47 protein-coding genes, 1 other RNA gene and 1 pseudogene (1 of these 49 only partly in view) are annotated in these 56,313 nt (G+C 74.6%); 26 read left to right on the forward strand and 23 right to left on the reverse strand.

The window, feature by feature from the left end:
• Window positions 1–141, forward strand: a pseudogene (locus ABZ234_RS13435) (ATP-dependent Clp protease ATP-binding subunit ClpX); the annotation flags it as partial.
• A 116-nt stretch (window positions 142–257) separates the two neighbouring features.
• Complete coding sequence (locus ABZ234_RS13440; protein ID WP_344184087.1) at window positions 258–1,475, forward strand: PP2C family protein-serine/threonine phosphatase; 1,218 nt, start codon at window positions 258–260, stop codon at window positions 1,473–1,475.
• A gap of 60 nt (window positions 1,476–1,535) precedes the next feature.
• Here ABZ234_RS13440 and ABZ234_RS13445 read toward each other — a convergent pair whose 3' ends face one another.
• The 5 genes from ABZ234_RS13445 to ABZ234_RS13465 all read right to left on the reverse strand — a co-directional run bounded on the left by ABZ234_RS13445 (window position 1,536) and on the right by ABZ234_RS13465 (window position 6,603).
• Complete coding sequence (locus ABZ234_RS13445; protein WP_267949079.1) at window positions 1,536–2,342, reverse strand: cyclase family protein; 807 nt, start codon at window positions 2,340–2,342, stop codon at window positions 1,536–1,538.
• A gap of 151 nt (window positions 2,343–2,493) precedes the next feature.
• A complete protein-coding gene (locus tag ABZ234_RS13450; RefSeq protein ID WP_355012202.1) occupies window positions 2,494–3,513 on the reverse strand; it encodes an ABC transporter substrate-binding protein in 1,020 nt (339 codons plus the stop codon).
• A complete protein-coding gene (locus tag ABZ234_RS13455; RefSeq protein WP_355012203.1) occupies window positions 3,510–4,364 on the reverse strand; it encodes an ABC transporter permease in 855 nt (284 codons plus the stop codon). The genes ABZ234_RS13450 and ABZ234_RS13455 overlap by 4 nt, the downstream gene beginning before the upstream one ends.
• The gene (locus ABZ234_RS13460; RefSeq protein ID WP_355012204.1) at window positions 4,348–5,130 is read right to left on the reverse strand and encodes an ABC transporter ATP-binding protein; all 783 of its coding nucleotides are present in this window, start codon (window positions 5,128–5,130) and stop codon (window positions 4,348–4,350) included. The genes ABZ234_RS13455 and ABZ234_RS13460 overlap by 17 nt, the downstream gene beginning before the upstream one ends.
• 216 nt (window positions 5,131–5,346) lie before the next feature.
• Complete coding sequence (locus tag ABZ234_RS13465) at window positions 5,347–6,603, reverse strand: MFS transporter (protein ID WP_355012205.1); 1,257 nt, start codon at window positions 6,601–6,603, stop codon at window positions 5,347–5,349.
• Between the two features lie 174 nt (window positions 6,604–6,777).
• Here ABZ234_RS13465 and ABZ234_RS13470 point away from each other — a divergent pair, with 174 nt between their 5' ends.
• The 5 genes from ABZ234_RS13470 (at window position 6,778) to ABZ234_RS13490 (ending at window position 12,643) form a co-directional block, all read left to right on the forward strand.
• The gene (locus ABZ234_RS13470) at window positions 6,778–8,460 is read left to right on the forward strand and encodes an alpha-glucosidase (RefSeq protein WP_355012206.1); all 1,683 of its coding nucleotides are present in this window, start codon (window positions 6,778–6,780) and stop codon (window positions 8,458–8,460) included.
• Window positions 8,461–8,714: 254 nt separating this feature from the next.
• Entirely contained in the window at window positions 8,715–9,755 is a 1,041-nt protein-coding gene (locus tag ABZ234_RS13475; protein ID WP_267950326.1) for an iron-siderophore ABC transporter substrate-binding protein, read from the forward strand.
• 70 nt (window positions 9,756–9,825) lie between these two features.
• Entirely contained in the window at window positions 9,826–10,791 is a 966-nt protein-coding gene (locus tag ABZ234_RS13480; protein ID WP_344184089.1) for an iron chelate uptake ABC transporter family permease subunit, read from the forward strand.
• Window positions 10,788–11,864, forward strand: coding sequence for an iron chelate uptake ABC transporter family permease subunit (locus ABZ234_RS13485; protein ID WP_355012207.1), 1,077 nt, complete (start codon window positions 10,788–10,790; stop codon window positions 11,862–11,864). Before ABZ234_RS13480 ends, ABZ234_RS13485 begins: the two co-directional genes overlap by 4 nt.
• Complete coding sequence (locus tag ABZ234_RS13490) at window positions 11,861–12,643, forward strand: ABC transporter ATP-binding protein (protein ID WP_355012208.1); 783 nt, start codon at window positions 11,861–11,863, stop codon at window positions 12,641–12,643. The genes ABZ234_RS13485 and ABZ234_RS13490 overlap by 4 nt, the downstream gene beginning before the upstream one ends.
• A gap of 10 nt (window positions 12,644–12,653) precedes the next feature.
• Here the strand turns inward: ABZ234_RS13490 and ABZ234_RS13495 are convergent, their stop codons facing one another.
• Both ABZ234_RS13495 and ABZ234_RS13500 read right to left on the reverse strand, forming a co-directional pair.
• Window positions 12,654–13,181 (reverse strand): MarR family transcriptional regulator, encoded by a 528-nt coding sequence (locus ABZ234_RS13495; RefSeq protein ID WP_267949087.1) that lies wholly within the window; start codon window positions 13,179–13,181, stop codon window positions 12,654–12,656.
• A gap of 53 nt (window positions 13,182–13,234) precedes the next feature.
• Complete coding sequence (locus ABZ234_RS13500; protein WP_267949088.1) at window positions 13,235–13,831, reverse strand: TetR/AcrR family transcriptional regulator; 597 nt, start codon at window positions 13,829–13,831, stop codon at window positions 13,235–13,237.
• Window positions 13,832–13,908: 77 nt separating this feature from the next.
• On the opposite strand from ABZ234_RS13500, the gene ABZ234_RS13505 reads away from it, so the two are divergent.
• The 3 genes from ABZ234_RS13505 (at window position 13,909) to ABZ234_RS13515 (ending at window position 15,961) form a co-directional block, all read left to right on the forward strand.
• On the forward strand, window positions 13,909–14,325 hold the full coding sequence (locus ABZ234_RS13505) for a VOC family protein (protein WP_267949089.1): 417 nt from the start codon (window positions 13,909–13,911) through the stop codon (window positions 14,323–14,325).
• Between the two features lie 611 nt (window positions 14,326–14,936).
• Window positions 14,937–15,242 (forward strand): glyoxalase/bleomycin resistance/dioxygenase family protein, encoded by a 306-nt coding sequence (locus tag ABZ234_RS13510; RefSeq protein ID WP_267950328.1) that lies wholly within the window; start codon window positions 14,937–14,939, stop codon window positions 15,240–15,242.
• Between the two features lie 104 nt (window positions 15,243–15,346).
• Window positions 15,347–15,961: a TetR/AcrR family transcriptional regulator gene (locus tag ABZ234_RS13515; protein ID WP_267949090.1), complete on the forward strand. Its 615-nt coding sequence runs from the start codon at window positions 15,347–15,349 to the stop codon at window positions 15,959–15,961.
• A gap of 216 nt (window positions 15,962–16,177) precedes the next feature.
• On the opposite strand, the gene ABZ234_RS13520 is transcribed toward ABZ234_RS13515, so the two are convergent.
• Genes ABZ234_RS13520 through ABZ234_RS13535 form a run of 4 tightly spaced genes read right to left on the reverse strand, consistent with a single transcriptional unit; the run spans window position 16,178 to window position 19,941 of the window.
• On the reverse strand, window positions 16,178–17,389 hold the full coding sequence (locus ABZ234_RS13520) for an acyl-CoA dehydrogenase family protein (protein ID WP_355012209.1): 1,212 nt from the start codon (window positions 17,387–17,389) through the stop codon (window positions 16,178–16,180).
• Complete coding sequence (locus tag ABZ234_RS13525) at window positions 17,389–18,411, reverse strand: phosphotransferase family protein (protein WP_267949092.1); 1,023 nt, start codon at window positions 18,409–18,411, stop codon at window positions 17,389–17,391. The genes ABZ234_RS13520 and ABZ234_RS13525 overlap by 1 nt, the downstream gene beginning before the upstream one ends.
• The gene (locus ABZ234_RS13530; protein ID WP_267949093.1) at window positions 18,408–19,184 is read right to left on the reverse strand and encodes an SDR family oxidoreductase; all 777 of its coding nucleotides are present in this window, start codon (window positions 19,182–19,184) and stop codon (window positions 18,408–18,410) included. Before ABZ234_RS13530 ends, ABZ234_RS13525 begins: the two co-directional genes overlap by 4 nt.
• Before the next feature lies 1 nt (window position 19,185).
• Complete coding sequence (locus ABZ234_RS13535; RefSeq protein ID WP_267949094.1) at window positions 19,186–19,941, reverse strand: SDR family oxidoreductase; 756 nt, start codon at window positions 19,939–19,941, stop codon at window positions 19,186–19,188.
• Between the two features lie 151 nt (window positions 19,942–20,092).
• Between ABZ234_RS13535 and ABZ234_RS13540 the strand changes: the two genes are divergently transcribed.
• The gene (locus ABZ234_RS13540) at window positions 20,093–20,386 is read left to right on the forward strand and encodes a GNAT family N-acetyltransferase (protein WP_267949095.1); all 294 of its coding nucleotides are present in this window, start codon (window positions 20,093–20,095) and stop codon (window positions 20,384–20,386) included.
• 179 nt (window positions 20,387–20,565) lie between these two features.
• Here the strand turns inward: ABZ234_RS13540 and ABZ234_RS13545 are convergent, their stop codons facing one another.
• Window positions 20,566–21,522: an NADPH:quinone oxidoreductase family protein gene (locus tag ABZ234_RS13545; RefSeq protein WP_355012210.1), complete on the reverse strand. Its 957-nt coding sequence runs from the start codon at window positions 21,520–21,522 to the stop codon at window positions 20,566–20,568.
• A 166-nt stretch (window positions 21,523–21,688) separates the two neighbouring features.
• On the opposite strand from ABZ234_RS13545, the gene ABZ234_RS13550 reads away from it, so the two are divergent.
• Window positions 21,689–23,191, forward strand: a complete 1,503-nt coding sequence (locus ABZ234_RS13550; RefSeq protein ID WP_355012211.1) for a carboxylesterase family protein — start codon at window positions 21,689–21,691, stop codon at window positions 23,189–23,191.
• A 73-nt stretch (window positions 23,192–23,264) separates the two neighbouring features.
• Window positions 23,265–24,011, forward strand: a complete 747-nt coding sequence (locus ABZ234_RS13555; RefSeq protein ID WP_267949098.1) for a GTP pyrophosphokinase family protein — start codon at window positions 23,265–23,267, stop codon at window positions 24,009–24,011.
• A 182-nt stretch (window positions 24,012–24,193) separates the two neighbouring features.
• On the opposite strand, the gene ABZ234_RS13560 is transcribed toward ABZ234_RS13555, so the two are convergent.
• On the reverse strand, window positions 24,194–26,590 hold the full coding sequence (locus ABZ234_RS13560; protein ID WP_355012212.1) for a Tex family protein: 2,397 nt from the start codon (window positions 26,588–26,590) through the stop codon (window positions 24,194–24,196).
• 545 nt (window positions 26,591–27,135) lie between these two features.
• Window positions 27,136–27,486 (reverse strand): hypothetical protein, encoded by a 351-nt coding sequence (locus tag ABZ234_RS13565; RefSeq protein WP_355012213.1) that lies wholly within the window; start codon window positions 27,484–27,486, stop codon window positions 27,136–27,138.
• A gap of 208 nt (window positions 27,487–27,694) precedes the next feature.
• Between ABZ234_RS13565 and ABZ234_RS13570 the strand changes: the two genes are divergently transcribed.
• The 3 genes from ABZ234_RS13570 to ABZ234_RS13580 all read left to right on the forward strand — a co-directional run bounded on the left by ABZ234_RS13570 (window position 27,695) and on the right by ABZ234_RS13580 (window position 31,488).
• Complete coding sequence (locus ABZ234_RS13570; RefSeq protein WP_355012214.1) at window positions 27,695–29,068, forward strand: MFS transporter; 1,374 nt, start codon at window positions 27,695–27,697, stop codon at window positions 29,066–29,068.
• Window positions 29,069–29,134: 66 nt separating this feature from the next.
• Complete coding sequence (locus ABZ234_RS13575) at window positions 29,135–29,839, forward strand: helix-turn-helix domain-containing protein (RefSeq protein WP_355012215.1); 705 nt, start codon at window positions 29,135–29,137, stop codon at window positions 29,837–29,839.
• Window positions 29,840–29,889: 50 nt separating this feature from the next.
• Window positions 29,890–31,488 carry an MFS transporter gene (locus ABZ234_RS13580; RefSeq protein ID WP_355012216.1) on the forward strand — a complete coding sequence of 533 codons (1,599 nt, stop codon included), beginning with the start codon at window positions 29,890–29,892 and terminating at the stop codon, window positions 31,486–31,488.
• Here the strand turns inward: ABZ234_RS13580 and ABZ234_RS13585 are convergent.
• Window positions 31,391–32,257: a deoxyribonuclease IV gene (locus tag ABZ234_RS13585; RefSeq protein ID WP_355012217.1), complete on the reverse strand. Its 867-nt coding sequence runs from the start codon at window positions 32,255–32,257 to the stop codon at window positions 31,391–31,393. The genes ABZ234_RS13580 and ABZ234_RS13585 overlap by 98 nt on opposite strands.
• A 197-nt stretch (window positions 32,258–32,454) precedes the next feature.
• Window positions 32,455–34,029 (reverse strand): FAD-binding oxidoreductase, encoded by a 1,575-nt coding sequence (locus ABZ234_RS13590; RefSeq protein ID WP_355012218.1) that lies wholly within the window; start codon window positions 34,027–34,029, stop codon window positions 32,455–32,457.
• Here ABZ234_RS13590 and ABZ234_RS13595 point away from each other — a divergent pair.
• The 5 genes from ABZ234_RS13595 to rnpB all read left to right on the forward strand — a co-directional run bounded on the left by ABZ234_RS13595 (window position 34,028) and on the right by rnpB (window position 37,852).
• Window positions 34,028–35,026, forward strand: a complete 999-nt coding sequence (locus ABZ234_RS13595) for a WYL domain-containing protein (RefSeq protein WP_355012219.1) — start codon at window positions 34,028–34,030, stop codon at window positions 35,024–35,026. The two genes, ABZ234_RS13590 and ABZ234_RS13595, sit on opposite strands and share 2 nt — an antisense overlap.
• A gap of 4 nt (window positions 35,027–35,030) precedes the next feature.
• Complete coding sequence (locus ABZ234_RS13600; protein ID WP_267949109.1) at window positions 35,031–35,900, forward strand: Nif3-like dinuclear metal center hexameric protein; 870 nt, start codon at window positions 35,031–35,033, stop codon at window positions 35,898–35,900.
• A gap of 111 nt (window positions 35,901–36,011) precedes the next feature.
• The gene (locus ABZ234_RS13605) at window positions 36,012–36,773 is read left to right on the forward strand and encodes a C4-type zinc ribbon domain-containing protein (RefSeq protein WP_344184445.1); all 762 of its coding nucleotides are present in this window, start codon (window positions 36,012–36,014) and stop codon (window positions 36,771–36,773) included.
• Window positions 36,770–37,450: a histidine phosphatase family protein gene (locus tag ABZ234_RS13610; RefSeq protein ID WP_267949111.1), complete on the forward strand. Its 681-nt coding sequence runs from the start codon at window positions 36,770–36,772 to the stop codon at window positions 37,448–37,450. The genes ABZ234_RS13605 and ABZ234_RS13610 overlap by 4 nt, the downstream gene beginning before the upstream one ends.
• 14 nt (window positions 37,451–37,464) lie before the next feature.
• Window positions 37,465–37,852: RNase P RNA component class A (gene rnpB / locus ABZ234_RS13615), an RNA gene on the forward strand.
• A 262-nt stretch (window positions 37,853–38,114) separates the two neighbouring features.
• Here the strand turns inward: rnpB and ABZ234_RS13620 are convergent.
• Window positions 38,115–38,324: a hypothetical protein gene (locus tag ABZ234_RS13620; RefSeq protein ID WP_355012220.1), complete on the reverse strand. Its 210-nt coding sequence runs from the start codon at window positions 38,322–38,324 to the stop codon at window positions 38,115–38,117.
• Window positions 38,325–38,817: 493 nt separating this feature from the next.
• Between ABZ234_RS13620 and ABZ234_RS13625 the strand changes: the two genes are divergently transcribed.
• On the forward strand, window positions 38,818–38,967 hold the full coding sequence (locus tag ABZ234_RS13625) for a hypothetical protein (protein ID WP_267949113.1): 150 nt from the start codon (window positions 38,818–38,820) through the stop codon (window positions 38,965–38,967).
• Here the strand turns inward: ABZ234_RS13625 and ABZ234_RS13630 are convergent.
• The 3 genes from ABZ234_RS13630 to ABZ234_RS13640 all read right to left on the reverse strand — a co-directional run bounded on the left by ABZ234_RS13630 (window position 38,916) and on the right by ABZ234_RS13640 (window position 44,979).
• Window positions 38,916–41,282: a bifunctional SulP family inorganic anion transporter/carbonic anhydrase gene (locus tag ABZ234_RS13630; RefSeq protein ID WP_355012221.1), complete on the reverse strand. Its 2,367-nt coding sequence runs from the start codon at window positions 41,280–41,282 to the stop codon at window positions 38,916–38,918. The two genes, ABZ234_RS13625 and ABZ234_RS13630, sit on opposite strands and share 52 nt — an antisense overlap.
• A 346-nt stretch (window positions 41,283–41,628) precedes the next feature.
• Entirely contained in the window at window positions 41,629–43,989 is a 2,361-nt protein-coding gene (locus tag ABZ234_RS13635) for a hypothetical protein (protein WP_355012222.1), read from the reverse strand.
• 354 nt (window positions 43,990–44,343) lie between these two features.
• Window positions 44,344–44,979 carry a YbhB/YbcL family Raf kinase inhibitor-like protein gene (locus ABZ234_RS13640; RefSeq protein ID WP_267949116.1) on the reverse strand — a complete coding sequence of 212 codons (636 nt, stop codon included), beginning with the start codon at window positions 44,977–44,979 and terminating at the stop codon, window positions 44,344–44,346.
• Window positions 44,980–45,259: 280 nt separating this feature from the next.
• Between ABZ234_RS13640 and ABZ234_RS13645 the strand changes: the two genes are divergently transcribed.
• Complete coding sequence (locus ABZ234_RS13645) at window positions 45,260–48,541, forward strand: BTAD domain-containing putative transcriptional regulator (RefSeq protein WP_355012223.1); 3,282 nt, start codon at window positions 45,260–45,262, stop codon at window positions 48,539–48,541.
• Between the two features lie 62 nt (window positions 48,542–48,603).
• Here the strand turns inward: ABZ234_RS13645 and ABZ234_RS13650 are convergent, their stop codons facing one another.
• Window positions 48,604–49,437, reverse strand: a complete 834-nt coding sequence (locus tag ABZ234_RS13650; RefSeq protein WP_267949118.1) for an ABC transporter permease — start codon at window positions 49,435–49,437, stop codon at window positions 48,604–48,606.
• Window positions 49,434–50,408, reverse strand: coding sequence for an ATP-binding cassette domain-containing protein (locus ABZ234_RS13655; RefSeq protein WP_330158221.1), 975 nt, complete (start codon window positions 50,406–50,408; stop codon window positions 49,434–49,436). The genes ABZ234_RS13650 and ABZ234_RS13655 overlap by 4 nt, the downstream gene beginning before the upstream one ends.
• Window positions 50,409–50,553: 145 nt before the next feature.
• On the opposite strand from ABZ234_RS13655, the gene ABZ234_RS13660 reads away from it, so the two are divergent.
• Window positions 50,554–51,141 (forward strand): PH domain-containing protein, encoded by a 588-nt coding sequence (locus ABZ234_RS13660; RefSeq protein ID WP_267949120.1) that lies wholly within the window; start codon window positions 50,554–50,556, stop codon window positions 51,139–51,141.
• Between the two features lie 728 nt (window positions 51,142–51,869).
• Window positions 51,870–53,369, forward strand: coding sequence for a PH domain-containing protein (locus ABZ234_RS13665; RefSeq protein ID WP_355012224.1), 1,500 nt, complete (start codon window positions 51,870–51,872; stop codon window positions 53,367–53,369).
• 142 nt (window positions 53,370–53,511) lie between these two features.
• Here ABZ234_RS13665 and sepH read toward each other — a convergent pair whose 3' ends face one another.
• A complete protein-coding gene (gene sepH / locus ABZ234_RS13670; RefSeq protein WP_355012225.1) occupies window positions 53,512–55,083 on the reverse strand; it encodes a septation protein SepH in 1,572 nt (523 codons plus the stop codon).
• Between the two features lie 568 nt (window positions 55,084–55,651).
• Here sepH and ABZ234_RS13675 point away from each other — a divergent pair.
• A protein-coding gene (locus ABZ234_RS13675) for a hypothetical protein (protein WP_355012226.1) crosses the window boundary here: on the forward strand, window positions 55,652–56,313 show its 5' portion. It continues 415 nt past the right edge of the window; only the first 662 of its 1,077 coding nucleotides appear in the window; its start codon is at window positions 55,652–55,654; the stop codon falls past the right edge of the window.

Here is a 56,313-nt window from a genome sequence, read left to right on the forward strand (position 1 = left end):
GTGATGTATGAGGTGCCTTCGCGTGAGGATGTGGGGCAGGTGATCATCAGTCGGGAGACGGTGATCGACAACGTGAACCCCACGATCGTGCCGCGCATCCGCACCGAGCAGAACAGGCGGCGCCGCGACCGCTCGGCCTGACCCCGGCGGTCCCCGCTCCGTGGGGCGGACGGCAGGAGCGTGTCCCGGGGGACACGCGGCCTTCGTGCCGCCCCGAGCGCGCCCCCCGGTGTGAGACTTGCGGGGGAGGTGGGCGCATGGTCGACGGGTCCCCGATCGGTGAGGGCGAGCTCCTGTTCGAGGAGCTGGTCAGGTCCGTGCACGGCTGCGGGCCGATCGAGGTCCTGGAGGCGGCCGAGCGCTACGGCCAGGCCATCGGCCTCACGGCGGTCACCGTCCACGTGGTCGACATCCAGCAGAACCTCCTCTTCCCCCTCACCGGCGGCCCCCCGCTCGGCGTCGACTCCACCGAGGCGGGAGAGGCCTACCGCTCCGACACGCTGCGGCTGGACGAGGGGGGCGACGGCGAACTGAGCCTGTGGCTCCCCCTGCGCGACGGCGCCGACCGCATGGGCGTCCTGCACGTCAGGACGGAGTCCCTGGACGAGCCCACCCTGCGCCGCTGCCAGACGCTGGCCTCCCTCCTGGCCCTGGTGGTCACCTCCAAACGCGCCTACAGCGACACCTACGTCCGCCACACCCGCACGCGGCCGGTGCAGCTGCGCACCGAGATGCTGCGCGCCTTCCTGCCGCCGCGCACGCTCGGCACCACGCGGGGGGTGTCCACCGCCGTCCTCGAACCCGCCTACGAGCTCGGCGGCGACGCCTTCGACCACTCGATCACGAAGGACACCCTGCACGCCGTCATCCTCGACGCGATGGGCCACGACCTGGCCTCCGGCCTGACCGCGTCGGTGGCCATGGCCGGGGCCCGCAGCGCCAGGCGCAACGGGGCCGACCTCGCCGAGCTCACCGCGAGTGTGGAGAAGGCCCTGCTCCAGTGGCTTCCCGAACGCTTCTGCACGGGTGTCTTCGCCACCCTGGAGCTGGCCGACGGGATGTTCTCCTGGGCCAACTGCGCCCACCCCACGCCCCTGCTCATCCGGGACCGCCGCCTGGTGCCCGGGGCCCTGGACCGGGAACCGGAGGTGCCCCTCGGCCTCGGCGGCGTCCTGGGCGGGGCCGAGGCGCGCACCGTCCACCGCGTCCGGCTCGAACCCGGAGACCAGGTGCTGCTCTACACCGACGGCGTGACCGAGGCCCACGACAGCGAGGGGCGGATGTTCGGCCTCGAGCAGTTCGCGGACTTCGTCATCCGTGCGGCCTCCGCCGACGAGCCCGCCCCCGAGACCCTGCGGCGCCTCATCCACGCCATCCACGAGCACCAGCGCGGCAGCTTCACCGACGACGCCACCATCATGCTGCTGGAATGGCACCCGGACGGCCGCGGGGCGCCGCGCTCCCGGGGGTGCTGAGGAACCGCCCCGTGGGCCCGGCCGCGCCGCCGCGCCGGGGGCGGCGGGCCGCGGTCGTCGTCACCACAGGGCCAGCACCCGGCTCGGCCCGCCGGAGGCGTCCAGCCCCGGCATCACCCCGATGCTGAGCAGGGCTCCGGTCGGCGGCAGCCGGTCCAGCCCTGTCAGCGACTCCAGCCCCCACCGGTCGGCGCGGCCGAGCACCTCGTGCGCGGCGAAGTCCGTGGAGCGACCCGGGTCGGTGCTCAGCGTGTCGACCCCCACCCCGGCGACCCGCCTCCGGGCGACCAGGAACTCGCACGCCTCCGCGCCGAAGCCGGGGAAGTGCCACGAGCCGTCGGCCGCCACCCCGCGCACCGCCTCGTCCCCCCGCGCCCAGCGGGCGCTCCACCCCGAGTTCATCAGCACCGCCGCCCCGGCCGGGATCTCCCCGTGCGCCCGCTCGAACGCCAGGACGTCGTCCACCGTGACCGTGGTGTCCGGATCCTCCGCGGCGCGGGCCCTGACGTCGATGACGGCGGCGGGCGCGACCAGCTCCTCCGGCCGGATGTCGGGGACCAGGCGGCCGCCGCCGATCACGTGCCCGGGGGCGTCCAGGTGCGTCCCCGTGTGCTCACCGAACGTCCACTGCTGCACGTAGAGGCCGAACTCCCCCTCGGGGGCGGCCTCGGAGACCGTCTCCCGCACGGGTTTCACGTCGTCCCACCCGGCCATCGTCGGCGAGATCACGTGGCTCAGGTCGGCCACCCGGTGGAAGGCCCGGGGCCACGGAAGGGGGCCGGGCGGCGGGGGCGGGGGGCCGGCCGGGGCGGAGTCGGACAGGCCGTTCCGCGCGCGGACGGTCTCACCGGTTCCGTGGAGGCACATGGGGTCCCTTTCGTGTCGTGTCCTCTGCCGTATGCCCGGGCGGGGACCGGGACAACCTGTGCGCGGCCCCCTGTGGACGGGCTCCGACACGCTACCGGGCGCGGCGGTCGGCGGGCGGTGGAACCGCGCGGAGCCCCGCGCGGGCCCCGCGTCAGCTGCCGTCCTCGGCGGCGACGGTGTCGAACACCAGGTCGCCCCAGCTCTCCGGGGCGGTGCCGATGGCGCCGATCTCGGCCATGAACGAGCCGATCCTCTCCAGGCCCTGTGGCGCGGTCGTGTACTCGATGCCGTCCCGGCCCAGGTGCTCCAGGTACTCCTCCGCCGTGACCGCCCCGTTCTCGGCCTCGGACAGGATGCGGGCGGCCGCCTCGGGGTCCCCGGTGATCAGCTCGTTGGCGCGTTCCACGCAGGCGTGCAGGGCCTCGACGACGTCGGGATTCTCCTCCGCGTAGTCCTCCATGGCGGTGACCACGTTGAAGCCGTGCGGACCGCCGAGGACCTCGTAGCTGTCGAGGAGCACCCGCGCGCCCTCGGCCTCGGCCTGGTACTGGAACGGCGGAGCGGTGACCGCCGCCGCGATCTGTCCGCTGAGCAGGGCCTGGAGTGCGTCGGGGTGGGGCATGGCCACCAGGTTGCCGGTGAACCGGTCCGGGTCGCCGAACTCCTCCCGGGCGGCGTGCGCCAGCACGATCGACTGGATCGAGCCCGGTTGGGGCGAGGAGATGCGGTCGGCGCCGGTGATGTCGGACAGGCTCCGGATGCGGTCGTCCGTGGTGACCATCCACAGCGGCATGTTGTTCAGGCCGGTGACGACCTTCCACGGGACGCCGCTGTCGCGTGCCTGGAGGAAGGGCGCCAGGCCGCCGGTGCCCGCCTGGAGGCTGCCCGCGAGCATGCCGTCCCGGCTCGCCGAGCCCCCGCTCAGCACCTGCCACTCGACGGTGCGGTCGGGCAGCGCCTCCGCCAGCCACCCCCTGGCCTCGACGACGGTCAGCGACGCGTAGCTGAGCCCGTATCCGGTGGCGATCGCCACCGTGCCGGACCCGTCCGAGGCCCCGGAGCCGTCGGAGCACCCCGCGGCGCCCACGACGGCGGCGCCCGCGAGCAGGCCGAGGCCGCCGCGGAGCACGTCGCGGCGTCCGGGGGGCCGTGGTGTACGGATGGCGGTCACAGGGCGGCTCCCTCTTTCATGCCCCAGCGGACGACGGTCCGCCGCTCCAGCAGTGTGAACAGCAGGTCCAGCGCGATCCCGATCAGCGCGATGGTCACCAGGCCCGCGAAGACGTCCGGGATGTCCAGGTGGAAGCGGGCCTCGTTGATGAAGAACCCGAGCCCTCCCTGCGCGCCCGCGACCCCGAAGACCAGCTCGGCGGCGATGACGGTGCGCCAGCCGAACGCCCAGCCCGTCCTGACCCCGGCGACGGTGTGCGGCAGGGCCGCGGGCAGGTGCACGTCCCGGATCAGCCGCCACGAGCGCAGGCCGAGGCTGCGGCCGACCATGAGCGTGGTGGCCGGGACGGTGCGGAAGCCCATGCCGATGTTGACCGCCATCGGCCACAGGACGGCGTTGGCCACCACGAACACCAGGGCGGTCTCGTCGAGGCCGAACCACAGCATGGCCAGGGGCAGGATCGCCACCGACGGCAGGGGGTTGACCATCGCGGTGAGCAGCGTCAGCAGGTCGTCGCCGAAGCGCGTGGCGACCGCGAGGGCGGTCAGCACGACGGCCAGCGCCGTGCCGATGAGCATCCCCAGGCCGAGGATCCGCAGGGTGGTGAGGGTGGGGCCCACCAGGGCGCCGCCGCCCCACCCCTCCGCGAACGCGGCGGCCACGTCCCAGGGCCCCGCGAAGACGAGCGGACTGACGCCGGCGGCGACCACGTACAGCTGCCACACCCCGAGCAGCGCCACCAGGAGGACGCTCCTGCGCAGGCCGACGGGAAGCCGCGACCAGGGGACGTCCGACCGCCGGCCCCCTGCGCCGGCGTCGGCGGGCGGCGCGGTCTCAGTCGAGGACGGCACGGCCGGCCTCCTCCCTGTCGTCGGAGAGCAGCGCGCGCAGGCGGCGGTGCGCCGCGGTGAACCCCTCGGTGTCCGGGCTGTCCAGGCCGGCGACGTCGAGGGTCTCCACGACGGACGAGGGGCGCCCGCCCAGCACCACCACCCGGTCGCCGAGCAGCACGGCCTCGTCGATGCTGTGGGTGACGAAGAGGATGCTCACGCGGGTGCGCCGGGCCAGTCCGGCCAGCTCCGCCTGGAGGCGGCCGCGCGTCTGGGCGTCGAGGGCGCCGAAGGGTTCGTCCATCAGCAGCATGCGGGGTTCCAGGGCGAACGCGCGGGCGATCGCGACGCGCTGCTTCATGCCTCCCGAGAGCTGGTGGGGGTGGCGGTCCAGGGCGTGTCCGAGCCCCATCAGCTCCAGCTGGGCCGTGGCCCGTGCGCGCGCCTCGTCGCGCGGCGTGCCGGTCGCGCGCAGCGCGTAGGCGACGTTGCCGAGGACGGTGCGCCAGGGGAAGAGCTGGTCCAGTTCCTGGAAGACCACGGCCCGGTCCGGGGCGGGGCCCTCCACCTCCGCGCCGTGGAAGGAGATCCGCCCGGCGGAGGGGGTGAGGAAGCCGGCGACGGCCTTGAGGACGGTGGACTTCCCGCAGCCGGAACGGCCGATCAGCATCACGGTCTCGCCGTGGCCGACGGTGAAGTCGGCGCCGGCGACCGCCGGTACGCGGCCGCCCGGGCCCGGGTACCCGATCGCGACCCCGTCGACGGACAGGAGCGGTTCTGCGCCCATCGGGACTCCTCTCTCGTTGCGCGGTGTCGTGGCCGGCGGGTGCGCGGCGCCATCTTCCGACTAAAGCAGTAGGAAATATAGACTATTTGGGCGGGTCCGGCCACCGCGTCGACGCACGGGGGGCTGTAGGGGCGGCGGTGGATCAGGGCCTGTGCAGGTCAGGCATGGTGCCCGGGCGGCCCGGGGCGGTCGGCGCCGGCTCGGCCGCGGACGGTGTCAGTGCCGCGCCGGGACGGCGCGGAGGTTCCGGACGGGGCGCACCATGAGCAGCACCAGGCCCACCACGAGGGTGGCCGCCCCGCCGACGAGCAGGAGGGGCCGCGCCCCGAAGAGCTCCGCGGCCGGTCCCGCCAGGGCCTGTCCCACGGGCATCATCGCCAGGGAGCCCGCCATCTCGTAGGAGTGGATCCGGCCGAGGACCGGACGGGGGGTGTGGGTCTGCACGCTGGTGCTCCACATGACGCCCCAGAAGCCCATCATCGCGCCGCTGACCGCCGCACCCAGGGCCAGCGCGGACGCCGGGAGGCCCAGCCCGACGCTGACGGAGAACGCTCCGGCGCCGAACAGCGCGAGAGTGCCCGCCCGGAGGGGGAACCGCGGCCGCACCCGCATCGCCACCAGGCCGCCCAGGGCCGTGCCGCCGCCCAGGGCGGAACTGACGAGTCCGAACGCCTGGGCGCCGTGGCCGGTGATGATCTCACTCGCGGTCAGGGGGACCTGAGGTCCCCACATGCTCACCATCAGCACCATCCACAACAGGATCACCGACCACATCCAGGTGCGGCTGCGGAACTCGCGCCACCCCTCCGCCAGGTCGGCGGCGTAGCCGGGCCCCTGGCCCCGCCGTCTGACCGTCCCGGGCAGTCGGACGAGCCCCAGCAGGACCGCCCCCACCGCGTAGGCGCCCGCGTGGACGGCCAGGACGCCGGCGGCGGAGAACAGGGCCACCAGCAGCCCGGCCACGGCCGGGCCCAGCAGCATGGCGAGGGCCTCGGCGGTGCGGATGACCGCGTTCGCCCCGTGCACGTCCCCGGACACCCGCGGGATCACCGAGCCCACGCCCGGCTGGAACGCGCCTGCGGCGATCCCGTTCACGGCGCCGATCACGCAGATCTGCCACAGCACCACGTGCCCGGTCAGGAAGAGGACCGCCACCGTGCCCTGGGTCGCCACGCGCACCAGGTCGGCCGCGATCATCAGCCGGCGAGCCCCCCAGCGGTCGGACAGCACTCCGCCGAAGACCACGAAGGCCACGAAGCACGCGGAGAAGGACGCCATCGCGAGGCCGATCCCGCCGGCCCCGTGTCCGTGCGCGATCAGCCCGGCCGACAGGGCGACGGGCAGCATCCCGTCGCCGAGCTTGGCCACGACGCGGGCGGAGAAGAACAGGGAGAAGTTCTGCGACCACAGCTTCCGTCCGCCGCCCGCCCGCCACGCGCCTTCGACCTGCTCCGACAGTGCGCCGCGCCCCATATTTCCCGCTTTCCTTCGATCGGACCCGGTTCGTCCGAGCGGTTCGCCACCCTACCGGTCCAGACCAGTTGGCGGGGATCTTGCGGGAATCGGGAAGAGGATCGAGGAAAACTGTCCCGGCCCGGGGCGCTCCAGTAACTTGGCTCACACGCGGCCGCGGAGGAGAGGACCCCTATGCCCCTGGAGCAGAGCGCCGACTGGTGGAAGTCCAGCGTCGTCTACCAGATCTATCCGAGCAGCTTCCACGACAGCGACGGCGACGGGGTCGGCGACCTGCCCGGCGTCATCGCCAGGCTCGACTACCTGAAACTCCTGGGCGTCGACGTCGTGTGGCTCTCACCCGTCTACCCCTCGCCGTGGGACGACAACGGGTACGACATCAGCGACTACCGGGACATCCACCCCCGGTTCGGCACCCTGGAGGACTGGGACCGGCTGCGCGACGGGCTGCACGAGCGCGGGATGCGCCTGGTGATGGACCTGGTCGTCAACCACACCAGCGACGAGCACCCGTGGTTCACCGCCTCCCGCGCGGGGGACCCCGACAAGCGCGACTTCTACTTCTGGAGGCCCGGGCGCGACGGCGGGCCGCCCAACAACTGGGGCTCGGTGTTCTCCGGCCCCGCCTGGACCCGGGACGAGGCCGCCGGCGAGTACTACCTGCACCTGTTCACCCGGCGCCAGCCCGATCTGAACTGGGAGAACCCACGGGTGCGCGAGGCCGTCCACGACGTGGCGCGCTGGTGGCTGGACCGGGGCGCCGACGGGTTCCGCATGGACGTGATCAACTTCGTCTCCAAGACGCGGCAGATGCCCGACGGCCCGGTCCCGGGGGAGCACGGGCACGGGTCCTTCGCCGAGTACGCCGTGAACGGCCCCCGCCTGCACGAGTTCCTGCACGAGATGCACAGGGAGGTCTTCGCGGGCAGGGACGTGCTCACCGTCGGCGAGATGCCCGGGGTGGACGTGGCGCAGGCCCGCGTGCACACCGACCCCGCCAACCGCGAGCTCGACATGGTGTTCCAGTTCGAGCATGTGGAACTCGACCACGGGCCCGGCGGCAAGTTCGACCCGCGCCCCCTGGACCTGCGCGATCTCAAGCGCTCCCTCAACCGCTGGCAGGAGGGCCTGGGCGGGACCGGCTGGAACAGCCTGTACTGGAACAACCACGACCAGCCCCGGGCGGTGTCGCGCTTCGGGGACGAGCGGTACCGGGTCGAGTCGGCGACCGCCCTGGCCACGACCCTGCACATGATGAAGGGGACGCCGTACGTCTACCAGGGCGAGGAGCTGGGGATGACCAACGCCCACCTCGCCGACATCGGCGACTACCGGGACGTGGAGACCCTCAACTACCACCGCGCCGCGGTGGAGGGCGGCAGGGTGGACGCGGACGCCGCCATGGCGGGCATCGCCCGGATGAGCCGGGACAACGCGCGCACACCCATGCAGTGGGACGCCTCGCCCAACGCCGGGTTCACCACCGGTACGCCGTGGATCGGGGTCAACCCCAACCACGTCGAGATCAACGCGGAGGCGGCCGTCGCCGACCAGGGCTCGGTGTTCCACTACTACCGGCGCCTGATCGCGCTGCGCAAGGAGCACCCGGTGATCGTGCACGGCCGGTTCGAGCCCCTGGCGGAGGAGGACCCCGCGGTGTACGCCTACACCCGGACCCTGGACGACCGGGTGCTGACGGTACTGGTGAACTGGGGCGCCGACACGGCTCCGCTGGACCTGGACCCCAAGGTCGCCGGGCGCGATCCCGAACGGCTGATCGGCAACTACCCCGAGGAGGACGGGCTGTTCGCGCCCCTGCGTCCCTGGGAGGCCCGCGTCCACCTGGGGAGGTCCTGACCCTCCTGCCCGCCGGCCCGGGGTCCGGACCCCGGGCCGGGGCGTGCTCCTGCGACGCCTGACCTGGGGCGGAGTCCGTCCGGCGGGTTCAGAATTTTTGAAATCCGTGGGAAGTGAGGTTAGACTAACCTTCGTTCTGTCGGGGTTCTCCCGTTTCGTCCTCCGTGTTTCCCCTCGGGGCCGATAGCCCCTGCGCGGAACGGGCCCGCCGGGTACGACGCGGCCACCCTCATGACGAAGAAAGCAGTGTGAGCATGGCCTCCACCTTCCACCGCGCCAGCGGCATCGGACTCACCGCCCTCCTCGCCCTCGGCCTCACGGCCTGCGGCGGCGCCGAGGAGGACACCGGCGGGAGCGGCGGCGAGAGCGGCGGCACGGCGGGCGGCGCGTTCCCGGTCAGCATCGAGAGCGCCCTCGGCACCGCCGAGATCCCCGAGCAGCCCGAGCGCGTCGTCACCCTCGGGCAGGGCTCGGCGGAGACCGCCATCGCCCTGGGCGTCGTCCCGGTCGGCGTCGAGAGCTACGAGTGGGGCAGCGACGACACCGGGTACCTCCCCTGGATCCACGAGGCCGTCACCGAGTCCGGCGAGGAGCTGCCCGAGCAGTTCGCCGGCGCCGACGACATCGACTTCGAGGCGATCATCGAGCTGGCCCCCGACGTCATCCTCGCCCCCTGGTCCGGCGTCACCCAGGAGCAGTACGACATCCTGAGCGACATCGCCCCCACGGTCGCCTACCCCGAGCTCCCCTGGAGCACCGACTGGGACCAGCAGATCGAGATCATCGGCGAGGCGCTGGGGCAGCCCGAAGAGGCGCAGGGCCTCATCGGGGACATCGAGACCCAGTTCGAGGAGGCGGCCGCGGCCAACGAGCAGTTCGCCGACCTCACCTTCTCCTACGTCTACACCGACGGCCCCGGCACGCTCGGCGTCTTCCTCCCCGACGAGCAGCGCGTCGCCATGGTGCGCGGCCTGGGCCTGACCGTCGACCCCGTCGTCGAGACCTTCCCCGAGACCGAGGGCACCGACTCCGCCATCATCGGCCTGGAGAACGCCGACCAGCTCGCCGACAGCGACCTGCTCTTCACGTTCTACACCGACGACGAGACGCGCGCCGAGATCGAGGCGCAGGACCTCTACGCGGCGATCCCCGCCGTCGAGAGCGGAGCCGTGGTCGCCGCCGAGGACACCTCCTTCGTCACCGCGTCCTCGATCATCAACCCGCTCACCGTCCCCTGGGTCATCGAGCGCTACGTGCCCATGATCGAAGAGGCCGCGGCCAACGCCGACAGCTGATCCCACCGACAGGGCGAACGTGAAGACACTCACGGCTCCGTCCCGCCCGGGCCCCGCCCGCGCCGTGCTCATGCTCGGCGCGGGCGCCGCGGCCCTCGCCGGGGCGGTCCTCCTCAGCCTCGTCATGGGCAGCAAGCCCACCTCCCCCACGGAGGTGTGGCAGGTGCTGACGGGCGGGGCGGACCCCTTCACCACCACCGTGGTGGAGAGCCGCTACCCCCGTACCCTCCTCGGCATCGTCGCCGGGGCGGCCCTCGCCCTGGCGGGCACCCTCATGCAGGGCATCACACGCAACCCCCTCGCCGACCCGGGCCTCCTGGGCGTCAACGCGGGCGCCGCCGCCGCGGTGGTCACCGCCACCGCGCTGCTCGGCCCCACCTCCGTCGCCGGCACGGTCTGGTGGGCGCTGCCCGGCGCCCTCGCCGCCGGACTGGCCGCCTACACCGTGGGCAGCCGGGGCGGCGACGGCGGGCTGGTGCGCCTCGTCCTGGCCGGAGCGGTGGTCTCCGCCGTGCTCAACGCCTACGTCCAGGCGGTGGCGCTGAGCATGCCCGAGACCTTCGACAGCTACCGCTACTGGGTCGTCGGCTCCCTGGGCGGACGCGGCTACGACGTCGTCCTGTCCGTGCTGCCCGTCATCGGCGTCGGCGTCCTGCTGGCGTTCCTCGTCGCGGGCGGCCTCAACGCCCTGGCCCTGGGGGAGGAGGCGGCGATCGCCACCGGGGCGAACACCGTGTGGATCCGCTCGGCGGGGCTGGTCGCGGGCGCCGTGCTCGCCGCGGGGGCCACCGCGGCGGCGGGCCCCATCGCCTTCGTCGGCCTCGCCGTCCCCCACGTGGTGCGGGCCCTGGTCGGCGTGGACTTCCGCGTCCAGGTGCCCTTCGCCCTGCTGGTCGGACCCACCCTGCTGCTGGCCGCCGACGTCGTCGGCCGCACGATCGTCCGCCCCACGGAGCTGATGGTCGGCGTGGTCACCGCGTTCGTCGGCGCCCCCGTCCTGCTGTACGCGGTCAGGAAGATGCGGAGCGCCTCATGACCCGGTCCACCACCCGGACGCGGCGGCCGCGGCCGCCGCGCGGGGCCGCCCCGCCCGTGCTCACGCTCGGGCCGGTCGCCCTGCCCGTCCACCCGCGCTCCGTGCTGTGCGCGGTCCTCCTCCTGGTGCTCGTGGCCGCCGCCGCGGCGGCCACCCTCGCCATGGGCAGGCTCGGCATCCCCCTCACCCGCCTGCCCGCCGTGGTCACGGGCGCGGGCGAGGCCACCGAGGAGTTCGTCCTCGGACGGCTGCGCGGCCCCCGCCTGGCCGTCGCCGTGGGCACCGGGGCCGCGCTCGGCCTGGCCGGCGCGCTCTTCCAGTCCGTCACCCGCAACCCGCTGGGCAGCCCGGACGTCATCGGCCTCGGGGCGGGGGCCGGGGCGGGGGCCGCCTTCGCCGCCCTCGTCCTGCCCGGCGTCGTCCCCGTGCCGATGGGCGCCCTCGCGGGAGCTGCCCTGGCCATGGCCGTGGTGGCCGCGGCCACCGGAACCGGGCTGCGCCACCCGGGGCGCCTCATCGTCGCCGGGATCGGCGTGGCCGCGATGGCCCAGGCGTTCACGCACTTCGTGGTGTCCGTGATGGCCCGCGACCAGGCCGGTGTCCTCTCCGCCTACGTCAACGGCAGCCTGGGAGCCAGGGCGTGGGAGCACGCCTGGACCATCTGGGCGGTCCTGCTCCTGGCACTGCCCTTCGCGGCGGCGCTGGCGGGACCCGTCACCGTCAACGAGATGGGCGACGAGCTGGCCGACGCCCTCGGCGCGCGCGCCTCCGCGACCCGGACCGGGGCGGTCGTCCTGTCGGTGGTGCTCTCGGCCGCCGCCGTGAGCGTCGCCGGACCGATCGCGTTCGTGTCCTTGACCGCCCCGCAGATCGCCCGCAGGCTCAGCGGGGCCCCCGGCCCCAACCTCGCGCTGTCGGCCCTGGTCGGCGCGCTCCTGCTGGTGGCGGCCGACCTGGCCGTGCAGCAGTCGCCGGTGGGCGACGGACTGCCGGTCGGGATCTTCACCATGGGGTTCGGGGGCGTCTACCTGGGCTACCTGCTGGTTCGTGAATGGCGAAAGGGTGTGCTGTGAGTCCGGTACTGTCCGCGGAGGGCCTCACGCTGGGGTACGGGGCCGATCCGGTCGTGCGCGACCTGGACCTCGGTGTGGCCGAGGGGGAGTTCACCGTCATCGTCGGCCCCAACGGGTGCGGCAAGTCGACGCTGCTCAAGGCGCTGGGCCGGGTGAACAAGCCGATGTCGGGCCGGGTGCTCCTCAACGGCCAGGACATCCGGGGACTGCGCGCCAAGGCGGTCGCCCGCCGGATGGCGCTCCTGCCGCAGAGCCCCGTCGCGCCGGAGGGCATCACCGTGCGCGCCCTCGCCGCTCGCGGGCGCTTCCCCCACCACACGCTGGTGCGGCAGTGGAGCCCCCGGGACGAGACGGCGATCTCCCGGGCACTGGAGCTCACCGGGCTGGCCGGCCTGGCCGACACCCAGGTCGGATCGCTCTCCGGCGGCCAGCGGCAGCGCGCGTGGGTGGCGATGGTCCTGGCGCAGGACACCGGCGTCCTGCTGCTGGACGAGCCGACCACGTTCCTGGACATCGCGCACCAGTACGACCTGCTGGAGCTGTTCGCCGACCTGCACCGCCAGGGGCGCACGATCGTCGCGGTCCTGCACGACCTGGCCCAGGCCGCCCGGTTCGCGACCCGCCTGGTCCTCATGGACGGGGGGAGGGTCGTCGCGGACGGCCCGCCCGGACAGGTCGTGACCGCGGAACTGGTGGAGGAGGTGTTCGGGCTGCCCTGCGACGTGGTGCCCGACCCGCGCACCAGCACGCCGCTGGTCATCCCGCACGAGCGCTCCTGAGGCGGCGCCCTCAGGCGCCGCCCCCGTCCGCCTCCCCCCGGTCCCGCCCGGCCTTGAACTCCTCCCAGTGGGACAGGAGGGTGTCGTGGTAGTCGTCCAGCCAGCTCATGTAGTCGTGCATGTTGCGCAGGCGGTTGCGCGCGGGCGGGCTCAGGGAGGGGAGCCGCTCCAGCGCGGACGCCGCGAGGTCCCTCTGCCGGCGCAGGTAGGAGCGCTCGTTGCGCAGGAACCCGCCCCACACGTCCTCGTCCATGGCGACCAGCCGTGAGCGGCTGTCCGGCGCGCCGACCATCTCGACGAAGCCCATCTCGCGCAGGCGGCGCACGGACTGGGACACCGAGCCCCGGCTGACCCGGGCGCCGTCGGCGATCTCCTCGGCGCTCACCGCCTCGCGGTCGGCGAGGAGCAGGTAGCCCACGATGCGCCCCTCGGTCCTGGGGCGGCCCTGCGACTGCCAGTACTCCGAGAACCCGCGGACGAAGTCGTCCCGGAACCCCTCGTCCCCGTCCGTGTCCGCCGCCCCGGTGCTCTCCGCCATGGCAGCCACGATAGCGCCCGGACGTGCCCGGGCGTCCTCGGAAGCGGCCCGGGTCACGGCGAGCGCAGGGACTCCAGCATCCCCGAGAACGCGGCCCAGACGTCGTCCAGGTCGCCGGGGTCCCCGCTCCCGGCCAGCCACAGCGCGGCCTCGTTCATGGCCCCGGAGAGCAGGTGGGCCAGGGGCGGCACCGGCTGGGGGCGCAGGACCCCCGCCCGGACGAGGCCGGTGAGCGCCTCCCGGAGGTGCCGCGCGGACCCGGCCTCGTCCAGGGAGCGCCAGGTGCTCCACCCGAGCACGGCCGGCCCGTCCACCAGCATGATCCGCCGCACGTCCGGAGCCGTGCTCGCGGTGAGGAAGGCCCGGCAGCCCGCGGTCAGCTGGTCCCACGGGTCCCGCCGGGCGTCCGCGGCGGCCGCCACGGCGTCGGCGACCTCGCCCTGGACCTCCTCCAGGACGGCGCGGAAGAGGTCCGGCTTGCCCTCGAAGTGGTGGTAGAGGGCGCCCTTGGTGACGTCGGCCGCCGCCACGATCCCGCTCAGTCCCACGCCTGCGTACCCGTGCTCGGCGAACAGCCGGCGCCCCTCGCGCAGGAGGGCCCTCCTGGTGCGCTCGCGCTGCCTGGCCCGGCTCCCGGTCTCCGCGGTCATGTTCCCCCACCTGTTGACATACCGAAGGTACGCGAATAGCGTACTTCACATACCAACGGTATGTGAAAGGCGGAGTCATGGAGCTCAGCGGTTTCTACCCGGTCATCGGCACCACCCGGATCCAGGAGGCCAGGGACTTCTACGTGGACCTGTTCGGCTTCGAGGAGACCTTCGCGGCCGACTGGTACGTCAGCCTGCGCCGCCCCGGGCCGCCCGACCGCGAGCTGGCACTGCTCGACCACCGCCACCCCACCGTCCCGGAGGGCTACCGCCGGCCGGCGCAGGGCGTGCTGCTCAACTTCGAGGTGGCGGACGTCGACGCGGAGTGGGAGCGCCTCGTCGTACGCGGCGGACTCCGCCCCGAGCTGGGGATCCGCACCGAGGACTTCGGGCAGCGGCACTTCATCGTGGCCGACCCCTCCGGGGTGCTCGTCGACGTCATCACGCCCGTCCCGCCCACGGGCGGCTACGAGGAGAACTACACCGACTCCTGACGGGGCCCGCCGCGCGGGAGGGGCCCGGACGGGTCTGGTCGGGCGCCCCTCGCGGGGGTACGGTCGGGTCGGTGGCAATGCCGACGGGACAGGGGGCGCACACCGTGGAGATGACACTGGACCAGGCCTCGAGACTGGCGTGGTCCGTCCACGCCGGGCAGGTGGACCGCGCCGGGCGCCCCTACAGCGAACACGTGTTCGCGGTCCGCGACCTGCTGGCCCCCCACGGGGTGCACGCCCAGATGGCCGGGGTCCTGCACGACGTCCTGGAGGACACCCCCGTCACCGCCGACGACCTGCGCGGACGCGGCTGTCCCGAGGTGGTCGTCCGGGCGGTGGAGGCGGTGAGCCGGAGACCGGGGGAGTCCTACGGGGACCTGGTCCGACGGGCCGCGGCCGACCCCCTGGGGCGCCTGGTCAAGCTCGCCGACAACCGCCACAACTCCGACGAGGGCCGTCTGGCCGCGCTGCCCGCGGAGCAGGCGGACCGGCTGCGCGCCAAGTACGCACGCGCGCGGGAGATCCTGGAGGGCGGGCTGTCGGCGGTGCCGCCCCTGGGCGGTGCGGCGGGTCCGGCCCCGGGGCCGGACCACAGGCGTCCCACGGGACCGGTGGCCACCCCCAGGTCCACCCTCGTGGTCATCTACACCGACCGCGCGGAGGAGTGCCGGTCCTTCTACACCGCTCTCGGTCTGGGCTTCCTCCGCGAACAGCACGGCCGGGGGGCCGTGCACCACGCGGCCGTGCTGGCCGACGGAGTGGTGTTCGAGATCTACCCGGCGACGGCCGAGCGCTCCACGGGCGCCGTCCGCCTGGGGTTCACCGTGAACGGCCGCCTCGCGACGCCTCCCCTGGAGCCCGGCCGCCACACGCTCACCGACCCCGACGGCCGCGCGGTGGACGTGGTCGCCGTCTGAGGGGCCGGGCGGGGCGCCCCGGCGTGTACGCAAGGTACCAGCCGGTCGGTATGCTTGGCCGACGGGCGTCCTCAGGACGGCGGGGGCACGAAGTGAGGCAGGACATGGCGCGAGCACAGCAGGCGGTCGATCCGGGAACGGGCACCGGGTCCGTTCCCGAGAGGCTGCTGGGGGCGGCGACCAGGCTGTTCGCCGAGCGGGGCTACGAGGGGACCTCCGTCCAGGAGGTGGTCGTCGCCGCGGGCGTCACCAAGGGGGCGATGTACCACTACTTCGGGTCCAAGGACGACCTCCTCTACGAGGTCTACGCCCGGGTCCTGCGCATGCAGACCGAGCACCTGGTCCGGATCGCCGGGCGGGAGGCGCCGGTGGCCGAACGCGTCCACGCGGCCGCGGCCGACGTCATCGTCACCAGCATCGCCAACCTGGACGACACCGTCATCTTCTTCCGCTCCATGCACCAGCTCAGCGAGGAGAAGCAGCGCGCCGTGCGCGCCGAACGGCGCGGCTACCACGAGGTCTTCCGCGACATGGTGGCCCAGGGGCAGAGCGAGGGCGTCTTCCGCGACGACGTCTCCGCGGACCTGGTGGTCAACTACTTCTTCGGGTCGGTCCACCACCTGAGCACCTGGTACCACCCGGGCGGGCCGCTGACCGGCGAGGACGTCGGCCGCCACTTCGCCGACCTGCTCGTCGCGGGGCTGCGCCCGGCGTCCTGAGGACGCCGGGGCCCGGGACCCGGCGACGGGGGAGCCCGCGGCGCCCGCGGGGCGCCGCGGGCCGTGCTCCTCCGGCCCCCGCCCCGTGCCCGGGTGTCCGACGGCGCGGGAGCCCCCGGCCGCCGTGCGCGTTCCCGGGGAACGAGGGCACACGCACAGCGACCTCCGGGGCGCCGCGGGCACCCGGGCCGTGCCTGTCCCGGGCCTTCCGTCGCGCTAGCGGTACTTGCGCAGCTCGGCCCGGCCCAGCGAGCGCAGGTGCACCTCGTCGGGGCCGTCGGCCAGCCGCAGGGAGCGCACACCCGCCATCCAGTCGGCCAGCGGCAGGTCCTGGCTCACCCCGGCGGCCCCGTGCGCCTGGATCGCCTTGTCCATGATCCACTCCACCGTGCGCGGGGTGGCGATCTTGATCGCCTGGATCTCGGTGTGCGCGCCGCGGTTGCCGACCGTGTCCATCAGGTAGGCGGTCTTGAGCACCAGCAGCCGCAGCTGCTCGATCGACACGCGCGCCTCGGCGATCCACTCGCGGACCACGCCCTGCTCCGCCAGGGGCCGCCCGAACGCCACGCGGTCCAGCACGCGCCGGCAGGTGAGCTCCAGGGCCCGTTCGGCCATGCCGATGAGCCGCATGCAGTGGTGGATGCGGCCGGGGCCCAGCCGGGCCTGGGCGATGGCGAACCCCTCGCCCTCCCCGCCGACGAGGTTCTCCGCGGGCACCCGCACGTCCTCGAACAGGACCTCCGCGTGGCCGCCGTGGTCGCTGTCGTCGAAGCCGTACACGGACATGCCGCGCCGCACCGTCAGCCCCGGGGTGTCGCGCGGCACCAGCACCATGCTCTGCTGGCGGTGCCGGTCGGCGTCGGGGTCGGTCTTGCCCATCACGATGAAGACCGCGCACTCGGGGTTGAGCGCGCCGGTGATGAACCACTTGCGCCCGTTGACCACGTACTCGTCACCGTCACGGACAATGCTGGTGGTGATGTTGGTGGCGTCGGAGGAGGCCACCTCCGGCTCGGTCATCGCGAACGCCGAGCGGATGTCCGCGGCCAGCAGGGGCTCCAGCCAGCGCTTCTTCTGCTCGGGGGTGCCGAACATCGTCAGCACCTCCATGTTCCCGGTGTCGGGCGCCGCGCAGTTGAGCGCGGCGGGCGCCAGCCTCGGGCTGCGGCCGGTGATCTCGGCCAGCGGCGCGTACCGGAGGTTGTCCAGCCCGCCGTGCTCCGGGTGTCCGGCCAGGAACAGGTTCCACAGCCCCTGTTCGCGCGCCCGAGCCTGGAGCTCGCGCACCACCGGCGCGGTCGACCACCGGTCCTCCCGCGCGGCGAGCTGTTCCTCCAGCACCGCCTCGGCCGGGTAGACGTGTTCGTCCATGAAGGCCAGCAGCCTCTGGCGAAGCTCCTCGGTCCCCTCGTCGTAGGCGAAGTCCATCAGTCCTCCTCGAGCATCGTGTGGGCGCGCTCCACCAGGGGGGCGACCACGTCGCCGATCCGGTCGAAGCCCGCGCCGACGGTCAGTCCCTTGCCGTGCCGGAAGTGGATGCCCTCGGCGATGACGGCGAGCTTGAAGCAGCCCAGGGCCACGTACCACGCGAGCCGGGACACGTCACGGCCGGTCGTGGCCGCGTACATCGCCACCAGCTCCTCCGGCGGGGGGAACCCCTCGGCGGACGTCGCCGGGACCCCGCCGATCCCGACGGGCTGCTGCTGGTACACGAGCATCAGGCCCAGGTCCACGAGCGGGTCGCCGAGCGTGGCCATCTCCCAGTCCAGCACCGCGGTGATGCGCCCCTCCGGGGTCGCCAGCACGTTGTCGAGCCGGTAGTCGCCGTGCACGACGGCGGGGGCCGACGGCTCGGGGAGGGTCGCGGCCAGCTTCGCGCGCAGTTCGTCGATCCCCGGGACGTCCCGGCTGCGCGAGGCCTCCCACTGCTTGCCCCATCTGCGCACCTGGCGCTCCAGGAACCCCTCCGGGCGGCCGAAGCCGCTCAGCCCGACCTCCTCGGGCACCACCGCGTGCAGCACGCCGAGGGTGGCGATGAGCTCCTCGGCGACCCTGCGGGCGGTGCCCGGCCCCAGCGGCGCGATCTCGTCCCGGGTCCGGAAGGGCGTTCCCCCCACGTACTCCATGACGTAGAAGGGCGCGCCCAGCACCTCCGGGTCCTCGCACAGGAGGTGGGTGCGGGGGACCGGTACCCCGGTGTCCCGCAGTGCGGTCATCACCCGGTACTCGCGGGACATGTCGTGGGCGGTCGCCAGCACGTGCCCGAGCGGGGGCCGGCGCACGACCCATTCGCCGGTCCCGTCGCGGACCACGTAGGTCAGGTTGGACCTGCCCCCCGCGACCACCCTTCCGCGCAGCGGTCCCGTGACCAGCCCCGGCCGTGCGGCGTCCAGGTGGGCGCGCAGGCGGTCCAGGTCCAGCCCCGGCAGGCCGGTTCGTTCGTCGCTCATGCGTTCCCCTCGAAGACCTTGGCCTGGAGGCGGCGCATCCCCGCGAGCCAGCGGTCGGTGTCGTTCGCCCTGGCGGCGTAGTGGTCGGCGACCCGGGGGTGGGGCAGGATCAGGAACCGCCTGTCGGCCAGGCCGGCCATCACGGCGTCCGCGACCTCCTCCGGGGTGATGGCCTCCGCCGCCAGGATGGCCTTGCCGGTGTCCCCGGACGCCTCCAGCAGGTTCGTGCGCACCCCGAGCGGGCAGACGCACTGGACGGTGATCCCGCGGTCCCCGTAGGTGGCCGACAGCCATTCGCCGAAGGACAGGGCGGCGTGCTTGGTCACCGAGTACGGCGCGCTGCCCAGCATCGTGAGCAGGCCGGCCGCCGAGACGGTGGACAGGAAGCGTCCGCTGCCCCGCTCCAGCCAGCCGGGCACCAGCTCCCGCGCGGCGCGCACGTGCGCCATGACGTTGACCTGCCAGGCCAGGTCCCAGTCCTGTTCGGAGGCCTCGGGGCCCCCGGCCACCCCCACCCCCGCGTTGGCGGCGTACAGGTCGATGGCGCCCAGGTGGGCCCCGGCCTCGGCGATGAGCGCGGTCACGCCAGCCTCGCTCGCGGCGTCGCCCGGGACCGCGACCCCGCCGATCTCCGCGGCCACGGCCTCGGCCGCACCCGCGTCGATGTCGTTGACCACCACGCGCGCCCCGGCCCCGGCCAGCCTGCGCGCGATGGCGGCGCCGATGCCGTTGCCCGCGCCGGTGACGACCGCCCCGCTGTCGGTCAGGTCCATGTCACACGCCCCCGGTCAGGGTGACGCCGCCGTCGAGGACGAGCGTGCGGCCGGTGATCCAGGAGGCGTCGTCCGAGAGCAGGAACGCGACCGCGCCCGCGACGTCCTCGGGCACGCCGAGGCGGCCCAGGGGGTACTCGGCGGCGAGCTTCTCCTCGCGTCCCTCGTACAGGGCGGCGGCGAACCTGGTCTTGACCACGGCCGGGGCGACCCCGTTCACGCGGACGCCGGGGCCGAGTTCGACGGCGAGCTCCTCCGTGATGTGCAGGAGCATCGCCTTGGTGGCCCCGTAGAAGCCGATGCCGGGGGCCGGCTTGAGTCCGGCGACCGAGGAGACGTTGACGATCGCCCCTCCGTGCTCGGCCATCCAGGCCTTGTACGCCTTCTGCACCCACGAGATCGCGGACAGGGCGTTGACCTCGAAGATCTTGCGGGCGGCGTCCAGGTCCAGGTCCACCATCCGCCCGTACACCGGGTTGATGCCGGTGTTGTTGACGAACATGTCGACGCTGCCGAAGGCCTCCAGGGTCGCGGCGACGGCCTCGTCCTGGTGGCGCGGGTCGTCCGCCCGACCGGGCACGCCGATGGCGTGCCCGGGTCCGCCCAGGGCCTCGACGGCCTCCTGGAGGGGTTGGGGCTTGCGCGCGGTGACGCACACGCGCGCGCCCTCGTCGACGAGTCGCCGGGCGACGGCCAGGCCGATGCCGCGGCTCGCGCCGGTGACGATGGCGGTCCGGCCGCTGAACCGGGAAGTCATCACGTTCTCCTTAAACCGACTGGTCGGTATGCAACGGAGACTCTATGTCCCCGGAGGCGCGTGCCGCAAGGGGCGCGAGCGGCGCGGAAGCGGGACAATGGCGGCGCGGGCCACCGTCCCCCGCCTCCGAGCCACAGACAGAGGACTCCCCATGACGACCGACGTCGCCGACCGACCGGACCAGCGCCGATACGAGATCACCGCCGACGGCGAGACCGCCGGGTACGCCGAGTACATCCTCACCGGCGAGCTGGTCACCTTCACCCACACCGAGATCGACCCCGCCTTCGAGGGGCGGGGGCTGGGCGGCGCCCTGGTCCGCGGCGCGCTGGACGACGTGCGCTCGCGGGGCCTGGCGGTCCTGCCGCTGTGCCCGTTCGTCAAGGGCTGGATCCAGCGGCACCGCGAGTACGCCGACCTGGTCTACCGGTCCCCGTCCGAGTAGGCCGGCCGAGGGCGCGGCCGTCGGCCGCGCCGGCCCCCGCGCCCGGGCGCCGGCGCCGGCCCCGCGGGACCTGTGGCCCCGCGGGTCCCGCCGCGGTGGCGGCCGAACGCGCCGGTCCCGGCCGCAATAGAGAATCTACGACGTAAAGGCCGTGCTCGCCCCCTGTCCAGTCGGGGGGATCACGCCCGGGGGTCGAGGGTGAGCTTGCCGATCGTGCCCCTGGACCGCAGCGCCTCGTGCGCCCGGCGGGCCTCGGCGAGCGGATAGGTCCCGCCGAGCACCGGCTTCAGGTTCCCTGCGGCCACCAGGGAGAAGAGCTCCGCCATCGCCGTTCCCATGACCTCGCCGGGCAGCCGCCACACGTGGGGCAGCCACATGCCGCCCACCGTGGTGGAGTACTTCATCAGGTTGGCCGGCTGGACCGGGCTGGGCAGCTCCCGGGAGGCCATCCCGTAGAACGCCAGGCGGCCGAACGGGGCGAGGGCCCGCACGCTCTCGTCCGTCACCCGGCCGCCGACCATGTCCAGCACGACGTCCACCCGGCGTCCGCCGTTGGCCTCGATCAGGGCCTCGGTCATGTCCGGCGCCGAGGAGTCCACGACGGCGTCCGCGCCCAGCTGCAGCGCCAGTTCGCGCTTCTCCCCGCTGCTCGCCACCGCGACGACCCGCCCCGCTCCGAACCGCTTGGCGAGCTGGACGGCGAGCGTGCCCACGCCCCCGCCCGCCGCGTGCACCACGACCGACTCGCCGGGGTCCAGCCGCGCCGTCTTGCTCAGCAGGACCCACGCGGTGGCGCCCTGGACGACCAGGGCGAGGGCGTCGTCGTCGGTCACCTCGTCGGGGATCTCGAAGCTCATGCCGGGGGCCGCGGTGGCCCGCTCGGCGTAGCCGCCGCTGGAGGACAGGGCGACGACCCTGTGGCCGTCCGGCGTGAGTCCGGCGATCTCCATGCCGGGCACGAGGGGGAGGGACGCGGGTGACAGGTAGCTGTTCTCCGCCTGGTGGGTGTCGGCGTAGTTGACGCCCGAGCGGGTGACGTCGACGAGCACCTCGCCGGGGCCGGGCTCGGGGTCGGGCAGTTCCGCGAGTTCGAGGACCTCGGGGCCGCCGAACTCGGTGATCTGGATGGCGCGCATGGGGACCCTTCGTTCGTGTGCTCATACCGACCGGGTGGTATGTTATCGGCCGCCGCGCGGGCGGGGCGTCCGGCCCGCCGGAGGCGGAGGGGTGGGGTCGGGGGGCTTGCGCGCCTATACCTAACGTTGTTAGGTGGGGGTGTCGTGAACCGAGGGAAGGACGCACGTGGACGCCGAGCACACAGTGAGGACGAGGGCCGGACGGGTCCGGGGCACCGTCTCCCAGCGATCCGAGAACGGCGGGGTCACCGTCCACCGCGGCATCCCCTACGCCGCGGCGCCGTTCGGCGACCTCCGCTTCTCGGCGCCCGCCCCCGCACCCGCCTGGGACGGCGTCCGCGACTGCACCGCCTTCGGCCCGCCGCCCCCGCAGGGCGCCCAGCTCCTCGGCGCCGCGCCCTGGAACGCGCGGATGTCCCCGGACTGCCTCTCGCTCACCGTGTGGTCCGCCGCGCGCGAGGGCGACCGCGCGCCCGTCCTCGTGTGGATCCACGGCGGCGCGTACATCGTCGGGGCCTCCTCCGAGGCCGCCTACGACGGCACCGGACTGGCCGAGAGCGGCCTCGTGGTCGTCGGCGTCAACTACCGGGTCGGCTTCGAGGGCTTCGGCCACGTGCCGGGCCGCCCCGACAACCGGGGCCTGCTCGACCAGGCGGCCGCGCTGCGCTGGGTGCGCGACAACGTCGCGGCCTTCGGCGGCGACCCGGACAACGTCACGGTCGCGGGGGAGTCGGCCGGAGCCGGGTCCGTGGTGTGCCTCATGGCCTCCCCCGTCGCCGACGGGCTCTTCCGCCGGGCGATCGCGCACAGCGTCCCCGGAGACATGATCACCCCGGACACCGCCCGCTCGGTCTCGGAGCGCGTGGCCGGGGCCGCCGGGGTGCCCCTGGACGCCGACGCCCTCGCCGCGCTCGCGCCGGAGGCGGTGCTGGAGGCCGTCGACGCCGTGCTCTCCGCCCCGTCTGGCTCCTCCGGCGGCGTGCGCGCCAAGGCCTTCACCTGCTTCGCCCCCGTCGTCGGAGGGCCCGAGCTGCCCCTGCCCCCGCTGGAGGCGGTCGCCGGCGGAGCGGCGGCCGGGGTGGACCTGCTCACCGGCCACAACGCCCACGAGTACCGGCTGTTCACCGAACTGGGGCAGAGCGTGGAGATCGACGACGAGGCGGCCCTCGAGCTGACAGCGGCCCGCCTGGGGCTCGGGGAGGGCGCGGTCGCCGCCTACCGGGCGGCGGACCCCGCGGCCTCCCCGCGCCTGCTGTACGCCGCCATCCAGGGCGACGCCGTGTTCGGCGAGTACACGGTGCGCCTCGCCGAGGCGCACGCCTCCGGCGGGGGACGCGCGCACCTCTTCCGGCTGGCCTTCGAGAGCCCCGCCCTGGGCGGCCGGCTGGGGGCCTGCCACGCGCTGGACCTGCCGTTCGCGTTCGGCAACCTGGACACGGACCTCGCGCTGTTCCTCCTCGACGGCAAGCCCACCGAGGCCCACACGGCCCTGTCCGGGCGCATGGTGGCGGCCTGGCGCGACTTCGCCGCCACGGGAGACCCCGGGTGGCCCGCCGTGACCGCCGGCGCCACCGCCGTGAAGGTGTGGGACGTCGAGGACGCGCTCAGCTCCGCGGACGCGGAGCCCCTGCGCGCGCTCTGGTCGGAGGTCCCCCTCACGCCCAGGTAGGAGGGCCCGGGCGCCCCGTGCCCACTGCGACCCTGGCGCTAGCATGAGGCTACGGGGACACGGGGGGTGGCCGATGGTGGGGGACGACGACGTGTCCAAGGCGTTGTCGGAGGCGCGCGACGACGTGGCGCGCTTCCTGATGTCGTACAAGTTCGCCATCGACACCACGATGGCGAAGGTGAACATCCTCAACGAGGAGTTCCGCTACGTCCACGACCACAACCCGATCGAGCACGTCAGCTCGCGGCTGAAGTCGCCCGCCAGCATCATGGAGAAGGCGCGCCGCCGGAACTGCTCGCTGGACCTGGGGGACATTCGGGCCACCATCCTGGACATCGCCGGTATCCGCATCACCTGCAGCTTCGTCTCTGACGTGTACACGATCCGGGACATGCTGGCCGGGCACGAGGACATCCGGGTGACGGAGGTCAAGGACTACGTCGAGGCGCCCAAGGCCAACGGCTACCGCAGCCTGCACCTGCTGGTCGAGACGCCGGTGCGGATGTCCGACCGCACCGAGCAGGTCCCGGTGGAGATCCAGATCCGCACGATCGCGATGGACTTCTGGGCGAGCCTGGAGCACAAGATCTACTACAAGTACGCCAAGGACGTGCCCCGGGACCTGCTCGACGAGCTGAGGGAGGCGGCGGAGACCGCCAACCGGCTCGACGTCACGATGGAGCGCCTGCACAACGAGGTCCGCGAGCTCGGGGACGGGACCGAAGACCGCCTTCCCGGCCCGGAGGAGCTGCGGGCGCTCCCGGTGGCCGAGGACCTGCTCCGCGCCCTGAGCGACCGGGTGCGCGGCGCGAGCGGCTGAGCGCCGCCCGGTCCACGGAGGCTCGGCGAGGCCCGGGTACCGCCCGCCCGCGGGCGCGCCCGGTTCCGGGCCGGACGGGTCGCCCGGCCCGGAACCGGGTGTGAGGGGGAGGGACCCGCGCGGGTCCCTCCCCCTCCGAACTGCCGGACGGGGCGCCGCCCCCGCGGCGCCGGGGCCTTCCGCTACTTGCCCAGGCCCGCGCGGCGCAGTGCGTCGGCCATCGCCCCCTGGGGCGCGGGGGCATTGCGGTTGTTCTGGCCGCGGCCCCCTCCGCCGCCGCCCCGCCGGCCGCCGTCGGCCTTCGGGGCGCCGCCGCGTTCGCCGTTCCCGCCGCCGCGGCGTCGGTCCCCGCCCCGGCCGCCCCGCTCCTCGCGCCCGCCCGGGGCCGGGGCCGCGTCGTCCAGGCGCATGGTCAGCGAGATGCGCTTGCGCGGGATGTCGACGTCCTGCACCTTGACCTTCACGATGTCGCCCGGCTTGACCACCTCGCGCGGGTCCTCGACGAACTTGTCCGAGAGCGCCGACACGTGGACGAGGCCGTCCTGGTGCACGCCCACGTCCACGAACGCGCCGAAGGCGGCGACGTTGGTGACCACGCCCTCCAGGACCATGCCCTGCTCCAGGTCCGACAGCTTCTCGACGCCCTCCTTGAAGGTCGCGGTGGTGAAGGCCGGGCGCGGGTCGCGGCCCGGCTTCTCCAGCTCGGCGAGGATGTCGGTGACCGTCGGCAGGCCGAAGGTGTCGTCCACGAACTCCTCGGGGCGCACCTTGGACAGGACCGCCTTGTCGCCGATCAGCGTCGGCAGGTCCGTCCCCACGCGGTCCAGGATGCGCCGCACCACCGGGTAGGCCTCGGGGTGCACGGCCGAGGTGTCCAGCGGGTCGTCGCCGCCGGGCACGCGCAGGAAGCCCGCGCACTGCTCGAACGCCTTGGGGCCCAGCCGCGGCACGGACCGCAGGGCGTCCCGGCTCCGGAACGGGCCGTTGGCGTCCCGGTGGGAGACGATGTTGCGCGCCAGGGTCGAGGTCACGCCGGACACGCGGGTGAGCAGCGGCACGGACGCGGTGTTGACGTCCACGCCCACGCCGTTGACGCAGTCCTCGACCACGGCGTCCAGGGAGCGCGACAGCTTGGCCTCGGCCAGGTCGTGCTGGTACTGGCCCACCCCGATCGACTTGGGATCGATCTTGACCAGCTCCGCCAGGGGGTCCTGGAGGCGGCGGGCGATGGAGGCGGCGCCGCGCAGCGACACGTCCAGGTCGGGCAGCTCCTCGGAGGCGTAGGCGGAGGCCGAGTACACGGACGCCCCGGCCTCCGACACCATCACCTTGGTGAGTCCGAGCTCGGGGTGGAGCCGGAGCAGGTCGGCGGCGAGCTTGTCGGTCTCGCGCGAGGCGGTGCCGTTGCCGATGGCGATCAGCTCGACGGCGTGCGCCGCGCACAGCCTGGCCAGGGAGGCGAGGGAGGCGTCCCAGTCGTGGCGGGGCGCGTGCGGGAAGATCGTGTCGGTGGCGACCACCTTGCCGGTGGCGTCGGTGACCGCGACCTTCACGCCGGTGCGCAGACCGGGGTCCAGACCCAGGGTGGAGCGGCTGCCGGCCGGGGCGGCGAGCAGGAGGTCGCGCAGGTTGGCGGCGAACACGTTGACGCCGTCGTCCTCGGCCTGCTGCCACAGCCGCATCCGCACGTCGATGTCCAGGCGCACCAGGATGCGTGTGCGCCACGCCCAGCGGACGGTGTCCTGGAGCCACCGGTCGCCGGGGCGGCCCCGGTCCACGATCCCGAAGCGGTGGGCGATGGCGTTCTCGTAGGTGCTGCGGGGCGTCGTGCCGTCGGCGTTCGCGGCCGGGGGCTCCTCGGGCTCCAGGGTGAGGGTGAGCACCTCCTCCTTCTCGCCCCGGTACATGGCCAGGACCCGGTGGGAGGGCAGCTTGGTGAGCGGCTCGGAGAAGTCGAAGTAGTCGGCGAACTTGGCGCCGGCCTCCTCCTTGCCCTCGCGCACGGCCGACCCCAGGCGCCCCTTCTCCCACAGCCGCTCACGCAGGACCCCGGTGAGGTCGGCGTCCTCGGCGAAGCGCTCGACCAGGATGGCGCGGGCGCCGTCCAGCGCGGCCTTGACGTCGGCCACCTCGCGGTCCGGGTCGACGAAGGCGGCGGCGGCCTCCTGGGGGTCCTGCCCCGGGTCGTCCAGCAGCCCCTCGGCCAGGGGTTCGAGCCCCGCCTCGCGTGCGATCTGCGCCTTGGTCCGGCGCTTGGGCTTGTAGGGGAGGTAGATGTCCTCCAGACGGGCCTTGGAGTCGGCCGCGTTGATGCGCGCCTCCAGCTCGTCGTCCAGTTTGCCCTGGCTGCGGATCGACTCCAGGATCGCGGTCCGGCGCTCGGCCAGCTCCCGCAGGTAGCGCAGGCGTTCCTCGAGGGCGCGCAGCTGGGCGTCGTCCAGCGCGCCGGTGGCCTCCTTGCGGTAACGCGCGATGAAGGGCACGGTCGATCCGCTGTCGAGGAGTCCGACGGCGGCGGTGACCTGGTGTGCGCCCACGCCGAGTTCCTCGGCGATGCGCTGGTCGATCGTGGGTGTCACAGGGGTCGTCACTGTCTTAACGTCCACTCTCTGGCTGTTCGGTGCGGGGACATTCTCGTGTCGGGGGAGGACATTGTCATCCCGGTGCGTCCTCGCGTCCCAGGTTCCCGCACTGTGGCGACGGTCGCGTCCCGCGGCGCCGCGGCGCGGGCATGCGCGGTGCGTATCCGCTCCCGGGGCGGCTCCGCGGGTGTCCGCCGTGTGCGGTCCTGCGCGGTGTGCCGGTTTCCTGCCGGTGCGTTCCCAGCGCGGGCACGGGCGGCTCCGGGCGGCCCTGTGCGTTCGGGCGGTGTGGGGCCGGGCCGCCCCGGCGGGGGCGCGGCGCGGGCGGCCGCGGTGCGTCGCGGGCCGGCGCCCGGGGGCGTTCGCCCGAAGGGGAGGGTGCGCAGGCCCTGCCGCGGGCGGCGTCTTTGCGGTCGGGGCCGGTTGCGTTCACGGAGGGTGGCGGCGGGTCGGCTCCGCGGGGGAGGGGTCGCCCGGCGGGCCGTGGGGCCGTCGCCGGGGGAACCGGCCCCGCCCCGCCGCCGGGGCGGGGCCGGGCCGGGTCAGCTGTCGGTCCCGTTGAGGTAGTCGGGGGCGTAGTACTCGTCGAGGGGGACGGGGCCGCGGTACCCCTGGCACATGCACTGGCGGTAGGTGGAGCTGGTCTGCCCCGTCCAGCGGCCGGGGATGACCACCTGGGTCTGGCACCTCTTGGTCTCCTGGTCGTGGAAGACCAGGTGGTGGCCGCAGCCGCAGAGGGGCTGCGGGTTCTGCGGACCGCTCAGGACGCGGGCCTGCTCCTGCCTGCGCTGCTGTTCCAGGGCGGTCCTCGACTGCCTTTGGGTCATCAGGCGGCCGAAGAGGAAACCGCCGAGCGCGATCGTCGCTCCGATGACCATGGAGACCGGTTCCATCCGGCGACATCTCCTCTCCTCGACCCGCCCGTGTACGGGGCACGCGTCCATTGTCGCCCATGGGCGCCGAGGGGACGAGGAGCGGTGGGGGTTCGTTCGTCCGCCGGGGCGGCTGCGCTCCGTATCGACAAAGTTTTCTTTGCAGACTCCACTTTGCAAAGAAAACTTTGGCTTACGGTGGAGGCACCCCGACCCACAGGAGCCCCCCATGGCAGTCGAAACCTCCCCGCCCGCCGCGGCCCCGAGCGCCCGGTTCGGCGCGGCCTTCCACCGGCTCTGGGCCGCCGGCACCCTCACCAACCTCGGCGACGGGATGCTCGTCACCGCTCTCCCCCTCGTCGCCGCGACCCTCACCCACGACCCCCTGGCCGTCGCGGGGCTGGCGGCCGCCCGGTTCCTGCCCTGGCTCCTGGTCGCACCCCTTGCCGGGGTGCTGCTGGACAGGGTGGACCGGCTCCGGGCCATGGCCGTGTCCAACGGGATCGCCGCCGCGGCGGTCGCCCTGCTCGCCCTGGTGATCGCCTCGGGCAACGCCGCGGTCGGGTTCCTGTACGCGGCCCTGTTCCTGGTGGTCTGCTGTGAGACCGTCACCGATCCGGCCACCCGGATCACGGTGGCCGGGGTCGTGCCCGGGCGGCTCCTCGACCGGGCCAACGGCCGCCTGGAGGGTTCGCGGCTGATCGCGCAGGACTGCGTGGCCAAACCGGTGGCGGGTGTGCTCTTCGCGGTCGCCGCCGTGCTGCCGGTGGCGGGCGTCGCCCTGTCCTACGCCCTGTGCGGTGTCCTCGCCGCGACCGTCGTGGCCCTGCTGCGCCGCGCCGCGACCCCCGTCGCCGCGCACGGCACGGACGCGGGAGGGGCTGAGGCCGGCGGGGGCGCCGACGCCGGCCAGGGGGTCCTGCGCTCGCTCGGGGAGGGGTTCGGCCACGTCCTCGGGCACCGCGTGATGCGCGGACTGATGTTCAACAACGCCGCGACGATGATCGGCATGCAGACGGGCACCGCCGTGATGGTGCTCTACGTCCAGCGCGAACTGGGGGTGGGCGCGGCGCTCTACGGGGTCTTCCTGGGTACCGTCGCGATCGGGGGCGTGGCCGGCTCGCTGGTCGTGACGCGCCTCGCCGCCGCGGTCGGCCGCCGGGCCGTCATGGTGGGCGGGCACGCCGGAATGGGCGTGTGCCTGGTGCTGATGGGCCTGTTCCCCCAGGTGTGGGTCGCCGGGGCGGCCTGGGGGCTGCTGGGGTTCTGCATGACGACCTCCAACATCGCCGGCTCGCTCTTCTTCCAGACCGTGGTCCCGGACCGTCTGCGGGGCCGGGTCTCGGCGGTCTTCCGCACCGTCGGCTGGGGCCTGGCCCCGCTCGGCGCGCTCATGGGCGGGCTTCTCGGCCGGATCGACCTCGTCCTGCCGTGCCTGGTCGGGGGCGCGGTCATGGTGGGCGGGGTCGTCGTCTTCCGCAAGGCGATCGCGGAGGGCGCCCGCCTGTGCGACGAGGCCGTCGCGGGTCTCGCGGCCGAGGCCGCGGGCGGGGGCGGACCGGAGCGCTCGGGCGGTCGCGCGGACGGGCGTCCCCGCCCGTGACGACCGATGCCGAGAAAACTTTGCAGAACCCTCTTTGCAAAGAGAAATTTGTTTTAGGGTGGGGGCATGACGGACAGCGACGACCACGAGCACCCGCCGGCCCCCGGGACCCCGCCGTCGATGCAGATCGACGCGCAGGCCCTGCGCGGCCTGGCCCACCCGCTGCGCGCGCGCCTCCTCGACGAGCTCAAGTTCGAGGGCCCGGCCACCGCCACCATCCTCGGCCGGCGGCTGGGGGAGAGCAGCGGATCGACCAGCTACCACCTGCGGCAGCTGTCCCGGTACGGGTTCATCGAGGCCGCCCCCGGCCGCTCCGGGGGCCGCGAGCGCTGGTGGCGGATTCGGCCCGGGGGCTGGAGGATGCGCGGCCACGAGTTCCTCGGCAACCCCGAGACCCGCACGGTCGCGGAGACGGTCCTCGGCCGCTACTACCAGGAGAGGGAGGCGCGGTTCCGGGAATGGACCGCGAGCGTCTGGCGGACCGAGCAGTCGGCCGACGTGCGCCGGTGGAAGGACGCGGCCTTCGACTCGGTCACCACCGTGCGGATGACCCCGGAGGAGAGTCACGAGTTCGGTCGGGCCCTCACGGACTTCCTCAGGACGTCCGCGGCGCGGTACCAGGGACGCACGTCCGAGAGCCATCCGGACACCGAGAACGTCGAGCTCCAGACGAACCTCTTCCCCCTCCTGCCGGGCGGCGGGCGCCCGGAGTCCCCCGAGGAATCCGCCGGGTCCCGGGAGCCGGCGGAGGAGGCCCCCTGGGAGTCCTGACCCGGGAGCCGGCCCCGCACCCTCCGTACCCCCCGAGCTGGAGGCACCCCGTGACCACGCCGCCCGAGCCACAGCGCGGGGAGACCGTGCCCGCCGTTCCCTCCGGGAACCCCGCCCCCGCGGGGCCCGCGACCCCCGCTCCCCCCGGCGGGGCGCCTGAGCCCGCCGCCCCCGCTCCGACCGGCGGCGGAGCGGCCGCCTTCCCCCGCCGCCCCGCCCCCCTGGGCGGGCCCTTCCACCGCTTCTGGGCCGCCACCGTCGCCACCAACCTCGGCGACGGCGTGCTGGCCACCGTCCTGCCGCTCGTCGCCGCCACCCTCACCCACGACCCGCTCGCCGTGTCGGGGCTCCTCGTCGCCCGCTACCTGCCCTGGCTGCTCCTGGGCCCCTTCTCCGGGGTGCTGCTCGACCGGGTCGACCGGCTGCGCGCCATGGCCGTGTCCACCGCCGTCTCGGCCGTGACCATCGCCGGCCTCGCCGTCGCGGTCGCGGCGGGACAGGCCACCCTCTGGGTGCTGTACGCGGCGATGTTCCTGGTCATGAGCTGCGAGACGGTGACCGACCCCGCGAGCCGCCTGCTGGTCACCCGTGTGGTCGCCAGGGACCGGCTCGACCGCGCCAACGGCAGGATGGAGGGCGGCCGCCTCGTCGTCCAGGACTGCCTGGGGTCCCCCGTGGGCGGCCTGCTGTTCGCCGTCGCCGCCGTGGCCCCGGTGGCCGGGGCGGCGGGGGCCTACGCGCTGTGCGCCGTCCTCGTGCTGGGCCTGGTGCCGCGCCTGCGCAGGAGCGGGCCGGTGCCCGGGGCGGAGGACGCCGGCGCCGGGCCGGGGGACGGGGTGCCGCGGCGGAGCGCGGTGGAGGACCTGGTCGGAGGGTTCCGCTACGTCTTCGGCCACGGTGTGCTGCGCAGGCTCATGGTCGCCAACGCCGGGATGATGATCGGCATCCAGATGGGCATGGCCGTCCTGGTCCTGTTCGCGCGGGACGAACTCGGCGTCCCGGCGGCGCTGTACGGCCTGTTCGTCGGCGGGATCGCGGTCGGCGGGCTCCTCGGGTCCGCGCTGACCGCTCGGCTGGTCACCGCCCTGGGGCGCCGGGCCGTGATGATGGCGGGCTACCTGGGGGTGGCGGCCGCCGCGGTCGCCATGGGCCTGTCACCGCACGCCCTCGTGGCCCTGCCCGCCTGGGCGTTCCTGGGGTTCTGCCTGGCCGTGAGCAACATCGCGGGGTCCCCCTACTTCCAGGTGGTCGTCCCCGCCCACGTGCGCGGGCGCGCGTCCACGGTCTTTCGCACCGTGGGCTGGGGCCTGTCCCCGGTGGGCGCGTTCCTGGGCGGGCTCCTGGGACGGATCGACCTGGCGCTGCCGTTCGTGGCAGGCGGCCTGGTGATGGCCGCCGCGGTCCTCCACGCGCGCCGCGCCGTCGCCGACGCCGCACGCGCGTGCGACGAGGCGGCGGAGGCCGACGGATCCGGCAACCGCGGGACGCACCCGCGTGCCGGGGCGTCCGGGGGGGCCGGCCCGGAACCGGGGGCCGGTTCCGGAAGGGGCGTCAGGCCCCCTCGCGCAGTTTCTTCAGCGTGGCCACGTCGGCGGCGTGCGGGCCGGCGGGGCCGGGGGTCTCCAGGACGAGCGGGACGCCCGCGGTGACCGGGTGCCGGAACAGCTCCCCGAACGGCTCGGCGCCGATGTGTCCGGCGCCGATGTTCTCGTGCCGGTCCTTGTTGCTCCCGCAGGGCGCCTTGGAGTCGTTGCAGTGCACGACCTTCAGGCGGTCGGCGCCGACGACCTCGTCGAAGCGGTCCAGCGCCGTGCGCATGCCCTCCACCGTCGAGATGTCGTGCCCGGCCGCGAACAGGTGCGCCGTGTCCAGGCACACGCCCACCCGCGGGTGCCACTCCAGGGCCTCGAAGTAGGCCGCGAGGTCGTCGACGGTGGCGCACAGCACCTGGCCCTGGCCGGCCATCGGCTCCAGCAGGACCGGGGGGACGTCCTCGCCGACCCTCTCCAGCAGCGGCATCAGCCGTTCCCGGGTGCGGGCCAGGCCCGCCTCGCGTCCGCCGGACACCGCCGAGCCGGTGTGCACCACCACGCCCAGGGCGCCGATCTGCGCGGAGCGTCGCAGCGCGTGCTCCAGGGAGGCGACCGACTTCCCGGCCGTCTCGTCGCCGGGGGTGCCCAGGTTGATCAGGTAGGGGGCGTGCACGAACTTCGGCAGGTCGGTGCGCTCGCGCATCCGGGCGTCCTGTCCGGGGTCGCCGCCGTTGGTCGCCCACCCGCGGGGGTTGGACACGAACACCTGGACCGTCTCGGCGCCGATCTGCTCGGCGTAGGCCAGTCCCTTGTCGGCCATGCCGCCGGCCACCGGGACGTGGGCTCCGACCGGGGACGCGGGCCGCCGCTGCTCACTGTTGCTCATCGCCGGTCAAGCCTACGGGGCGCCGGGCGCGGACCGTCCGTGCCGGTGCTCACACCGGCCCGGGGATCCGGCCGGATCCCCGGGCCGGTGTGCCGTCCCGCGGTGGTCCTGTCCCTCCGGAGGGGACCGGCCGTGGGTGCGCGTTCGCCGCGGGCAGGGGTCCACGCGCCACACCGGCGGCGCCCCCGGAGGGCCCGTCAGCCGCGCGGCGGGATCGGGCGGTTGGAGTGGAACACCCCGTCCGGGTCGAACGCGGCCTTGACCCGGGTCAGCCTCGCGTAGTCCCCGGGGTCGAACGCCTCGCGCACCGCCGCCCCGTCCATCGGCCCGAAGCCCAGGGTGGACGAGCGCCCCACCGCCCTGTCGGAGACCAGCCCCGCCGCACGCTCGCGCAGGGCCTCCGACGCCCCGGTGTCCTCCCCGTCGGCGAACGTCAGCACCGTCAGGGCGTAGGCGGCGTCCCTGTGCCCCACCGCGTTCGCGCTCCCCGGCTCGCGGGCCAGGGCGCCGCCCAGGTGCCGCAGCCAGACCACGCACATCGACGGGGCCGTCCCGACCAGCCGGGTCAGGGCGCCCAGCGACTCCGCGTCCAGCCCGTCGACCAGGACGCTGCGGCCCCGGTACCCGGCCGGGTCGTCGTGCTCGTCGAAGACGGAGCCCGAATCGGCGTACGGGAGCTCCCCCAGGGTGTCGGCCAGCACCGGGCCGGCCGAACGCAGGGGCTCCACCAGGGCGGGCCCCTCCTCGGGCGGGCCCGACCAGGCCACCGACACCTGGACGACCAGGCGGTCCCGCATCGCCTCCGGGACGCCCGGGAAGTCGGGGTACGCCAGCATCGAGGCCCCCGACGTCAGCTCCTCCGGGGTCGTCTCCGCCCACCGCCGCCACGCGTCCAGGACACCCGGCTCGGCGGTCGCGTCGAAGTACAGGCTGCCCCCGTAGAGCCGCGCGACCGGGAACAGGCCGATCTCCATCCCGGTGACCACGCCGAACGCGCCGCCTCCGCCGCGCACGGCCCAGAACAGCTCGGGTTCGGCCTCCTCCGTCACCTCGCGCAGCCGTCCGTCGGCCGTCACCATGTCGAGCCGCGCCACGTGGTCGGCGGCGAACCCGTACCGGCGGGCCAGCAGTCCCACGCCCCCGCCCAGCGTGTACGACACCGCGCCCACCCCCGGGGCGCTGCCCGACAGGGGCGCCAGCCCGTACGGCGCGGCGGCGTCGATGACGTCCTGCCACGTGGATCCCGCGCCGACCCATGCCGTCGCCCGGCCGGGGTCCACCTGCACACCGCGCAGGCGGCCGGTGGCGATGAGGACGCCGGCCGGCGGCCGGTCGCCCCCCGCCCCGGCGGCGCCCTCCTCCCGCCGCTCCGCCCCGCCTTCCCCGCCGCCGAGCCCCGAGCCGAGGCCGTGCCCGGTCAGCTGGGCCGCGACCCGCAGGCCCCGCCCGGCGGCCCAGGCCACGGCCGCCCGCACGTCCCCGGCGTCCTGCGCCTCCACCACGGCGACCGGGAGGTGGCGGTCCAGCAGCTGCATCCCCGTGCGGGCCGTCTCGTAGCCCTCCGACCCGGGCGCGTGCACCGGCCCGGCGACGAGGGCGGCCAGGGACTCCGCCGCCCGTGGCGTGCCGCCCCCGGTTCCCGCCGGGCCCCGGTCCTTCCCCGCGTTCTGGATCTCCGACATGTCCGTGCTCCCCTTCGTCTCGTTCACAGCGCCACCGTAGGAACCGATGCGGTCACAACGTGACCGCGATGTCCGGCAGACTGGATCCATGAGCGAATCGGTCCGCAAGGGGATGCCCCAACGGCTGCTGCGCCTGCTGTCCCTGCTGCAGGCCAGGCGGGAGTGGAGCGGCGCGGAGCTCACCGGGCGCCTCGGCGTCAGCGCGCGCACCCTGCGCCGTGACGTCGAGCGGCTCCGCGACCTCGACTACCAGGTGGAGGGGATCCCGGGCGTCGCGGGGGGCTACCGCCTGGCCTCGGGGAACGACCTCCCGCCCCTGCTCCTGGACGACGACGAGGCCGTCGCCATCGCCCTCGGCCTGGTCACCGTCACCGGGGTCCAGGAGAGCGCGCTGCGGGCCCTGGCCAAGCTCGAACGCGTCCTGCCGGCCCGGTTGCGCCCGCGCCTGGCCGCCGTCCGGGACACCACGTCCGCGGTGGCCCACCCCGCGGCGCCCGCGAGCGCGGACCCGTCGGTGCTCGGCATGCTCGCCGCCCACCGCCGCGACCGCGTGGTCACCGACTTCGACTACCGGGACCGGTCGGGCGCGGTCCGCTCCCGCCGGGTGGAACCCCACCACCTGGTCTCCCACGGCGGGCACTGGTACCTCATCGCGCACGACACCGCCCGCGACGACTGGCGCACCTTCCGGACCGACCGCATCATCGGGCCCCGGGCCACCCACGGGCGGTTCACCCCCCGGGAGCTGCCCGCGCCCGACCCGGCCGCCCACCTGGTGCGGACGTTCGCCGCGGCGACCTACCTGCACACCACCCGGATCACCGTCCGGATGCCGGCCGCCGACCTGCGCGCCCGCGTCCACGGCCCCTTCCCCGGCTGGATCGAACCCCTGGGGCCGGACACGTGCCTGGTCAGGATCAGCACCGACTCCGTCGACCTGGCCTGCCAGTACGCGCTGGCCGTGCTGGCCCTCGGCGCCGAGTTCGACCTCGACGCACCTCCCGGGGTGGCCGACCGGCTGCGCGCGCTCGGCGCCCGCCTCGGACACGGCGGCGACCGCTTCGCCGGTCGGCGGGGAGAGCGCTAGTCTCATGGCCGTGAGCTCCTCGACCCCGCACCCCAGCCTGTCCGACGTGATCTCCGCCTTCGAGGAGGTCTATCCGCCCCACTGGGCGGCCTCCTGGGACGCGGTCGGACTCGTGGCCGGCGACCCGGCGCAGGACGTCGCGAAGGTCCTGTTCGCCGTCGACCCGGTCGACGCGGTCGTCGACGAGGCCCTCACCTGGGGCGCGGACCTGATCATCACCCACCACCCGCTGATGCTGCGCGGCGTCACCAGCGTGGCGGCCGACACCCCCAAGGGGCGGGTCGTCCACCGCCTGATCCGCTCGGGAACGGCCCTGTACACGGCGCACACCAACGCGGACACCGCCTCGCCCGGGGTCTCCGACGCGCTCGCCCGCGCCGTCGGCGTCACCGGGCCGCTGCGCCCCCTCGACCCCGACACCACCGACCCCGAGGGCCACCGGGGCATCGGCCGGATCGGCGCCCTCGACCGCCCGGTCGTCCTGCGCGACTTCGCCGCCCAGGTGGCCCGCGCCCTGCCCGCCACGGCCGCCGGGGTCCGCGTCGCCGGCGACCTGGACCGCGTCGTGGGCACCGTCGCCGTGTCCGGGGGAGCGGGGGACTCCCTGCTCGGCGCCGCCCGCGCCGCCGGGGTCGACGTGTTCGTCACCTCCGACCTGCGCCACCACCCCGCCTCGGAGTTCGTGGAGAACCCGGGCGGCCCGGCCCTGATCGACACCGCCCACTTCGCCAGTGAGTGGCCCTGGCTCGCGGACGGGGCGGCCCGTCTCGTGGACGCACTCGGGCGCGCGGGGCAGCCCGGGGGGACTAACGTGGAGACACGCGTCTCGACGACGGTGACGGACGCCTGGTCACAGGCCTTGCCGCACGTCTGAGAGCACACCGCCCCGCGAGGGGCGGCCCCGACACCAATTGCACAGAGCCGCACAGAGTAGGGCGCGGGCGGCGTTCTCGCCTTCCCCAGCCACCCCAGGAGACGTGTACAAGTGAAAGCCGAACCCGCCGCACAGGCCAGACTGCTCCACCTCCAGGAACTGGACTCCGAGCTCCAGCTCCTGGCCCACCGGGCCCGCACCCTGCCGGAGATCGCCGAGGCGGCCGGGCTCAAGGAACGCGCCGACCGGCTCGAGACCGACCTGATCGCCGCGCAGACGAAGGTCTCCGACGTCGAACGCCAGCAGCGCAAGGCCGAGAGCGACGTGGACCAGGTGCGCAGCCGCGCCGACCGGGACGCCAAGCGCCTGGAGTCGGGCCAGATCACCAACGCCAAGGAGCTGCAGAACCTCCAGTCCGAGATCGCCTCGCTGGGCCGCCGCCAGGCCGAGCTGGAGGAGGTCGTCCTGGAGGTGATGGAGCGGGCGGAGGCGCTGGACGCCACGGTGGCCCGACTGACCGCCGAGCGCGAGGAGGCCGTCGCCGAGCACACCGCGGTGGTCGCCCGCCGCGACACCGCCGCCGCCGAGATCCAGTGGGACCGCACCCGCGTCGCCCAGGACCGCGAGCGCGTGGCGGGGGAGATCCCCGCCGACCTGCTGGCCCTCTACGACAAGCTGCGCGCCCAGTACGACGGGATCGGCGCCGCGCCGCTGCGCTACGGCCGTTGCGGCGGCTGCAAGCTCGCCCTGAGCACGGTCGAGCTCAACGAGATCCGCGCCCACGCCGCCGACGAGGTCGTGCGCTGCGAGGACTGCCGCCGCATCCTGGTGCGGACCGAGGAATCCGGTCTGGGGGGCCGGACCGAGCAGTGAGCACCGGCTGGGGAGCCCCCGACACCGCCCCGACCCGGCTCGTCCTGCTCCGACACGGGCAGACGCCCCTGTCGGTGGAGGGGCGCTTCGCGGGCCGGGGCGACATCCCCCTCACCGAGGAGGGCCGCGCGCAGGCCGGGGCGGCCGCGCGCCGCCTGGCCGCGCGGCCGATCGACGCCGTGGTGTCCTCGCCCCTGCTGCGCGCCAGGGACACGGCGGCCCGCGCCGCGGAGGAGCTCGGACTGCCGGTCGAGGTGGACGAGGGGTTCGTGGAGACCGACTTCGGCGCGTGGGAGGGACTGACGTTCGCCGAGGCCCGTGAGCGCGCGCCCGAGGCGGTCGACCGCTGGCTGGCCGACCCCGAGGTCGGGCCGCCGGGCGGGGAGAGCTTCGCGGCGGTCGCCCGCCGGGTCGCGAAGGCCCGCGACGCGCTGGTCGAACGCCACCGGGGGCGCACCGTCCTCGTGGTCACGCACGTGACCCCCATCAAGCTGACGGTGCAGCAGGCCGTCCTGGCGCCGCTGGCCGCGCTGTACCGGATGCACCTGGACACGGCCTGCCTGACCGAGGTGGACGTCTTCTCCGACGGGCCGATGCTCGTGCGCTCCCTCAACGACACCGCCCACCTGGCCCCCGTCCGGGACGGGGCGGGCCGGGAAGGACCGGAACGGGCGTAGAATGCGGGGCGAGGGGAGTCGGCCAGACGGTCGCGGACCGCGCCGGGTGCGCGGGTTCGAGGAAAGTCCGGACTCCACAGGGCAGGGTGGTCGGTAACACCGACCCGGGGCGACCCGCGGGACAGTGCCACAGAAAACAGACCGCCACCGCTCGCGGTGGTAAGGGTGAAACGGTGGTGTAAGAGACCACCAGCGCCCGGAGTGATCCGGGCGGCTTGGTAAACCCCACCCGGAGCAAGGTCAAAAAGGGAGCCTCCGGGCTCCTGCGCGGATGTTCGAGGGCGGCCCGCCCGAGTCCGCGGGTAGACCGCACCGAGGCCGTCGGCAACGGCGGCCCCAGATGGATGACCGTCCGGTCCCTCCGGGGACCGACAGAATCCGGCTTACCGGCCGACTCCCCCCTCCACACCTTCCTGGCCTGCGAATACCCGGAAATTCGCTCGCGGGTCCGCCCCCACCGACACCCCTGTTCATCTGCGGATGCCTTGCCCTGTCCGGGCTTGACCCGGGACGGACGCGGGATGGATCGCGGGGCCTGCGGCAGGCCGGGAAAGCAGTTAGCGAGGTAGCGGCAGGTCTTCCCGCACCTTGGATCCGGACGGGCGGGCTCAGCCCGAGGCGTGCAGGTCTTCCGTCCCGCGCCCCTCCGGTTCCCGGGTGGGGGTCACCGGTACTCCTCCCGGCTGCCGATGCGGTGGACCATCACCACCGCCCACACCGTCACCGCGGCCAGGACCCCCCACCACGCCCACAGCGCCCACATCAGCCAGTGGCCGCCCACCGTCGTCGTGCCCAGACCGAGGGCCGCCAACGACATCGAGGTGGAGACCACCAGGCATCCGACCACACGGCGGATTCGTGTCATCTCGTCCATGAGCCTTCTCCTTGCTCGGGGGGTGGGAGCGGGACCCGGGACATCCTTTCTACAGCAGGCCTTCCTCCTCCACGTTCTCTGTCGGCCTGCCCGGTACCGGGGCCGGCGCTCCGGCCCGAGGCCCTCGCGGAGCCCCCCGCGGGGGACGCACGGCCGCACCGACGGCGCGGGGGCCGCGACGGACGGCGGTGCGCTGTCCGGACCGGGCCGCGGACGGTGGCGGCGGCGGCCGCGATCGGCCCGCCGCCGCCCGGAGCCCTGCCGGGCCCCGGGCGGGGGTGCGACGCGCGCGGCGCGTGGGAACCCTGGGGCGCGGGAAGTCCTATGGGTACAGGCATACAGCCTGCCGGTGATGGCCTGCCGCCCATGCGCACCGATAGATTGGCCCTTGCGCTCCATACCCCGGACCGAGTGCCGGAGCGCGTGCGCCCGTGGGCCGACGTCCGGGGTCGACGGCCCGACGGGCATCCGCGTTCACGGGAATGGGTGACTCTTGTTCGACTCCACCGTCTTCTGGGTGGTCCTCTTCGGCCTGCCGGTCCTGGCCATCGTGGCGATCGTCATGCTCGCCTCCTACCAGGCCTCAGGCGTTCAGCAGGACGAGCGTGACGACGCGCCCGGCGACGACTCCTCCAACAGCTGATCCCCGTCCGCACCCGGTCGGGGGTGCGGAACGGGATCGCCCACGCCCTGCACAGGACGGAACTCCCCGGTCGCGGTGTCCAGCAGGTGGACCCTCGCCGTCTCCAGGTCGTAGTACATCCCCGACAGCTCCAGGTCGCCCGACTCCACGCGTTCGCGCACCACCGGGTATCCCATGAGGTTGCCGAGCTGCTCCTCCACGTTGGCCTGGGCGAGCCGCCGCAGCGCCTCCGCGGCGGGCAGGCCGGCCAGGGCCCCGGACGCCTCCCCCGCCCGCACCAGGCTCTCGTGCCCGTTCGCCAGCCAGCGGCACATGTGCGAGGTCTGCGCGTCCCCGGGCTCCTGGTGGGCCTTCTCCAGGAGCGCCTTCATGGCGCCGCAGTGCGAGTGTCCGCACACCACGATCGACGGCACCCGCAGGACGTTCACCGCGTACTCGACCGCCGCACCCACCGACACGTCGCCGGGGGTTCCCCGCCTGGGCACCAGGTTGCCGACGTTGCGGACGGTGAACAGGTCGCCGGGGCCGCTCGAGGTGATCAGGTTCGGCACCACCCGCGAGTCGGCGCAGGTGATGAACAGCGCGGTCGGGTGCTGTCCGTGGGACAGCCGGCCCATCAGCGACCGCATCCGGTCGGCGGTGCTGGAGTGGTACTCGCGGGCGCCGGCCGTGAGCAGGCCCAGGGGGTTGACCTCACGCGCGGTCTCCTCGGGGACACGGCGCATTCCCCACGGCGCCCACCAGCGCGCCAGGCCGCCGGGCGCGGTCTTGGAGGCGGGGGCGGAACTGGTGGAGCTGCGCGCGTACCACCTCTCGTGCACCTCGTCGATGTCGACGGAGCCCCCGGTGCGCTCGTGGTCCACGCGCCAGGCATGGATGGCCTCGAACGCGGCGTGGTCCATGAAGTCCACGTGCAGGTCCAGGTCGACCTGGGCGCCCTCGGGGACGGTGCGCAGCACGTGGGCGAGCCGGGGCACCCCGAGGAAGGTGAGCGAGCCGTGCACCGTGACGTGGACGCGGTTGTCGCGCTCCTCCGTGGTCACGGTCAGCTTGGTGAGCCTGCGCAGGGATACGATCATGGCCAGGGCGAAACCGATGAACACCCCCTCCATGAGGCCCAGGAGCACCACGCCGAACAGGGTCACCAGGTACACGCTGGCCTCGTGGTGGCGCCGCAGGTTGCGCAGGTGGGCGATCGAGACCATCTGGACGCCGATGAACACCAGGAGCGCGGCCAGCGCGGCCATCGGGATCAGCTCGACCACGTGGGCGAAGAAGGCGACGAACAGAAGGATCCACACACCGTGCAGGATGGTGGACCGGGGCGTGTGCGCCCCGGCGCGCACGTTGGCGGTGCTGCGCACGATCACGCCCGCGACGGGCAGGCCGCCCAGGGCGCCGCTGACGGTGTTGGCCGCGCCCTGGCCGAAGAGCTCCCGGTTGAGCATGATCCGGCGGCCGTTGTGCAGGCGGTCCACGGCGATCCCGGCGAGGAGGGACTCGACGCTGGCGACCAGGGCGACCGTGGCGACGCCGACGGCGATGCCGTGCCACTGCCCGGCCGCGGGGAGCACCGGTCCGTTCCAGGCGTCCGCCAGGGAGTCCGGGAGGGAGACGGTCTCGACCCTCCAGCCCCCGACGGTCGCGATGGCGGTCGCGGTGCCCACCGCGACCAGCGCGGCCGGGACCACCGCCGGGCGCAGCCTCCCGAAGGACGGCAGCTTGTTCCAGGTGAACATGATCGCGATGGTGATGACCCCGACGGCGACGGCGGCGGAGTGGTTGTGCGCGATCTGGTGGGGGAGGTCGGCGATGTTGGCCACCGCCGAGCTCTGCGGGGCCCCGCCCAGGACCACGTGCAGCTGGGCCAGGGCGATGGTGACGCCCACCCCGGCCAGCATGCCGTGCACGACGGCGGGGGAGACGGCCAGGGCCGCGCGGGCGATGCGCACGGCCCCGAGGACGAGCTGGACCAGACCGGCGAGCAGGGTGATGAGGCAGGTCACCCGCCAGCCGTAGGTCGCGATGAGGTCGGCGACGATGATCGTCAGCCCGGCGGCCGGGCCGCTGACCTGCACCATCGAACCGCCGACGAGTCCGGCGACGATACCGCCGACGACGGCGGCGATGATTCCTGCGATGAGCGGGGCGCCTGAGGCGACGGCGATCCCGAGTGACAGTGGGACGGCGACCAGGAAGACCACCAGGGAGGCGCCGACGTCGGCGGCGACCCCCTTGCGGTCCTTGTGGCTGCCCGGTGGCGCCGCGGTTGCGGGCGGTGCGTCGGGCTGTACTCCCTGGGCGTCGTTGCGCATGGTTGCTCCGTTCGGGTTGGACCAGGCAAATGAGGCGTAGGCGCACGGGGACGACGGTGTCCGGATCGGGGGGTGTGCGGGTGAACGCGTGAACACGACGGAACCCCGAAGGGTCGCCTGTCAATCACCAACTGTAGTCAACTTCCGTAGCTCAGGGTTACCATCTGTTGTGGTTTCCGTGGCTGTTTTCCCGGCTTCACAAGGCGTGGGGACAAATCAGGACAGAAAAAACACCGAGGTGACGGGGTTGTCCCGTGCACCTCGGTGATGTGAAGCGGTGGGGCCGGACGGGGTCCGGCGGCGCGGCCCGGTCACGGCGCGTCAGTGCCGTCCGGACCGCACCGGTTCAGCGGAAGCGGCCGTCCTCGTACCCGCCCTCGTAACGCTCCTGGCCGTACCCCCGCTGGTCGTAGGGCTGCTCGGGCGGGTAGGGGCCCGGCGCCCCGGGACCGTCCGGCCGTCCCTCGTCGCCGTGCTGTTGCCACCCGTCCAGCGGCGGGTAGCCGCCGTAGTCGGGCTGCGACTGCTGCGGCTGTTGCGGCTGCTGGGCCGGGTAGGAGCCGCCCAGCATCTCGGAGTAGCCGCTGCCCGGACCGCCGGGGCCGGACGGCCGCCCGAACCGGTCCCCCTGGTCCTGGTAGCCGCCGTAGCCCGGCGGGACCTCGCCGCGCAGCTGCTCGGCGGGATAGCCGCCCGTGGGCGGGAGCGGGGGGTAGCCCTGCGGGCCGCCCGGGTACGGAGTGCCGTCCTGTCCGCCCGGGTGTCCGGGGTGGCCGACGGGTCCGCCGTTGAAGGGGGAGGGCACGCCGGGCGCCGGAGCCTCCCGCTCTGGTCCGGCGTGGGAGCCGGGCGCCGCCGGTCCGCCGGCGGATCCGGGACCTCCCGGCAGCCCGGGGCCGCCGCCCTGCACGCCGGGAACGGTGGGCGCGCTCGGGGAGCCGAACGTGCCGCCGCTCTCACCCCACAGGGGGGTGTTGCCGTCGGGGTAGGAGGGGCGCTGGTGGTTGCCGGTGTCGTAGGAGGACCGTGTGTGGGTGCCGGTGTCGTAGTCGGGGAGTCCGGTGCCCGGGTGGTCCCCTCGTGTGTGGGTGCCGGTGTCGTAGCCGGATCGGGTGAAGGAGTCGGTGTCGTAGGAGGGGCGGGTGTGGTTGCCGGTGTCGAACTCGGGGAGTCCGGTGCCCGCGTGGTCCCCCCGGGTGTGGTTGCCGGTGTCGTAGGAGGATCGCGTGTGGGTGCCCGTGTCGTAGCCGGGGAGCCCGGTGCCCGGGTGGTCCCCTCGTGTGTGGGTGCCGGTGTCGTAGCCGGATCGGGTGAAGGAGTCGGTGTCGTAGGAGGGCCGCGTGTGGGTGCCGGTGTCGTAGCCGGGGAGTCCGGTGCCCGGGTGGTCCCCCCGCGTGTGGGTGCCCGTGTCGTAGTCGGATCGGGTGAAGGAGTCGGTGTCGTAGCCGCCCTCGGACCGGGGGGCCGCCGGGTAGCCGCCGCCCAGGGGGACCGCGGAGCCGCTCCCGCCGAACGGGGGCGTCGTCGCGCCGGACCCGGGGGAGGAGGGGCCGCCGTAACCGAAGTCGGAGCGCTGGTGTGCGCCGGTGTCCATGCTGGACCATATCGGCGAGTCGACGTCGGAGCCGTGCGCCGGGGTCGTGGCCCGGAACCCCGGGGAGAGCGGGTCGCTCGCGGCCGGGCTCTCCGGGCGGCCCGCGCCCTGGTGGTCCGACCGGCCCGGCGAGGCGCCGCCGTAGGACGGGAGGCCGCCGAGCGGGGAGCCGGTCCCCGGCGCCGGGCCGGAACCGCCGAGCGGGTCGCGCGAGTCCGGGGTGCCCAGGGGGGAGGGGCCCGCCAGGGGGTCGGTCCGCGGCTGGGAGTAGGAGGCCCCGGGCGTCCACGAGCCCGAGCCGAGCGGGTCGTCGTCCCGGGGGGCGGAGGCCGCGGGTGCGGCGTGCTGTGCCGGGGGCAGGCCCTGCGCGGGCGCGGCCCCCTGGGGCGAGGTGAGGGCGGAGCGCTCCGGACGCGGCGGGAGCGCGCGCTCGTCCGGGCCGAGCGGGTTCGGCCCGGACGCGCCGGACTGTCCGTGCCTGCCGGACCGTCCCGCCTGCTCGTCCGGCTGGGGGGAGGCCTGCTCCTGCCCCAGGCTCGCCAGCATCGCCAGGTCGGCGGAGGGGCCGCCGGCCCCGGTCGCCGCGGGCAGGATCGTGGTCGCCCCGGGGGGACCGGACTCCTCCTCGAAGTCCTCGTACCCGTCGTCGTAGTCGTCTTCCTCGTACTCGTACGCGGTGACGCTGGGGCTTCGGTCCTCGCGGTCGCCGCGGCGACCGCGGGGCTCCGAGGAGCGCTGGGCCGGGCCGTCCTCGCTCAGGCTGGACCAGAAGTCGTTGTCGGACAGGCCGTCCGCGTCGTCATCGTCGTCCCAGTCGACCTCGCGCTTGCGCCGGCCCTTGGAGCGCCTCTCCGACCGGCCGCCGCCGTCCTGGTGCCCGCGGCGGGACCGCCCGCGCGGTGCGGGTTCCTCGTCGCCGCGGTCCTCGGGGAGGTCGCGTTCCTGTGCGCGGTCGGGGTCGCGACCGGAGTCCTCGGTGTCGTCGTACTCGTATTCGTCGTCGTAGTCGTCCTCGCGGGAGCCGACGCTCAGAGCGCGCATGCCCAGTAGGAGCAGGACGAGCACGGCGAGCACGACGATGACGGCGATGATGATGATGACGGTGACGGTCATGGTCTACGCACTACCTTGGGGAGGTCGGCCGCGCCCGGGTCGCACCGGGGACCGGAGTGTCGGGAACCGGCCGGGGATGTGCGGCGGCCGCCTGGTTCCGTGATGGCCCGGTCTGTCCGACCTGCTTGGCACGAGGGGTGCAGGTGGTCCGGTGCGGTTCCAGGTCGGTGCGCCGCGCGGCGAGTGGACGGGAATCGGTCATCTGAAATGGGGCGAGGGGCACTGCCCCACTGTATGCGCTGTCGCGCCCCGTGTGCAGAGGGCGACGGATGCTTCCTGGGCGGATCCCCGTGGCCCCGGTTTCCCGTGGCCAAGGGGATCCGGGGCGCCGGAGAGGATCTCCTATGGCCTATGTCACCCGGCGTTGGTCGTGACCAGGGACCCGCGGGCGACGGCCTGGTCGGCGATGGCGTCCAGGGCCGCGTCCAGTGACGCGCCCTCCGGCAGGTCCAGCGGGTTCGCCAGCGCGTACACGGTGAACCTGTACTCGTACGACGCCTCCGGTTCCGGGCACGGCGCCCCGTACTCCGCGACGCCCTGGGAGTTCTGCCCCTGCTTGGCGTCGGCCGGAACGCTGTTCTGCCGCAGCTCCACCAGCTGCGGGTCCAGGTCGTAGACCACCCAGAACACCTGGGCCACCTGGGGGTCGTCGACCACCAGGGCGATGGAGCCCGCCTCGTCGGGCAGCCCCGACCAGCTCAGCGGCGGCGAGGACGCCTCCTGCGCCTCCTGCTCTCCACCGTCCGCCGAAGCGCCGTCCGAGGCCCCCTCACAGGTGTAGGCCGCCGGAAGCGGCTGCCCCTCCTGCATCAGGGGGCTGGTGACGTTGATGTCGTCGGGCATGTCACCGTTCTGCCCCGGGGCGAGGATGCCGCAACCCGTGGTCAGGACCAGTGCGGCCCCCGCCGCCACCGCGCCCGCGAGCGCTGCGGGGGACGTGCGGGCCGTGCGCGCACCGGTGGACCGGGGGGAGGGGAGGGCCGGGAACAATGGGAACTCCTGCTGGACTTTCGGGCCGTGGAGGCGGGACTCGCTGTGGACCGGCACGGCGTCGGGAGGACACCCGGCGCCGGGCTCGGGGAGGGAACGCGGGGGAGCCGCCACAGGGCTCCGGCGACACGTTCCTGAGCGAACCCTACTGTGGTCAGGCGGGCGTTCGGGCGGCCGTCCCGGCCCGCGGGTCCCGCCGCGGCCCAGGAGCGGGCCCGCGGTCGGGCCCGCCGGAGCACGGCTCCGCGCACTCCCCGGCCGGATCGGTGATCATGGGTCGGTGCGGTTCTCCATCCTTGGGCCCCTCCTGGTGCACGACGCGACCGGAAGGCCCGTCACCATCGGCGGCGCGCGGCTGCGCGTCCTCCTCTGCCTCCTCCTGCTCCGCGCCGGGCGGCGCGTGCCCGTCGAACAGCTCGTCGACGGCATCTGGGCGGGCGACCCCCCGGCCTCGGCGGGCAACGCCCTCCAGGCGCTCGTCTCCCGCCTGCGCCGGGCCCTGGGCACAGGCGCCGCCGTCGACGGCGACGGCACGGGCTACCGGCTGGACGTCGACCCCGGACAGGTCGACCTCGACCGCTTCGAGGACCTGGCCGCGAAGGGCCGGGCCCACCTCGCCGCGGGTCGGCCCGCCGACGCCGAACGGGACCTGGGCGCGGCGCTCGCCCTGTGGCGGGGGCCGGCGCTGTCCGACCTGACCGCGCACGGCATCGCCGAGGACATCGCGCTGGGCCTGGCCGAGACCCACCGGTCCGCGGCCGAGGAGCACCTGGCGGCCCGCGCCGACCTCGGCCACCACGCCGAGATCCTGCCCCGCGTCGAGGCGCTCGCCCGGCGCGAGCCGGACCGCGAGCGCCCCGTCGAGCTGCTCATGCGGGTGCTGGCCGCGACCGGGCGCACGGCGGACGCCCTGGCCGCCTACGAGCGCTTCCGCGGCCGCCTCGCCGACAACCTGGGCCTGGACCCCTCGCCCCAGCTGCGCGACACCCACCTGCGGCTGCTGCGCGGCGAGTTCGACGCGCCCTCCCCCGAGCCCGCGACCCCGCCGAACCTGCACCTGCCCTCCACCCTGACCGGTTTCGTGCCGCGCGACACCGAGCTGGGGACCGCCGTGGGCCTCCTCACCACCGGGCGCCTGGTCACCCTGACCGGGCCCGGCGGGGCGGGGAAGACGCGCCTGGCGATCGAGGCCGCCACCGCCCTGGCCGCACGCGCTCCGCACCTGCTCGCCCGGGGGGGCTGGTTCGTCGAACTCGCGTCCAGGTCCGGCGCCGACGTCCCGGACGCCCTGGCCGGCGCCCTGGGACTGCGCGAGTACGCCATGCTCCGGGCGGCGTCCTCCCGGGCGCCGGTCCCCCCGCTGGAACGGGTCGTCTCCCACATCGGCGACCGTCCCGCGCTCATCGTGCTCGACAACTGCGAGCACCTCGTCGAGGACGCGGCCAGGGCCGTGGAGCCCCTTCTCGCCCGCTGCCCCCGCCTGCGCGTCCTGACCACCTCCCGCGAACCCCTCGGCGTCCCGGGCGAACAGCTCATGCCCGTGCCCTCCCTGGCGCTGCCGCCCGAGGGCGCCGACGCCGCGAAGGCCGTCACCTACCCCTCCGTCGCCCTGTTCGCCGAGCGGGCCGCCTCGGTGCGCCCCGGCTTCGCCGTCACGCCCGGCAACGTCGCCCACGTCGTCCGCGTGGCGAGGGAGCTGGACGGCATGCCCCTCGCCCTGGAGCTGGCCGCCGCCAGGCTGCGCTCCATGACCGCCGCCCAGCTCGCCGAGAGGCTGTCCGACCGTTTCCGGCTGCTCACCGGGGGCAGCCGGGGCGCGCTGCCGCGCCACCGCACGCTGAGGGCCGTCGTCGACTGGAGCTGGGAACTCCTCGACGAACCCGAGCGGCGCCTGCTGCGGCGCCTGTCGGTCTTCGCCGGCGGCGCGACCCTGGAGGCCGTCGAGCGGATCTGCGCCGACCCCGCACCGGGCCCCGGCACGGAGGGGCGGGTGGACGGCCGGGACGTGTGGACCGTCCTGTTCTCCCTGGTGGACAAGTCGCTCGTGATCGCCGAGAACCCCGTCGGCGACGACGCGCCGCCCCGCTACCGGCAGCTGGAGACCGTCCGCGCCTACGCCGCCGAGAGGCTGGCCCTCAGCGGTGAGGAGGTGCGCGTGCGCGACACCCACGCGCGCCACGTCCGCGACCTGTGGCGCGCGGCGGACCCGCTCCTGCGCGGGCGGCGCCAGGGCGAACTGCTCGCGCGCCTGGCCCCCGAGTCCGCGGACCACGGCGCGGCGGTGCGGTGGGCGGTGGAGCGCGCGGACGCCGGGCTCGCCCTGGACCTGGTCGAGCACACCCAGTGGTACTGGACCCTGGGAGGGTCCTGGCGCCGGCTGGTCCGCTGGTCGGAGGCGGTCCTGGACATGCTCGGCGGCCGCGTCCCCGAGGGCAGGGCCGTCGCCTACGCCAGCTGCCTGTTCCACCGGGCGGGCGACGGTTCGACGCACCACGCCACGGTGGAGGCGGCCATCAGGGAGGTCGAGGAGGTCGTCGCGGCGTCGGGCGGGCGGGTCGAGCGCCACCCCGTCCTCGTCCACTGCCTGCTGTACAGGGCGATGCTCCAGGGGCGGTCCGGTGACGCCTACGAGCGCCTGGCCGCGGCCCTGGACCAGCCCGACCCCTGGATGCGCGCGATGGTGCGCGTCCTGCTGTCCCTGCTCGACGCCGTCACCGGCCACACCGGGGAGTCCGCGGACAAGGCGGAGGCCGCCCTGGAGGAGTTCCGTGCCTGCGGCGACGCCTGGGGCGCGTGCCAGGCGCTCGCCCAGCTGGTGGACGTGTACCGCTTCGAGGACCTCGAACGCTGCCGCGAGCTGCTGACCGACGGGATGCGGCTGGCCTCGGAGTCGGGCCTGACGGGGATGGCGGCGGTGTTCCGGGTCCGACGGGCCCAGACCCTCACCGACCTCGGGGAGCTGGATGCGGCCCGCCGGGACCTGGGGGCGCTGTCCGACTTCGAGGACCCGGTCCAGGACGAGCACAGGGTGCTGCTGTCGCTGGCGGAGGCGCACTGGCTCGGCGAGGCAGGGGAGCTGGAGCGCGCCCGCGAGGTCGTCGACCGGATGCGGCAGGAGCTGAGCGGCCTGGGCGGGTTCTCACCGGTCTACCTGGAGGGGGGCCTGGGGGCCATGTCCGCGCTCCTGCACTGGAAGGCCGGAGAGCGGGAGGCCGCCTGGCGGGACATCGGCCGCGCGTGGTGGACGGCCTCCCACGGGCTGCGCCCCGTCTGCGCGGAGATCCTGGACGTCTTCGCGATGATGCTGGCGGGGGAGGAACCGCGCCGGGCGGCCCGCATGCTCGGGTACGCCGAGGGGCTGCGCGGCGTCCCCGACCGCACCACCCCGTTCGTGGTGCGGGCGCGGGAGCGGGTGCGCGCGGAGCTGGGCGGGGCCGCGTACGAGCGGCTGGCCGCGGAGGCGAGGGGCACGGACGAGGACGAGGTCCTGGCGGGTGTGGGCGAGTGGCTGGCCCCGCTCGTGCCCGACCACAGGCCGGGGAACCGGCGCTCCGGCCGGTGACCGGGCGGGGGCCGGAGGGGCCGCGCCGCCCCGGGGCCCGGGGCGGCGCGACGGGACGCCGCTCAGGTGCGGCGGCGGTACGCCCACACGGCGAGCGGGAAGAAGACCGCGGTGAAGATCGCGGACCACGCCACCGTCCACAGGACCGGGCCCGTGGCGTCGCCCGTGCCGAGCATCAGGGCCCGCATGGCGTCGACGACGTGGGTGACCGGGTTGTTCGCGGCGACCGCCTGCAGCCAGCTGGGCATGTCCGCCGGGGCGACGAACGCCGAGCTGCTGAAGGTCAGCGGGAACATGAGGATCATCCCGAACGCCTGCACGGCCATCGGCGTGCGCACGATCATGCCGACGAAGGCCGACATCCAGCACAGCGCGAACGCGAACAGCAGCACCAGGCCGGCCGCCACGACCACGCCGACCACGCCGCCCTCGGGGCGGAAGCCGATGAGCATGCCGACCAGGAGCACCATCACCACGGTGATCGTGTACCGGGCCAGGTCGCCGAGGATCGCGCCGGTGAGCGGGGCCGACCGGGCGATGGGCAGCGACCGGAACCGGTCGAAGATGCCCTTCTCCACGTCCTGGCTCAGCGAGAAGCCCGTGCCCAGCGTCGCGAAGATGACCGACTGGGCGATGATGCCGGGCATCAGGAAGTCGCGGTAGGCCTGCCAGTCGCCCATCATCGCCTGCCCGAAGACGAAGACGAACAGGGTCACGAACATGACCGGCTGCAGTATCAGCCCCAGGACCTCCTCGGGGTTGGCCTTGATCTTCAGGACACTGCGCCAGGCCAGCTGGAGGCCGTTCCGGATCGTGCCCAGCGGCGTGATCCTCGCCGGGATCGCCGGGGCGCCCCCGGGCTCCGCGGCCCGGGTCCGGGTCGTCACGGTACTCATGCTCTGGCCCCCTCGTCCGCGGACGCGTCCGCGGTCTCCTCTTCGGCGGTGTGCCCGGTCAGGGCGAGGAACACCTCGTCCAGGCTCGGCTTGCGCAGCGACAGCTCGGCGACCGCCACGCCCTGCTCGTCCAGGCGGCGCACCACCTCGGGCAGGACGCCCGAACTGGTGACCGGGACGCTGGCGAGCAGCCCGTCGGAGACGACGGGCGTGCTGGTGACCGCCTCGATGATCCTCGTCGCCAGGGAGATCTGCCCGGGATCCACCGTGCGCAGTTCGAGCACCTGGTTCCCGGCCCGGCTCTTGAGCTCCTCCGGGGTCCCCCTGCTGATCATCCGCCCGTGGTCGAGCACCATGAGGTCGTCGGCCAGCTGGTCGGCCTCCTCCAGGTACTGGGTGGTGAGCAGGACGGTCACGCCGTCGTCCACCAGCCCGCGCACGACGTCCCACAGGCCGTTGCGGCTGTGCGGGTCCAGCCCGGTCGTGGGCTCGTCCAGGTACAGCAGGGCCGGGCGGCCGACCAGGCTCGCGGCCAGGTCGAGCCGTCGTCGCATGCCGCCCGAGTAGGTCTTGGCGGGGCGGTCCGCGGCGTCGGTGAGCTCGAAGCGCTCGAGCAGCTCCGCGGCGCGGGCCCGGGCGTCGGCCCCGCCGAAGCCCAGCAGGCGCGCGATGAGGAGCAGGTTCTGGGTGCCGGTCAGATCGGCGTCCACGGCCGCGTACTGGCCCGTCAGGCCGATGAGCCGGCGGACCTCGTGCGGTTGGCGGACCACGTCGAAGCCGCCGACCTCGGCGTGCCCGCCGTCGGGTCTGAGCAGGGTCGCCAGGATGCGCACCATCGTGGTCTTGCCGGACCCGTTGGGCCCCAGGACGCCGAGCACGGCCCCCGTCCTGGCCGTCAGGTCGACACCGTCCAGGGCGCGTTTGCCCTTGAACTGCTTGACCAGGCCCTCCGCGCGGATGGCGTCAGTCATCGTTCCTCCGTTTCAACGTTCGTCCACCAGTGTGACGAGCCGGGCTGACAGAACGCTGACAGAGTTCCCGCGCCCCGGGGCGGCCGTGCGCGGAGGCCCGCGGGGAGGGGCCTTCGGACACGGAGGGCCTAAACTCGTGCAGGTGATGAACACCCCGCCGTACGACGCCATTCCCGACCCGGACCGGCCCCGGGGCGGCCCCGAACCAGGGGACGGGGAGGCCGCGCGGCTGCGGCCCCCGCAGAGCCGCGTGAGCAGCAGGGCGATCGGGGTGTGGACCCTGAGGATCCTGTTCGGGTCGGTGTTCACCCTCGTCCTGCTCAGCGCGGTCGCCTGGGGCGCCTCATCGCTCGGCTGGGCCTGGATCCCGTTCAGCGTGCAGGACAACGCGTGGCTGCTCCCGCTCGCCTACGGGGTGTACGCGCTGCTCAAGGTGGCGATCGTGCCGTCCTGGCGGTACAGGGTGCACCGCTGGGAGGTGGCCGGGGACATCATCTACACGCGGGTGGGCTGGATCAGCCGCACCTGGCAGCTGGTGCCCGTCAACAGGCTGCAGACCGTCGACCACACGCAGGGGTGGCTGGAGCGCGTGTTCGACGTGGCCACGCTGGAGGTGCAGACCGCCTCCTACGCGGGTTCGTCCACGATCGAGGGGCTGGACGCCGGGCAGGCGCGCCGCCTGAGCGAGGACCTCGCGGTGCGCGCCGGAGCGCTGAGGGACGACGCGACCTGATGGGCACGGAGCAGGAGGACGGCGGTCGCGCCGAACAGCACGGGGAACGGTACGGGTCCGGGGCGCTCGGCGTCCCGGACGGGACCGGCCGCGGCCCGCAGGGGGGCCACGGCGCGCGGCCCGCGGAAGGGGACGGCGCGGCACGCGTTCGACCCGGGGAGGGCGCACCCGCGCACGGCGGTCCAGGGACGGAGCCGAACCCGGCACCCCCGCCCGAGGGGTCGGCCCCGACCGGGGGCTGGGTCGCCCCGGGGAGCACGCCCGCGCCCCGGGACCCGGGGCGCGCGGCGGGGAGCGCGGTTCCGGCCGGCCCGCCGGCGGTGTACGGCACATCGGCCCAGGACGCGGGGAGCCCACCGCAGGGGTGGGGCGACCGGTCCCGGACCGGCCCCGGCGCCGTGCCGGGGCACGGGCGGCCGGCTCCCGCTCCGGAGCCTCCCCGCACGGCCACTCCGTACGGAGCCCCGCCCCAGGGCCCTCCGCCGTACGGCGCTCCTCCCGGAGGCGTCCCGTGGCACGGCCCCGCGCCCCACCCGGGCGCGCCCGGCGACGTGCCCCCGCACGGTGCCCCGCCGCACTCCGGGCCCCCGCACGGGGCGGCTCCGCGCGCCTGGTGGGGGCCCGCGCCGGCGGAGGGGCCGGAGGCCGGGGACGCGCCCGGCGGACGGGCCCGGGACGCGGCGCCCTTCCTCGCGCCGGAGCGGGCGCGCCGGATCAGCCCCCGGAGCATGGTCGTGGGCCCCATCAACCAGCTCAAGGGCCTCCTGGTGCCGATCGCCGCGGGACTGGTGCTGGGCGGGTTCAACGCCTGGGTGCTGGGCGCCACGGGCGCCACCGTCGTGGCGCTGCTCGTCGGCGGGTTCGTCACCTGGAGGACCACCCGCTACGAGGTCGGCGAGGACCGGCTGGAGATCCGCAAGGGGCTGATCAGGCGCTCCCGGCGCACGATCCCCCTCGAACGCGTCCGCGGCGTCGACGTCACCAGCACGCTGCTGCACCGTCTCCTCGGTGTCGCCGTGGTGCGCATCGAGGCCGCGGCCGGATCGGCCGCCGCGACCGAGGACGGCAAGCTGGACGCGGTGGCGGCGGACGAGGCCGAGCGCCTGCGCCGCGTCCTGCTGCACCGCAAGGCCGTCCTCACCGGGCAGGAGGCCGGGCCCCGGGCGGCCCCGGGCGGCGGGGCCCCGGAGGCGGGGGAGGCGGCGCGGGGGGAGGCGCAGGCTCCGCCGGTCCCGGAGGACGACACCGTCACGTACTTCGCCATGCCGCGCTCCTGGTACCTGTACGGGGCGCTCAGCCTGGGGTACCTGCTCACCCCGTTCGCGGTCCTGGCCACCCTCTTCGGCACGGTCCAGCAGACGGCGGGAGAGCTGGCCAACGACTTCGTCGTGGACTGGGTCACCTCGTCGGACCGGGGCTTCCTCCTGGTGGCGGCCCTGGTCTTCGCGGGTGTGCTGGTGCTGCTGATGCCGGTGTTCGCCGTGGTCTCCTACGCCCTCACGCACTGGGGTTTCTCGCTCCGCGGGCGCGACGGCTCCCTGGTCGCCGAGCGCGGGCTGTTCACCCGGCGCAGCGTCACGCTGGAGAGGCGCCGCATCCGCGGCCACGAGCTCCTGGACACCCCCCTCGAACGCACGCGCGGCGCCGTGCGCCTGCGCGCCATCGTCACCGGCCTGGGCGACGCCGCCAACCGCGCCGTGCTGCTCCCGACCGGGCCCCGCCCCGTGGTCGAGGACGTGGTCGGCCGGGCGCTGGCCCTCTTCGGGGGCACCCTGAAGCGCCATCCGCGTGCTGCCCTGTTCCGGCGGCTCACGCGGGCCGTCGGACCGTTCGCCCTGGTGGCGGTGGTCGCCGCGGCCCTGGGGGCGGAGTGGCTCGCGGTGGCGGGCGCCGTGCTCGCCGTGCTGGGGATCCCCCTGGGCGTGGACCGCTACCGGGCCCTCGGCCACGGGTACGACGGCGAGCGGGTGAGCGTCCGCTCCGGTTCGCTGAGCCGGAGCCAGGCGACGGTGGAGCGCTCGGCGGTGATCGGCTGGACCTGGAGGCAGACCCTCTTCCAGCGGGGACCCTCCCTGGCCGACCTCCAGGTCACCGTGGGGGCGGGCGCGGGGGGCTACACCGTCCAGGACGCCTCGATCGGTGAGTCGGTGGCCTTCGCGGCGCAGGTCACCCCGGAGATGGTGCGACCGTTCCTGGAGGATCCCGGCGCGCCGGGGCACAAGGGCTGAACCCGCCCCGCGCCGGCGGGCGGCCCGGTCCCCCGCGCCGGGGCGGCCGGGAACGCCGGAGGGCGACCGTGCCGTGCGGCTCCGGTCGCCCTCCGCCGAGGCGGGCCGGGGGGCGAGGCCGCCCCCGGCGCCGCCAACGCGCCTACTCGTCCTTCTTGGACCCGAACATGATCTCGTCCCACGAGGGGACCGATGCGCGTCGGCCGCGGCCCTTGCGCTTGGCCGCGGCGCGGTCGTTGCTCCCGTTGGCGACCGCCGGCACGGCCGCGGGGCTCGCGGGCGCCTGGTCGGCGGCGCGGCGGGGGGTCCCGGTGTCGTTGAGGTCCATGGTGGCCCGGCGGCGCCGCGCGGCGGGCCGCGGCTGGGCCGGGGGATCGGCCGCCGGCGGTGCGGTGTCGGGTTCGGCGGCGTGTGCCGGACGGCCCTCCGGCGGCCACTCGGGGGCCGTGCGGCGCTCGGGGCGCGGGGGCCGCTCCTCCGCGCCGTGGTCCGCGTACGCCGCGGGCGCCGACGGCTCGGGCGCGGGGCGCCGGTCGGGCTCGGGGGCACGGGGCCCGGGTTCGGCGCGCGGCCCCCCGAAGGGGTGCTCGGGGCGCGTCCCGCCCGGGCGTTCCGCCCGGTCGTCCCACTCGCGGACGCGTTCGGTGGGCAGGCGGCCCGTGGGGCGGCGCTCGCCCCGGCGCTCGCCGGGGGCGCGGTACTCCGAGGGGCGGCGCTCCTCCTCGCGGAGCCTGTCGGCGGGGTGTGCGTCGGACGGGCGGAACTCGGCGGGGCGGGGCTCCTCCGACCTGTACCGCGGCTCGCGGCGGGGGTCGCGGTCCGGGTCGGCGTCCCCGTCGCGGCCGTCCGCACGCTGACCGGGACGGCGGTGACCGGCCTGCTCCGAGCCGGGCACCTCGAACCGGCGCCGGCGCTCGTCGCGGACGGGGTCGCCGAACCGGTCGGTCTCGGGCCGGGCCGCCCGGACGGGGGGCAGCGGGTCGTCGAGGGGTTCCTCCCGGGGCGCCCGGCGGGCCGGGGCGTGGTCGGGGCGCCGCTCCGCCGCCGACTGCGCGTCCATCCGGGGCATGTGCGCGGGGGCCTCGCTCCGGCGCGGTGCGAAGGGCGTCACGTTCGCGCCGGGTGCGGACGGCGCGTCCGGCTCCGGGGAGGAGAACCGCGCGGCCTCCTCGTCCGCGGGCACCACGCTGTTGTGTCTGGGCTCGTACAGCCAGTGGGCGACGCGCTCCTCGCTGCCGTGCAGGAAGACGAGCTTGAGCTGCCACGAGCGGTCCTCGCGCTTCCACGAGTCCCACACGGCGTCGCCGGTCTCCAGCTGGTGCGCGCCGATCCGCTTGGCGACCAGGTCGCCCAGGGAGGGGCCCGGTCCGGCGTCGCCGTGCGCCCGCACGGTCGCGCGCTGGGCCTGCTGGGCGATGTACTCGCGTTCCTGGAGGACGGGGCCCTCGAACCAGCGGACCCGTTCGATCGGTATGCCGGAGATCTCGGAGATGGCCTCCGCGGTCTCGCCGGACCGGATGCGGGCCTGGATTTCCTTGGGGCGCAACGGATTCTCCACTTCGATCTCGTACTGGCCGAGCCGGGAGAACTGGCCGCGGACTGCGGCGCGGAGACGGTCGTCGACGGGCAGCGTGAAACGGGTTCCACGGCCGGCGCTGGCGAGCACCAGGTAGGTGCCGTCCTCGCTCACGGCCACGAGGCGAAGCTCGTGCATCGCCCTCCCTTTCGCGTCCCGTCGAGGGTAGGTCCCGCGACCCGGTCCCCGCGTTCTCCAAGTCTGGTCGGCCGACAGCGGTTCGGCCAGTACCGCGCCCGGCATGTCCGAACTGTGCCCGCCTCCCGTTCCGTGGCACTGACCACGGTGGGAGCCGCCCCGGGTGCCGGGGCACTCACGGTCGCTTCCGCTGCCAATCTTGGCACGCTGAGCCTTCGGCGACCGGGAGCGATCGGGGGGAATGTCGCCGATCCCGTGCGAAGGCTCCGCGGTGATGGTATCCCGGGGCCCCTGAATCACCCCAGGTATGGGAAAAACTCCGATCTCGGCCCGGGGTCCGATCGGACGGCGCCCCTCTTGGGCAAACCGACACGCCGACCTATGCCGGAGAGTGATGCTTCTTATGTCTTGGCGTTATCGGAACCCGGGGCCCCTTAGGGTGAGTTATCCATCTATGAGCGAAATGTGATGTTTGGTGACTGTGGGGCTGTATGCCCCACCACACGCGCATCCCGCCAGTACGAGTTCCCGTCGCGCCCCGCGCGGCCGACGAAGGAGGGGCGACCGGATGGGTCGGACCGGACACGACGACGACAACGAGGCGGAGGAGGGCACCGGGAAGAAGAAGCGGATCGAACTGAGCGTCTCCCAGGTCGCGGGCGCCGGCGCCGCCACGCTCGCCGCCGCGACCGCGGCCTCGTACCTCAACGTGTACGGCACGGTCGTCGGCGCCGCCGTCATGGCCACGCTCAGCACCCTGGTCAGCCCCCTCCTCCAGCACTGGTTCTCCCGCAGCGGCGAACAGGCCAGGCAGCTGGCGGGGAAGGCGGTCGGCCACACCGAGGCCGGACCCGTGGCGCCCGGGGCGCCCGTGGCCCCCTTCCCGGAGGAGATCTCCGAGTCGGGCCTGCTCAGGGAGGTCTCCGAGGCGGGCCCTCCCGACGGAGCGCCCCGCGACTTCGACGCCACCCGCACGATGGCCATGCCCGCACTGGGGGCGACCGACGACGGGACCGCCGCCTTCGGCGGCCCCGGGGACCCCGCGAACCGGGCCGGCGTCCCGGACGGGACCGCCCTGCTGCCCGCGGCGGACACCGGGGGCCGGGGCCGCGGCGGTTCCGGGGAGCGGGAGGGGGGCGGCCTCCGCCCGCGGCGCGGCTGGCGCTCCGTGGTGGTCCCGGCCGCCGCGGTGTTCGCCCTGGTGATGCTCGTGATCCTGCTGTTCGAGCT

Source organism: Nocardiopsis sp. NPDC006198, assembly GCF_040613895.1.
Classification (GTDB): Bacteria; Actinomycetota; Actinomycetes; order Streptosporangiales; family Streptosporangiaceae; genus Nocardiopsis; species Nocardiopsis tropica.

What these genes read in the sequence shown, in the direction of transcription:
- ABZ234_RS13440 (WP_344184087.1), top strand. Translation starts at nt 258, where the DNA reads ATGGTCGACGGGTCCCCGATCGGTGAGGGCGAGCTCCTGTTCGAGGAG.
- ABZ234_RS13445 (WP_267949079.1), bottom strand. Translation starts at nt 2,342, where the DNA reads ATGTGCCTCCACGGAACCGGTGAGACCGTCCGCGCGCGGAACGGCCTG.
- ABZ234_RS13460 (WP_355012204.1), bottom strand. Translation starts at nt 5,130, where the DNA reads ATGGGCGCAGAACCGCTCCTGTCCGTCGACGGGGTCGCGATCGGGTAC.
- ABZ234_RS13465 (WP_355012205.1), bottom strand. Translation starts at nt 6,603, where the DNA reads ATGGGGCGCGGCGCACTGTCGGAGCAGGTCGAAGGCGCGTGGCGGGCG.
- ABZ234_RS13470 (WP_355012206.1), top strand. Translation starts at nt 6,778, where the DNA reads ATGCCCCTGGAGCAGAGCGCCGACTGGTGGAAGTCCAGCGTCGTCTAC.
- ABZ234_RS13475 (WP_267950326.1), top strand. Translation starts at nt 8,715, where the DNA reads ATGGCCTCCACCTTCCACCGCGCCAGCGGCATCGGACTCACCGCCCTC.
- ABZ234_RS13480 (WP_344184089.1), top strand. Translation starts at nt 9,826, where the DNA reads ATGCTCGGCGCGGGCGCCGCGGCCCTCGCCGGGGCGGTCCTCCTCAGC.
- ABZ234_RS13485 (WP_355012207.1), top strand. Translation starts at nt 10,788, where the DNA reads ATGACCCGGTCCACCACCCGGACGCGGCGGCCGCGGCCGCCGCGCGGG.
- ABZ234_RS13495 (WP_267949087.1), bottom strand. Translation starts at nt 13,181, where the DNA reads ATGGCGGAGAGCACCGGGGCGGCGGACACGGACGGGGACGAGGGGTTC.
- ABZ234_RS13500 (WP_267949088.1), bottom strand. Translation starts at nt 13,831, where the DNA reads ATGACCGCGGAGACCGGGAGCCGGGCCAGGCAGCGCGAGCGCACCAGG.
- ABZ234_RS13505 (WP_267949089.1), top strand. Translation starts at nt 13,909, where the DNA reads ATGGAGCTCAGCGGTTTCTACCCGGTCATCGGCACCACCCGGATCCAG.
- ABZ234_RS13515 (WP_267949090.1), top strand. Translation starts at nt 15,347, where the DNA reads ATGGCGCGAGCACAGCAGGCGGTCGATCCGGGAACGGGCACCGGGTCC.
- ABZ234_RS13520 (WP_355012209.1), bottom strand. Translation starts at nt 17,389, where the DNA reads ATGGACTTCGCCTACGACGAGGGGACCGAGGAGCTTCGCCAGAGGCTG.
- ABZ234_RS13525 (WP_267949092.1), bottom strand. Translation starts at nt 18,411, where the DNA reads ATGAGCGACGAACGAACCGGCCTGCCGGGGCTGGACCTGGACCGCCTG.
- ABZ234_RS13530 (WP_267949093.1), bottom strand. Translation starts at nt 19,184, where the DNA reads ATGGACCTGACCGACAGCGGGGCGGTCGTCACCGGCGCGGGCAACGGC.
- ABZ234_RS13535 (WP_267949094.1), bottom strand. Translation starts at nt 19,941, where the DNA reads ATGACTTCCCGGTTCAGCGGCCGGACCGCCATCGTCACCGGCGCGAGC.
- ABZ234_RS13540 (WP_267949095.1), top strand. Translation starts at nt 20,093, where the DNA reads ATGACGACCGACGTCGCCGACCGACCGGACCAGCGCCGATACGAGATC.
- ABZ234_RS13545 (WP_355012210.1), bottom strand. Translation starts at nt 21,522, where the DNA reads ATGCGCGCCATCCAGATCACCGAGTTCGGCGGCCCCGAGGTCCTCGAA.
- ABZ234_RS13555 (WP_267949098.1), top strand. Translation starts at nt 23,265, where the DNA reads ATGGTGGGGGACGACGACGTGTCCAAGGCGTTGTCGGAGGCGCGCGAC.
- ABZ234_RS13565 (WP_355012213.1), bottom strand. Translation starts at nt 27,486, where the DNA reads ATGGAACCGGTCTCCATGGTCATCGGAGCGACGATCGCGCTCGGCGGT.
- ABZ234_RS13570 (WP_355012214.1), top strand. Translation starts at nt 27,695, where the DNA reads ATGGCAGTCGAAACCTCCCCGCCCGCCGCGGCCCCGAGCGCCCGGTTC.
- ABZ234_RS13575 (WP_355012215.1), top strand. Translation starts at nt 29,135, where the DNA reads ATGACGGACAGCGACGACCACGAGCACCCGCCGGCCCCCGGGACCCCG.
- ABZ234_RS13585 (WP_355012217.1), bottom strand. Translation starts at nt 32,257, where the DNA reads ATGAGCAACAGTGAGCAGCGGCGGCCCGCGTCCCCGGTCGGAGCCCAC.
- ABZ234_RS13595 (WP_355012219.1), top strand. Translation starts at nt 34,028, where the DNA reads ATGAGCGAATCGGTCCGCAAGGGGATGCCCCAACGGCTGCTGCGCCTG.
- ABZ234_RS13590 (WP_355012218.1), bottom strand. Translation starts at nt 34,029, where the DNA reads ATGGATCCAGTCTGCCGGACATCGCGGTCACGTTGTGACCGCATCGGT.
- ABZ234_RS13600 (WP_267949109.1), top strand. Translation starts at nt 35,031, where the DNA reads ATGGCCGTGAGCTCCTCGACCCCGCACCCCAGCCTGTCCGACGTGATC.
- ABZ234_RS13620 (WP_355012220.1), bottom strand. Translation starts at nt 38,324, where the DNA reads ATGGACGAGATGACACGAATCCGCCGTGTGGTCGGATGCCTGGTGGTC.
- ABZ234_RS13630 (WP_355012221.1), bottom strand. Translation starts at nt 41,282, where the DNA reads ATGCGCAACGACGCCCAGGGAGTACAGCCCGACGCACCGCCCGCAACC.
- ABZ234_RS13635 (WP_355012222.1), bottom strand. Translation starts at nt 43,989, where the DNA reads ATGACCGTCACCGTCATCATCATCATCGCCGTCATCGTCGTGCTCGCC.
- ABZ234_RS13650 (WP_267949118.1), bottom strand. Translation starts at nt 49,437, where the DNA reads ATGAGTACCGTGACGACCCGGACCCGGGCCGCGGAGCCCGGGGGCGCC.
- ABZ234_RS13655 (WP_330158221.1), bottom strand. Translation starts at nt 50,408, where the DNA reads ATGACTGACGCCATCCGCGCGGAGGGCCTGGTCAAGCAGTTCAAGGGC.
- ABZ234_RS13660 (WP_267949120.1), top strand. Translation starts at nt 50,554, where the DNA reads ATGAACACCCCGCCGTACGACGCCATTCCCGACCCGGACCGGCCCCGG.
- ABZ234_RS13665 (WP_355012224.1), top strand. Translation starts at nt 51,870, where the DNA reads ATGGTCGTGGGCCCCATCAACCAGCTCAAGGGCCTCCTGGTGCCGATC.
- sepH (WP_355012225.1), bottom strand. Translation starts at nt 55,083, where the DNA reads ATGCACGAGCTTCGCCTCGTGGCCGTGAGCGAGGACGGCACCTACCTG.